The following is a 57671-nucleotide window of genomic DNA, read 5'->3' as shown; positions in this document are numbered from 1 at the left end:
CAAGTACGGCGTCACCGACGACTACGTCATGGGGCTGAAGACGATTCTCGCCGACGGCGAAGTACTGAAGACCGGAGGCAAGGTGGTCAAGGACGTGGCGGGTTACAACCTGAACCAGCTCCTCGTTTCCTCGGAAGGGACCCTCGGCGTTTTCTCCGAGGTGATCGTTAAGCTGATTCCGAAGCCTCAGGCCAAAAAGACCATGCTGGTGCATTTCCCGCAGCTCGAGCAGGCGGCCCTCACCGTGTCGCACATCATCGCCGCCCGCATCATCCCGGCGACGCTGGAGTTTCTGGACCGCACCACCATCAAGTGCGTCGAGGACTATGCCCACGTGGGGCTGCCGCTGGACGTTGACGCCGTGCTCCTGATCGAGGTGGATGGCCATCCGGCCCAGGTGGAAGAGGACGCCGCCGGCATCCGCGAAATCTGCGAGCGGCACCACTGCTCCTTCTTCCAAACCGCCGCGAGCCCCGAGGAGGCGCTGAAACTCGCCACCGCACGCCGCGTCGCGCTCTCCGCCCTGGCCCGGGTGCGACCCACCACCATCCTCGAGGACGCGACGGTACCGAGAAGCTGCATCGCTCCCATGGTGAAACTGATCCAGGATACCGCCAAGAAGTACGACCTCCTGATCGGCACCTTCGGTCATGCCGGCGACGGCAACCTGCACCCCACCTGCCTCACTGACGAGAGAAACCCCGACGAGATCAGAAGGGCGCACCAGGCCTTCGGCGAGATCTTCGAGGCCACCATCGCCATGGGCGGGACCATCACCGGTGAGCACGGCGTCGGCGTCGCCAAGAAGAAGTACCTCCCGAAACTGGTGGGCGAGTCCGGGCTGCGCGTCATGCGCGGCATCAAGGGCGCCTTCGACCCCAGGGGGACCTTGAATCCGGGCAAGATCTTTTAAACAGGTTGAGGTTAAGGTTGAGGTTGAGCAGAGACCAGGTCGTCCGGCTCACCCCGCCTTTCCTTGACCTCAACCTCAACCTTAACCTGAGGTTCTCATGGATTACGTCAAACTGATCAACTGCATGCGTTGCGGCATGTGCCTGCCGCACTGCCCGACTTATAAGGAGTCCTTCCTGGAGACCGCTTCGCCGCGCGGTCGCGTGGCGCTGGTGCGCAAGTTCCAGGAGGGCGAACTGGTGGAGAGCGAGAAGTTTCTGGAATACGTTTCCCTCTGTTTGGACTGCCAGGCCTGCGCCTCTGCCTGCCCCTGCGGCGTCAATGCCGGCGAACTGGTGGCGGAGTTCCGTTGCGAGAGAAAACAGGAACAGGGACTCTCGACGATGGAGGACCTGATCCTCAGAAAGCTGGTGCCGCACCCGGACCGCCTGGAGGCGGCCACGGCGCCGCTGCGCCTCTACCAGCGCACCGGCCTGCAGAAGGTGGTGCGCTCGCTGGGGCTCCTGAAGGTGTTCCCGTCGGCGCTGGGGAGGATGGAGGGGCTGTTGCCGAAGCTCCCCGCGGCCCCGCTGCGCCAGACCATCAGCGAAGTGACCCCGGCGGTCGGCGAGCAGAAGGGGACGGTCGGCTTCTTTCTTGGCTGCGTCATGAGCCTCATCTTCAGCGAGGCGAGCCTCGCCACTGTCGAGCTCCTTTCCACCCTGGGCTACAAGGTGGTGACCCCCAAGGACCAGAAATGCTGCGGCGCCCCCAACATGCTGGGGCACGACATCGACGGGCTCAAGGATGCGGCACGCTTCAACACCGACCTGTTCCAGTCCCAGGAGCTCGATTTCGTGGTCACCGACTGCGGCGGCTGCGGCGCCGAACTGAAGAAGTACGGCCATCATCTGGACGGAGAGGTTGCCGCTACCGCCTTCAGTACTAAGGTGCGGGACATCTCCGAAATCCTGGCCGCCGAGGCTGGGACCTTGAAAGACAAGCTCAAGCCGCTGCCGCTCAAGGTGACCTACCACGACCCGTGCCACATCGCCCACTGCCAGGGGATCCGCAGCCAGCCGCGCGCCCTGATTAACCTGATCCCGGGCATCGACTTCCGCGAACTCCCCGAGGCCGATGCCTGCTGCGGTTCGGCCGGCACCTACAACATCGAGAAGCCGGAGATGTCGGACCGGGTGCTGTCGCGCAAGGTGCAGAACGTTCAGAAGACCGGAGCCGATTACCTGGTCACCAGCAACCCCGGCTGCCTGTTGCAGTTGAAAAAGGCGCTCGCCGAGGCAACGCCGGCGGTCAAGGTGATCCACCTGACCGAGCTGCTGCAGATGAGTCTCAATGCCTGAACCGGAGCGGGACGGCAGGTCGAAAAGGAGTTGACGTGTGCGTCAAATTGACGCGGTGGGCGTGGCCAGACTCTAAAAATTTTGTTGCCTTAGCCACTCTAATGTAGTATCGGTGCCACATGAAATTTACGCCGATTAAACCGAAAAAGGTATCGACGCAGATCGCCGAACAGATCCGCAGTTCGATTTTGGCGGGTGAATTCAACCCCGGCGAGAAGCTTCCCCCTGAGCGTGAATTGGCCGAGCTGTTCGGCGTTTCCCGTCCCTCGGTGCGCGAAGCGCTCAACATCCTCACCTCGTCGGGGCTGGTGGAAACCTACCAGGGGGGAGGGACGCTGGTCCGCTCTCTGGTCGAGAATTCGGCGTCCATGCCGCTCACCGAACTGATCCGCATCGACGGCGACCGCGCCCTCGACGTGATCGAGGTGCGCAAGGGTATGGAGTCCTGGACCGCCTGGTACGCGGCATCCCGGGCGCTCCCCGAAGACATCCGCCGGCTCGAGGCCGTGATAGAGGGGATGAAGAAGAACCTGGAGGATCTGAAGCACTCCGAGGACTTCGACGCCCACTTCCACATGTTGGTGGCCCGCGCCACCCACAACGTGGTCTGGTCGCACATGATGCAGAGCATCTTCGAGGCGATGCAGGAGTTCCAGCGCGACGTCTGGCGCGCCGTCTACCTCACCGAGGAGGACCAGCGGCTGCTTTTCAATCACCACCTGAAGATCTACGAGATGATCCGGGATCGAAACGAAGAGGGGGCCCGCGAAGCCATGCTGGAGCACCTCGACTTCGCGCAGAAGCGCTGCTCCGCCTACGTTTCCATGCGCGGATCCGAATAGCGGCGCACCTGAAAGTTACCCGAAGGCCCGGTAGAGTTCTGCCGGGCCTTTTTTGCCTCCGCTCACTTCGCCCGCCGCGCCGTTACGGCAGGCGAGGCGCCCCCTGATCCCCGTGCGGGGGTGCTTTTTGGTTGAAGCGAAAATTGTTTTTGGTTATAGTTACGCGATTTATTTCCCTGCAGATAAAACCAAGGAGGGTTTACATGATAGATTTTCTGGGCGATTGGAAGAGAACCAGTTATTGCGGCGAGTTGCGGGCCGAGCACATCGGTCAGGACGTGGTCCTGATGGGATGGGTAGCCAAGCGGCGCGACCACGGCGGGCTCATCTTCGTTGACCTGCGCGACCGGGACGGCGTCGCCCAGGTGGTTTTCGACCCGGAAAGAAACTCCGAAGGGCACGCCAAGGCCGAGACCGTGCGCAACGAGTTCGTCGTCGCCATCAAGGGTACCGTGGCGGCCCGCCCGGAAGGGACCGTCAACCCGAAGATGAATACCGGCGCGGTCGAGGTGCTGGTGAAGGAGTGCAAGCTCCTGAACCCCTCCAAGGCGCTTCCCTTCACCCTGGACGGTTTTGTCGACGTCAACGAGAACATCCGCCTCAAGTACCGCTACCTGGATCTTCGGACCGGGCAGCTGCAGCAGAACATGATCCTCCGCTCCAAGGTGGCCCAGCTCACCCGCTCCTACCTGACCGACAACGGCTTCCTGGAGCTGGAAACCCCGTTCCTCACCAAATCCACCCCGGAAGGCGCCCGCGACTTCCTGGTCCCCTCGCGCATCAACAAGGGTGAGTTCTACGCGCTGCCGCAGTCCCCGCAGCTCTTCAAGCAGATCCTCATGGTTTCCGGCTTCGACCGCTACTTCCAGATCGTGCGCTGCTTCCGCGACGAGGACCTGCGCGCCGACCGCCAGCCCGAGTTCACCCAGATCGACTGCGAGATGTCCTTCATCGACCGCGAGGACATCATCACGGTGATGGAAGGGCTCATGGCCCGCATCTTCACCGAGGCGCGCGGCGTGAAGGTCGAGCTGCCGATCCAGAGGATGACCTACCAGGAGGCGATCCGCCGCTTCGGCGTGGACAACCCGGACCTGCGCTTTGGTCTGGAACTGGTGGAGCTCTCCGATATCGTCAAGGCCTCCGGCTTCAAGGTCTTCGCAGACGTGGTCAACGGCGGCGGCATCGTCAAGGGTATCAACGTGAAGGGCGCCGGCGCCATGAGCCGCAAGGAGATCGACGATCTCACCGAATTCGCCAAGATCTACGGCGCCAAGGGGCTTGCCTACGTGAAGATGACCGCGGAAGGGTGGCAGTCCCCGATCGCCAAATTCTTCACCCCCGAAGAGATCGCCACCATGGATAAGGCCTTTGACGCCAAGGAAGGGGACCTGCTCCTGTTCGTGGCCGACAAGCCCAAGGTGGTCAACGATTCCCTCGGCAAGCTCAGGAACCACCTGGCCGCCAAGATGGGGCTCACCGACCCCAACGTGTACCGTTTCGTCTGGATCACCGACTTCCCGCTGCTCGAGTGGGACGAAGAGGAGAAGCGCTGGGCTGCCGTGCACCATCCCTTCACCGCGCCGATGGACGAGGACCTGCAGTACGTGGAGAGCGACCCCGGCCGCTGCCGCGCCAAGGCCTACGACCTGGTGCTCAACGGCAACGAGATCGGCGGCGGCTCCATCAGGATCCACCAGGAAGAGGTGCAGTCCCTCATGTTCAAGATGCTGGGGCTCTCCGAGGAGAACGCACGCGGCAAGTTCGGCTTCCTCCTGGACGCCCTCGAGTACGGCACCCCGCCGCACGGCGGCATCGCCTTCGGCCTGGACCGCCTGATGATGCTGATCACCGGCTCCGACTCCATCCGCGACGTCATCGCCTTCCCGAAGACCCAGAAGGGTGCCTGCCTCATGTCCGAGGCTCCCTCCGGCGTCGACACGCTGCAGCTGCGCGACCTGGGTATTCGTCTCGCCGCGAAGCAGTAGGGCGTCGTCTCTTTGAGGCTTTTCGCCCGTTTCATAATCCTGCTGCTCATTCTCTCAGCGGCGGCCTGCGCAACGCAGCCGCCGCGTTTTCGCGATGAGGCCGCGGCCAAACTGGACCAGCTGAAGCTGGAAGGTGGTGAGCGTCTGCACCCGGCCGAGTACGCCAGCGTGCTGCAGGCGTTCCTCAAGGGGGACGCCTACCTCATGGAGAGCGAGCAGGAGGAAGCCGACCGCTACTTCCAGATGACCATCCTTAAGGGGAATCTCCTCGCAGAGGAGGTGGCCGCGGAAAAGGCGCGCCGCCTGGCGGAGGCCGCGCGTCTGGCCGAGGAGCGCAGGCAGGCCGAGCTGGTACGGCTGGCCCGCCTGGAGGAGGAGCGCCTGGCCAAGGCGCTGGCCGCCGAGAAGGCGCAGCGGGAAGCTGCCGAGGCGGAGCGGCGCAAGGTCCGGCCGGTGGTGAAAGAGCCGGTCCAGGTCGCCTCCTGGACCGTGCGCAGGGGCGAATCGCTGCCGCTGATCGCCTCGCGCGCCGAGGTGTACGGCGACCGCAACCTCTGGCCTCTGATCTACCGCGCCAACCGGGACCAGATTCGCGATCCCAAGCACATCTGGCCGGGGCAGGTGCTGCGTGTTCCCAGGAACTTCGGGCGCGATGATTACGCAGAGGCCCGCCGCTACGCCCAAGACCACCCGCTGCACTGAATTTTCTTTTTCGTTAGACGGTATTTTTGAACGGTATTTTGTCGACACCTCGCCGGCATCACATATCGTCGGCGAGGATGTGGCGGGTGCGTCGCGGATACGCTTGCCGCCGTCCCTGTCGCACCGGACGCCGCCCCACTGCTTTTTGCCAATACTTCCACGCCACTGCGCGTTTTACCTCGCTTTTTTAATGCCCTGGCCCGGCGCACTCCTCGCCGGCGCTCCTTTTTCTACCGCTTCTCCCCTCATTTGAATCCTCATTGAATCCACCCAGATTTTCCCTTGACAGTGAAAAACGTTTTGTATACTGTATACAAAATTTGAAATCCCAGCATATCCTGCTAACATCCCATAATCCTTTATATATTTCGAGAGTCGCCACAATGGCCCCTCGCGTTGGGTAGGTGGCAGGTTGTTGACGGACTCCGGTAGGCCAATAAAACACCATGTCGGGTGATGGCAGCGTAGCTGTCCCCATCATTTTTGTATTTGTGCTTCGTATAAAACCCAAGGAGAGATCATGACAACACAGACTAAGATCGTTTGGACCAAGATCGACGAGGCCCCCGCACTGGCAACCTACTCCCTGCTCCCCATCGTCAACGCCTTCACCAAGGCCGCCGGCGTTGAGGTCGAGACCAGGGACATCTCCCTGGCAGGCAGGATCATCGCGAACTTCCCGGAGAACCTGACCCCGGAGCAGAAGATCGCCGACGAACTGGCTTACCTGGGCGACCTGACCCAGAAGCTGGAAGCCAACATCATCAAGCTCCCCAACGTCTCCGCTTCCATTCCGCAGCTCAAAGCGGCCATTGCCGAGCTGCAGAGCCAGGGGTACAAAATCCCCAATTACCCGGAAGAGCCCAAGACCGACGAGGAGAAGGCACTCGCCGCGCGTTTCGCCAAGGTGCTTGGTTCCGCCGTCAACCCGGTGCTGCGTGAAGGCAACTCCGACCGCCGCGTCGCCAAGGCTGTCAAAGAGTACGCCAAGAAGCATCCGCACAAGATGGGTGCCTGGTCCGCCGATTCCAAGAGCCACGTCTCCAACATGAGCGCGGGCGATTTCTACCACAGCGAGAAGTCGGTGACCCTGAAAGAGGCCACCACCGCCAAGATCGAGTTCGTGGACAACCTGGGCAACGTCACCGTGATGAAGGAAAAGCTTCCGCTGCAGGCAGGCGAGGTGCTGGACGGCTCCTTCATGAACGTACGCGCCCTGCGCAAGTTCATCCAGGAGCAGATTGACGACGCCAAGGCGAAGGGGATCCTCTTCTCCGTGCACCTTAAGGCCACCATGATGAAGATCTCCGATCCGGTCATCTTCGGTCACTTCGTCACTGTTTACTTCAAGGACGTGTTCGAGAAGCACGAGGCAACCTTCAAAGAAATCGGCGTCAACCCCGATCTGGGCCTCGGCGACCTCTACAAGAAACTCGACAAACTCCCGGCAGGCAAGAAGGCCGAGATCGAGGCGGACATCCAGGCCACCTACGCCAAGCAGCCGCCGCTGGCCATGGTCGATTCCGACAAAGGGATCACCAACCTGCACGCATCCAACGACATCATCATCGACGCCTCGATGCCGGTCGTAATCCGTGACTCCGGCAAGATGTGGGGCCCGGACGGCAAGCTCGCCGACACCAAGTGCGTGGTTCCCGACACCTGCTACTCCGAGTGGTACCAGGAGTGCATCGACTTCTGCAAGAAAAACGGCCAGTTTGACCCGACCACCATGGGCGCCACCTCCAACGTCGGCCTCATGGCACAGAAGGCCGAGGAGTACGGCTCCCACGACAAGACCTTCGTCGCTCCCTTGAACGGCACCATGCGCGTCGTCGACGCCGCAGGCGAAGTTCTGATCCAGCACCAGGTCGAGCAGGGCGACATCTGGCGTGGCTGCCAGGCGAAGGATCTCCCGATCCGCGACTGGGTCAAGCTCGCCGTCAGCCGTGCCCGTGCGACCGGCGCTCCGGCCGTGTTCTGGCTCGACAAGAACCGCGCTCACGACGCCCAGATGATCGAGAAGGTGAACACCTACCTGAAGGATCACGACACCACCGGTCTCGAACTGCACATCATGTCCCCGGTCGAGGCAATGAAATTCACCCTGCCCAGGGCCAAGGCCGGCAAAGACACCATCACCGTCACCGGCAACGCCCTCAGGGATTACTTGACCGACCTGTTCCCGATCCTCGAGCTCGGCACCTCCGCGAAGATGCTCTCCATCGTTCCGCTGCTCGCGGGCGGCGGCCTCTTCGAGACCGGTGCGGGCGGCTCCGCTCCGAAGCACGTGCAGCAGTTCCAGCAGGAAGGTTACCTGCGTTGGGACTCCCTGGGCGAGTTCCTGGCCCTGGCGGTCTCCCTCGAGCACCTGGCTGCCACCTTCAAGAACGAGAAGGCTGCACTCCTCGCCGAGACCCTCGACGCGGCCAACACCAAGTTCCTCGACCAGAACAAGAACCCGGCGCGTAAGGTTGGCCAGATCGACAACCGCGGCAGCCACTTCTACCTGGCCATGTACTGGGCCGAGGCCATTGCCGCCCAGACCAAGGACGCCGACCTGGCCGCCAAGTTCGCCAAGGTCGCCAAGGCGCTCCAGGACAACGAAGAGAAGATCAACGCCGAGCTCATCGGCGCCCAGGGCAAGCCGGTAGACATGGGCGGTTACTACCACCCGAGCGATGCCAAGACCGAAGCCGCTATGCGTCCGAGTGCAACCCTTAACGCCATTATTGACTCGATCAACTAACAGGCGTAAACGTAGGATTCGCTTCATCGGAAGTTAATCACATTCTATTAACGGAGGAAGAAAACATGGCACGTAAGAAGATCGCACTTATCGGTGGTGGACAGATTGGCGGCGTACTTGCTCAGCTCGCAGCTCTGCGCGAACTGGGTGACGTGGTGATGTTCGACATCGTTGAAGGCCTTCCGCAGGGCAAGATGCTCGACATCGCAGAAGTCGGTTCGGTTGACGGCTTTGACTGCTGCCTCAAGGGCACCAACAGCTACGAGGACATCGCCGGCGCCGACGTGGTCATCGTCACCGCAGGTCTTCCCCGCAAACCGGGCATGAGCCGTGACGACCTGATCGAAGTCAACTCCAAGATCATGACCTCCGTCGCGGAAGGGATCAAAGCCCACGCACCGAACTCCTTCGTCATCGTCATCTCCAACCCGCTCGACGCGATGGTGACCCTGTGCCAGAAGATCACCGGCTTCCCCTACAACCGCGTTATCGGCCAGGCCGGCGTCCTCGACTCCGCCCGCTTCAAGACCTTCATCGCCTGGGAACTGGGCGTATCCGTGAAGGACGTGAACGCGATGACCCTGGGCGGCCACGGCGACGACATGGTGCCGCTGGTGCGCTACGCCTCCGTGAACGGCATCCCGGTCATGGAACTGCTCGAGAAGAAGTACAAGGACAAGGCTAAGGCCAAAGAAATCATGGACGCCATGGTCAAGAGGACCCGCGGTGCAGGCGGTGAGGTTGTCGCCCTGCTGAAAACCGGCTCCGCCTTCTACTCCCCGGCTTCCTCCGCCATCCAGATGGCGGAATCGATCCTCAAGGACCAGAAGCGCGTACTGCCGACCTGCGCATACCTGAACGGCGAGTTCGGCGTGAAAGGCTTCTACGTTGGCGTTCCCTGCGTCCTGGGCGAGAACGGCGTCGAGTCGATCCTCGAGTTCGAACTGGATGCCGAAGAGCAGGCCATGATGGACAAGTCGGTTGCCGCAGTTAAGGAACTCGTAGGTTCCATGAAGTAAGCTGCAAGCTACGCTGTACTACAGGGGGTAGGGAGGTTTCCCCTCTCTACCCCTTTTTTACAAAGAGCCGTGTTCGGGCGCCAGTCCGAGTACTTGCATTTTGTAAACACTATGTGTTATATACCCACCATTTGCACAGCCTGCGAAGGCAATTTGTCAAAGGAGCTACGTTGATGGAGAAAACACCGGCGAACATCGAGATCATCGAGAAGTACTGCAAGGGGTGCCACATCTGTGTGGAGTTTTGCCCCACCAAGGTCTTGGAAATGAAGGGCTTTGTAGCAAGCGTCAAGAACCTTGAGGCCTGCATCAAGTGCATGCAGTGCGAGCTTAGATGCCCTGACTTTGCAATCAAAGTATCGTAAACAATTTTAGGAGGTAAGAAAGTGGCTAAAAAAGTTGCATTCCTTCAGGGGAACGAAGCTGCCGCACAGGGGGCACTCTACGCCGGGTGCACGTTCTTCGGCGGTTATCCGATTACACCTTCCACCGAGGTGGCAGAGGTTATGTCTGTCGAGCTTCCGAAGATCGGCGGTAAATTCATCCAGATGGAAGACGAGATCGGTGCCATGGCTTCCATCATCGGCGCTTCCTTGACCGGCGCGAAAGTACTGACCGCGACCTCCGGCCCGGGCCTCTCTCTGAAGCAGGAGCTGATCGGCTACGCCTGCATCGCCGAGACCCCGTGCGTCATCGTCAACGTCATGAGGGGCGGCCCGTCCACCGGCATGCCGACCGGCCCTTCCCAGTCCGACGTCATGAGCGCCAAGTGGGGCACCCACGGTGACCACCCGGCCATCTGCCTCACCCCGGCTTCCGTGCAGGAACTTTTCGAAGAGACCGTGCGCGCCTTCAACCTGGCTGAGAAATACCGCACCCCGGTAATGATCATGCCGGACGAGATCGTAGCCCACATGCGCGAGCGCATCGTGTTCCCGGAGCCGGGCGAACTGGAAGTCATCAACAGGACCGCTCCGAGCGTCTCCCCGGCCGAGTACAAGCCGTACGATACCAGCTTCGGCGACGTACCGCCGCTGGCAGCTTTCGGCACCGACTACCGCTTCCACGTGACCGGCCTCAACAAGGGCCAGGACGGCTTCCCGACCACCAAGGCAGCCTGGGTACAGGACGAGGAAGAGCGCCAGGTGCGCAAGGTTGAAGGCAACGTAGACGACATCGTCCAGTTCGAAGAGTACGAACTTGCCGACGCCGAAGTCGCCATCGTCGCCTTCGGTTCCACCTCCCGCTCCGCCCGTTTCGCAGTCAACGAGGCCAGGAAGCAGGGCATCAAGGCCGGCCTGTTCAGGATCAAGACCTTCTGGCCGTTCCCGGAGAAGCAGATCGCGGCTCTCGCCGGCAAGGTGAAGGCATTCATCACCCCGGAGATGAACCTCGGCATGTGCACCGGCGAAGTGAAGCGCTGCGCTGAAGGCAAGGCACCGGTCCACGGCATCTTCCGCGTTGACGGCGAGCCGATCAACCCGGGGCAGATCCTCGAAAAGATCAAGGAGGTTAAGTAACATGTCTTTTGATTACGATAAGTACATCCGTCCCGGCAAGCTGCCGCACATCTGGTGCCCGGGCTGCGGTCACGGCATTGTCATGAAAGGCCTGATCCGAGCAATCGACACCCTTGGTCTTCAGAAGAACAACACCGCCATCGTTTCCGGCATCGGCTGCGCATCGCGTCTCCCCGGCTACATGGACTTCTGCACCCTGCACACCGCGCATGGCCGCGCCGCCGCTTTCGCAACCGGCGTGAAGATGGCCAAGCCGGAGATGAACGTCATCCTGGTGGGCGGCGACGGCGACGGTACCGCGATCGGCGGCAACCACTTCATCCACGCCTGCCGTCGGAACATCGACATGACCTACATCATCATGAACAACAACATCTACGGGATGACCGGCGGCCAGTTCTCCCCCTGCACCCCGACCGGCGCCAAGGCTTCCACCACCGTGTACGGCAACCCGGACCCGGCATTCGACGTCGCCAAGCTCGCCATCGGCGCCGGCGCCACCTTCGTCGCTCGCGGCACCGCGTACCACGCGACCCAGATCGACAAGCTGATCGCGGAAGCCATCCAGCACAAGGGCTTCTCCGTGGTCGAGATCCTGGACGACTGCCCGACCACCTACGGTCGCCGCAACAAGTTCAAGTCGGTCATCGAGATGATGAACCGCCTGAAGGACGTCGCCGTTCCGGTCAAGGCCGCCGAGAAGATGACAGCCGAGCAGCTCGAAGGCAAGATTCTCACCGGTGTTCTTTACAAGGAAGAGCGTCCGAACTACACCGACGAATACGCGAAGGTCATTGAGCGCGCCAAGAAATAACAAAGGAGGAGAACCTCAGATGTCTCAGAGATATGAAATCAGATTTTCCGGGGCTGGTGGGCAGGGTCTCATCCTCGCCGGCGTCATTATGGCAGAAGCCGCTTCCATCTACGACGGCAAGCAGGCAGTTCAGTCCCAGAGCTACGGCCCCGAGGCAAGGGGTGGCGCATCCAAGTCGGAAGTCATCGTTTCCGACAGCATGATCGACTACCCGAAGGCGACCGTGGTCGACGCGCTGCTCGCGCTGACCCAGGAAGCTGCCGACAAGTACTCCCACGACCTGAAGGAAGGGGGCGTGCTGCTGATCGACTCCGACCTGGTGAAGAACATCCCGAAAGGCAACTTCAACACCGTTGCTTTCCCGATCATCAACACCGCCAAGAACGAAGTAGGTCGTGAGATCGTGGCCAACATCGTGGCGCTGGGCGCCATGGTGGCACTGACCGGTGTGGTCACCAAGGACGGCGCTGAGAAGGCCGTTTTGGCTCGCGTTCCGGAGGCCTTCATGGAGCTGAACAAGAAGGCATTCCAGTTGGGTTACGAGAAAGCGATCGCAGCACGCGCCTAATCGTCCTGACATCCAGTGACAAAGGAAAGGCCCGGCTCACAGCCGGGCCTTTTTTTATACAAAGGTTCAACGCGAAGACTCAGCTTCCCTTGGCGCCTTTGCGTTAAGGAGCAAAAAAACATCGGATATTAACGCAAAGACGCAGAGACGCAAAGGTATAAAACTAAAGCAGATGTTAGTGCCTGGTCCTCTTTGCGCCTTCGCGTCTTTGCGTTAAATTTAATGCCGTTGAAGTCTCCAACTGATCAGCTATAAAGAATAGGCCACAGATACATTTTCAGAAGGATGGAAGTATGCCCCAGGAACTGTGTCACCTAGCTCTAAGACAGACTCTGGATCTTATCAGGCTGACCGACGAGGCGCTGAAGGATTTGACCCGCCGCAGGTTCAACAGCGACGAGTTGTACCGCGAAGTGCTTGGCAAACTGCTCGGCGGCAACGGACGCCGCGGCCCCAGCGGCATCCTGATCGCCAATGAAGGCCCCGGTAAAGTGTGCTGCAACGGGCGCGTCTTCCACTTAAGGCTCGGCGAACTCCTCGAGCGCTCAGACCAGATCACCATCGAACCCGGCTCCACCTACGCGAGCAGCCTGCTGATGGTCGAGGGGGGGAGCGAGGCTGTGGCGCTGAACTGGTCCGATAGCTGCGCCAGCATCGAGGAATTCCAAACCTTCTTCCATCCCCAGGTCGTGGCTACCATGGGGGAGCCCATTCTCAATTTCGTGAGTTGCCGCATCAGCGGCGATGTGCGCGGGGTGATCGAAGCCTTCAACTACGCCGGCCACGTCACCGAGTACGATGCCGACGTGTTAAGAAGCGCCGCGGTCATGATCGGGTCGCTGCTCACTGTTTCCAACGGCATGCGCGAGACCGAGCACGCCTTCCACTACACCATCCAGGCCCTGGCCCGTGCCTGCGAGGCAGCTGAGCCGGACACCGGGCGGCATATCGTGCGGGTGAACCGCTACGCTGGAGCGCTCGCGGCCAACATGGGGTTCAACACGGATTTTGTCGAGGACATGTCACTGTCCGCGCAGATGCACGACGTCGGTAAGATCAGGATACCGGCGGAGATCCTGCTCAAGGAAGGGAGGCTGACGCCGAGAGAAATGAAACTTATGCGCCAGCATCCCGCCTACGGCTCCGAGATCATAGGTGATTCCCCGAAGCTTAAGATCGCTCGTGAGATCGCCATCTCGCACCACGAGAACTGGGACGGCACCGGCTACCCCAAGCGGCTCAAGGGGGAGAGGATTCCCATCTCCGGTCGCATCGTGAAGGTCGCGGACGTCTACGACGCGCTGCGCTCCCGGCGCAGTTACAAGGGAGCCATGAGCCATCAGCAAACTCTGGACGTTTTCAGAAATGGTGACGATCGTATCAACCCCGCCGCCCATTTTGACCCCGCCGTGCTGGCCGCCTTCTTCAGGATCGAGCACATGTTTGAGATGATCTACGACAGTTCCGTTCTTAAGCTCGGCCTCGATCGGTCCGTCAAGCCAACCAAGAGTGGAGAGCATGAGTAGAAGAGGGCAGAGGGGACTGGCTCCGCAGGTGCCAGTCCCCCTAGTGTGACACTCATTTCAGCCCTGCCGACTTCGGCGATGCCCTAAGGGGACAGGCACCTTGCGGAGCCAGTCCCCTCCTTCGGGACCGGTCAGTGAAGCCTGCGGAAAGTTGAGAGTAAGAGTAGAAGAGGGGAGCGAAGAGCAGCGGCGAAGATCGGTGAGTGTTGGGAGTGTTGGGAATGTTGGGAGTGCTGGGAGTGCTGGGAGTGCTGGCCACTAGCAGTACACGTGGCCTAGCGTTCCCCCCTTCGCGAAGGGGGGACAGGGGGGATTTGCCCTTGCCCCTGAGTCATAAAGAAATCCTCCTAAACTCAGCGACCCTATGCTGCATGATGACCTGCTGCAGCTTTTCCGGCGGGAACTCCTTGTTGTCCAGCAGCACCGGATCAATCCCCAACTGGGCCGCGTTCATCCTGGCCACCTCCAGCGCCGTTTCCCATCCCGGCATGGTGGCATGAAAGTCCGCCGCCACCTGCAAAGGCAGGAAATCCTCAATCCCCCCCTTGATGGCGTCCAGCGCCAGCCTGATCTTGGTCGAATCGCGCAGTTCCTCCCACCGGTTGGCGTTGTTGTGCAGCCTGTTGGTCGCCTGCAACGCGCGCAGCAGCGCGACCGGCAGACGCAGCCTCTTGCAGAAGGCAGGCACCTGCTCCGCACCCAGCGCGTCGTGGCCGTGGTGCTTGGGGTGCAGTTCCGGTGGTGTGTACAGCTTGCCCAAGTCATGAAAGAGGGCGCAGAAGCGGGCAGTGGTGTCCGTTGTCAGTTGTGCCATCCGTTCCAATACCTGCAGCGAGTGCGTGAACAGGTCCCCCTCGGGGTGATGCGTGGGCGGACCCGCGGTGACCTCCGCCATCTTGAAGACCTCCGGGAGGAAGTTGCTGCCGATACCGAACTCCACCATGCGGCGGAAAAAGCGGGACGGATCCTCCTTCGCGATCGCCTTCAGCATCTCCTGGGAAAACCGTTCCACCGGGATCCGCTGCAGTTCCGCCGACCAGTCCCGGCCTTTCAGGATCGCTTCCGCCTCCGCATCGAGGCGCCACCCCTCGCACTCAAAGCGGAAAGCGCGCAAGATGCGCAGAGGATCATCGGTCAAGCTGGTGGGGCTGCAGCAGCGCAGGACGCGGCGCTGTACGTCGGCTTGACCGCCAAGGGGGTCCGATAGTTCACCTTCAAGCGACATCGCCATGGCGTTCACGGTGAAGTCGCGCCGGGACAGGTCATCGGGGAGTGCGTCGAGCGCAGGGAGCCAGGTGACCTCGATCTTGCCGAAGGGTTCTTTGAAGCGGAAGTAGATGTTGGGGGTGCTTTTCGACTCCACCAGGCGAAAGCCAAGAGCGGTAAGTTCCGGGACGGGAACGGCAGCGGCCAGGTCCACGTCCTGGCACTCGACCCCGAGCAAGACGTCCCGCACCATGCCGCCCACCATAAAGATGGAAGGGTGCAGGTGCTCCGGGAAAAAAACTTTCAACGCCATGATCAGCTGGTCCATTGACACCCCTCAAAGTCCTTAACGCAAAGGCGCCAAGGCGCAGGGACGCTAAGAATACCTACAAACAAAACAGACAGTAAGGAAAGTTAAACCGCTTTGCTCATCTTTGCGCCTTTGCGGCTCTGCGTCTTTGCGTTAAAGCCTTTGAAAAAGAAAGGCTTCGAGAAATTCTCAAAGCCTGTCTCCTCTACCTCTTTGCGTCTTAGCGCCTCCGCGTCTTTGCGTTAGGCCTTTTACCTTTATGCCTTTTCCAGCAGCGCCACATCCTCGACATGCACCGTCTGCGGGAACATGTCAACCGGCTGCACCTCCAGGGTCTTGTATCCCAGGCGGAACAGGATGTCCAGGTCGCGCGCCAGCGTCTCCGGCGAGCAGGAGACATAGATGATACGCGCGGGGCTTATGGCGGCTACGCTTTTCAGCACCTTCTCGTCGCAACCTTTCCTGGGCGGGTTTAGGACGATCAAGTCGGCGCCCCCTTCCTCGCCGATCTCGTCGATGAGGTGTGCCGCATCCCCGGCCTCGAACCTGCAGTTTTTAGCTTCGTTGAGCGCAGCGTTCGCAGTTGCGTCGGCCACCGCTGCATCCACGAACTCGATGCCGACCACCTCCCGCGCTCTGTCCGCCAGAAACAGCGAGATGCCGCCGATGCCGCAATAGACGTCGATTACCCGCTCCTTCCCGGTGAGCCTTGCGTATTCGCGCACCTTGCCATAGATCAGGCGGGCCGCGCCACTGTTCACCTGGAAGAAGGAGTGCGGCGAAAGGTTGAACCTCATGTCTCCGATGAACGCCTTCAGCGTCTGCGCCTTGGTGATGGAGCGGTCCTTGTGGCCGAAGATCACGTTGCCGGTCGAGTTGTTGATGTTCTGCGCCACCACGGCGACTTCCGGGACCGCCTGCTGGATGAACTTCGCCAGGTGGTGCATCTCGTTGTAACTTTCCTCCGTGGTGACGAAGACCACCATCACCTGGTTGCTAGGTTCCGCCACCCGCACCACCAAGTAGCGCAGGAGTCCCATCTCGCTCTTGGGGTTGTAGATCTGCACCTTCCCCTTTTTGATGCCGGCCTTGGCCGCCTTCACTACCTTGTTGATCAGCGGGTGGTGCAGGGCACAGTCCTCGATCTCCAGCACGTCGTGCGTGTTGCGCCGGTAGATGCCGATGACCGGGTCGTTGTTCTTGCCGGCGACCACGAGCTTCGCCGTGTTGCGGTAACCCAGTTCCTTCGGGGAGCCGATGGTGTCGTGCACGGTTACCTCGAAAAGCGAAGGGAACTTGTGGATCTGCCGCGCGACCAGGCTCTTTTTCCAGGCGAGCTGGGCGGGGTAGCGCATCTGCGTCAATCCGCAGCCGTCGCAGGCTTTTCCCATTTTGCAGGTGGGGGAGGGGGTGCGGTCCGGGGAGGTTTTCAGGGGCTTGACGATATTGGCGAAGGTCTCCCTGCGCCCTACGTAGGTGATCTTCGCCACCAGTGATTCGCCGGGAAGGCCCCCGGCGACAAGTACGCGTGTCCCTTCGTGATTGGCGACGCCGAAACCGTCGTCGTTGGTGGTAGTAATGTGGAGCTCCAGCACCTGTCCGCTTCTCAGCTTCGGCTGGCGCTCCTCGCGCTCCGGTCGCGCCGCTATCTCGACCCTGGCAGGCTTGGCTGCGGTTTTGGCTTCCGGGGATCGGGGCGCCTTGAAGTATTCAGGTTCGCGCCGTTCGCGCGACTTTGCCGTCGCGGGACGTGCCTGCTTGCCCGTGGAGGATGCAGGAGCGGCTGCCGGCTTTGCCTTGGGGGGGTGCGCCTCGGCTGTCGTTGCACTCTTCGGGGGGGCTGACGTGTGCGTTGCAAAGGTTTTCTTCGGTTTTCCACCGGCGGGGTGCTTTACTCTATCTCTTTTAGGTGCGTCACTTTTATTTTTCATCTCTCTTGTTTAAAGGGAAATAGGATTCCTGTCAACCGCCGAATTGCCGCCGGAAGTTCCTTGCAGCCGGACATTCAGCCGATAGACTGGACCCTGTAATTCTGCCAGGCCGCGCAAGAGGGATGCCGGTATGTAGAGAAGGGCGGCGGACAAAGATCTAGGGGAGGCGATCATGTGTGATTTGAGGAAGAGTTTCCTGTTGGCGTTGGTGCTTACGCTCTTTGGCGCGACATCGATGCAGGCAAAGGAGTCGCAGCTCAAACTTGTCAGTTCCGCGTTCAAGCAGGCCGGCCAAATCCCGTCCCTTTACAGTTGTGACGGCTCCGATACCAGTCCGCCGCTTGCCATCGATGGGATCCCGAAGGATGCCAAGTCCCTCGCCCTTGTCATGGACGACCCAGATGCCCCCGGCGGAACCTGGGTGCACTGGGTGCTTTGGAACATCGCCCCGTCCACTTCCCAGATCACCCAGGGGACGGTGCCGCGCGGGGCGCAGCAGGGGGTGAACAGCTGGCGGCGCAAAAGTTATGGCGGCCCCTGTCCCCCCTCCGGTCAGCACCGCTACTACTTCCGGCTTTATGCGCTCTCTGAGCGCCTGAACCTCCCCTCCAACAGCACCAGGAAGGAACTCGACCTCGCCATGCGCGGCAAAGTCCTGGCACAGGCCGAGCTCCTCGGAGTTTACGCGCACCACTGAGGGCCTAGTAGGCGAAGCAGTCGCAGCCCAAGTCCCAGAAGCGCCGCTGCCGCGGCATCCAGATGCGCGTGTGGCGGTGCCCCGGTGCTGCCTCTTTGCGCGCAACGAAGGACGCCGGGTTATCACCGCGGTGGTAGCCGCCGTAGCGGCCCACCGGCGACCAGTCCGGGCTTACCGGCAACGGCGGCACCAGGTTGCTGAATTCCTCACCGCCGTACACGACTCTGCCCCCAACCACGGTCAGCACCGACTCGATCGCCTTGATCTCCTTCTCGGCCACCTCAAAGTAATCGGCCGACAGCACCGCTAAATCCGCCAAGGCGCCCGGGGTCAGGATACCCTTCTTACCCTCCTCGCCGGAAAACCAACTGCTCCCCTCGGTGTACAGCCTGAGTGCCTCCATGCGGCTCAAGTGGTTCGCCTCCGGGTAGAGCAACGTCCCGCCGATGGTGCGTCCGCTGACCATCCAATACAGCGACAGCCACGGGTTGTAGCTGGCCACCCGCGTCGCGTCGGTGCCGGCACCTACCGGAATGTCCAAGGCCATCATGCTCCGGATAGGCGGGGTGTGCGCGGTTTCCCTCTCCCCGTAACGATCAAGGAAATATTCCCCTTGGAACGCCATCCGGTTTTGGATGGCGATACCGCCCCCCAGTGCCCTGACCCGCTCCAGGTTCTCTTGGGTGATGGTCTCGGCGTGGTCGAAGAACCAGCGCAGCCCGTTGAAGGGGATGTCCCGGTTCACAGCCTCAAAGACGTCCAGGAATCTGGTGATCGATTCGTTGTAGGTTGCATGCAACCGGAACGGCCACCGCTTCTCCGCCAGCAGTCGTACCACCGCGGAGAGTTCCTCTTCCATTACCCCGGGGAGGTTCGGGCGCGGCTCAAAAAAATCCTCGAAGTCCGCAGCCGAAAACACCAGCATCTCTCCGGCACCGTTCATGCGTAGGAAGTCGTCCCCCTGTCCCGGCTCCGTCATGGTGACCCACTGCGAGAAATCGGCCAGTTCACCTTTGGGGTGCTGCGTGAACAGGTTGTAGGCGATACGCAATGGGAGTTCACCCGCCTTTGCCAGTTCCTGAATAACGCGGTAGTCGTCAGGGTAGTTCTGGAAGCCGCCGCCGGCATCGATGGCGCTGGTGAGCCCGAGCCGGTTCAGCTCCCTCAGGAAATGGCGCGTCGAGTTCACCTGGTCCTCAAAGTTCAGCTTGGGCCCCTTGGCGAGACTTGCGTAAAGCAGCATGGCGTTCGGCTTGGCGATCAACAGCCCGGTGGGGTTCCCGTTCCGGTCCCGCTCGATCATCCCCCCCGGCGGGTCGGGCGTGTCCTTGCCGTAGCCAAGGGCGTGTAGCGCCGCCCGGTTCACCAGGGCGCGGTCGTACAGGTGCAGGATGAAGACCGGGGTGTCGGGCGCCGCCAAGTTGAGTTCATCCAGAGTCGGCATGCGGCGCTCCGCGAACTGGAACTCGGTCCAGCCGCCGATGACCCGTACCCATTGCGGCGGCGGGGTCCGTCTGGCCTGTTCCTTGAGCATTTCCAGCGCTAGCGCGAGCGACGGGACACCGTCCCAGCGCAGCTCCATGTTGAAGTTGAGCCCACCACGGATTACGTGTATGTGCGAGTCGTTCAGCCCCGGGATCATTCGGCGTCCCTTTGCGTCGATCAATTGGGTGTGGTCATCCGCCGTGGCGGTCAGTTCTTCGCCGCCCAGAGCCTCCACCTTACCCTCCTTTATCGCGATAGCCGAAGCCTCCGGCCTTCCCTGGTCCAGGGTACTGATCCTGCCGTTATATATAATGAGGTCTGGTCCCTTCATAGTTTTGCCTCCCTCAAAAGATACAGGCAGGGGACTGAACCCCTGCCTGCCGAACGTACAGCCCGTTAAACGTTGAAACTGCTCCCACTACGCCGGTCCATTCTCCCTCTCCCAAAGGGCGAGGGTATGGGCAATCCTATTTCAGGATGCTCGTGCGGCTGGCGGGCGCACCATGTACCATTGTGTAGGCGTATTCCACCCCCTGCCCGTAGGCTCCGCAATGTTCCTTCACCACGGAGATGACATCGTCGTAGGTTTCCTTGCGCGCCCAGGTCCTCTGGTACTCCAGCAACACCTGCAGCGAGGTCATCGGCACCGCCCCTGCTTGCTCGATGCGCCGCATGGCCGCGTTGTGCGCCGCGACGCTGGTGCCGCCCGAGGCGTCCTCCACGGCGTACACCTCGAAGCCTGCCTTCATCGCCTCGAGCGCAGGGAAGGCGAGGCAGACCTCGGTCCAGAGTGCGGCCATGATCAGCTTGTTGCGCCCCGTGGCCTGCACCGCCTCTACGAATTTGGGGTCATCCCAGGAGTTCATGGAGCTCCGTTCGATGATGTCGTTGTCCGGGAAGATGTCCAGGAGCTGGGGCCACATGTTCCCCGAGAAACTCTTAGTCTCGACGGTGGTGAGTATGGTGGGGACGCGGAAGATCCTGGCCGCCTTCGCCAGGAGCATTACGTTGTTGAAAAGGGTTTGCCGGTCGATGCTGGCAACGCCGAAAGTCATCTGAGGCTGAAAGTCGATGAAGATGACCGTGCTGTTGGTTGGGTTCAGCAGATCCAGTTTACTCATGACAACTACCTCCTGTGTCTTTTACCTCCAATAGGCACAGTATAGTCCTCCCGCTAATTAGTGGCGCAGGAAATTGCCAGTCGCCGCTGCCGTGCGCAATGACGGTGGGGGGTGATCCTTCCTTGCTTTTCCCCATAGATTTAGCTACTATGTCGCGCTATGAAAAAGCTCACCCGGCAGATAAAGATAGGCAGCGTGCCGATCGGTGGCGGCGCTCCCTGCTCCGTACAGTCCATGTGTTCCACCGACACGAGAGACGTGGCCGCGACCCTGGCGCAGATCGGCCGTCTGGCCGAGGCCGGTTGCGAGATCGTGCGTTGCGCGGTGCCCGACATGGACGCCGCCAAGGCCCTGGCCGGCATCAAGGCCGGCAGTCCCATGCCGCTCATCGCCGACATCCACTTCGACTACAAGCTGGCCCTGCAGGCGCTGGAGTCTGGCGTCGACGGTCTGCGTCTGAACCCCGGCAACATCGGCGAGCGCTGGAAGGTGGCCGAGGTGGTCAAGGCGGCCGCCGAACGGCAGATCCCGATCAGGATCGGCGTCAACGGCGGTTCGCTGGAGAAGGAACTCCTGGTCAAGTACGGGCATCCGACTCCGGAGGCGATGGTCGAATCCGCGTTGGGGCACGTCAGGATCCTGGAAGAGCTCAACTACCGCGAGATCAAGATCTCCATCAAGGTGTCCGACGTATTGCGGACGCTGGAGGCCTACCGGCTCCTCTCCGACGCGGTGGATTACCCGCTGCACATCGGCGTCACCGAGGCCGGCACCATCTTCTCCGGCACCATCAAGTCCTCCGTCGGCCTTGGTATCCTGCTGCACCAGGGGATCGGCGACACCATGCGCGTATCGCTCACCGGCGATCCGGTGCACGAGGTGCGCGTCGCCTACGACATCCTGAAGTCGCTCGGGCTTAGGCAGCGCGGCATCAACTTCGTATCCTGCCCGACCTGTGGCCGTTGCCAGGTCGATCTCATCCCCGTTGCCGAAGAAGTCGAGCGTCGCCTCGCGCACCTGGACAAGAACATCACCGTGGCCGTCATGGGGTGTTCCGTGAACGGACCCGGCGAGGCGCGCGAAGCCGATTTCGGCATTGCCGGCGGCAGGGGAGAAGGGCTTCTCTTCAAGCACGGCGAGATCCTGCGCAAAGTGCCGCAGGACAAGTTGGCCGACGCGCTGGTCGAGGAAGTACTAAAACCTTAAAGCTCACCACAGAGGTCACAGGGGAGCACAGAGGACGCAGAGAAAACCTTTCGGGGACCTCTGTGGCCTCTGTGGACCTCGGAGTCCTCTGTGTTCCGCTTTTCGTCTTTTAAATTCACTTAGAGGTAAAACGAATGCGTTATTCCCAGTATTTCATCCCCACCGTCAAGGAAACTCCCTCTGACGCGGAGGTCATCTCCCACAAGCTGATGCTGCGCGCCGGCATGATCAGGAAACTCGCCGCCGGCATTTACAACTACCTGCCGCTGGGGCTGCGCTCCATCCGCAAGGTCGAGCAGATCGTCCGCGAGGAGATGAACCGGGCCGGTGCCATCGAGCTCCTCATGCCTGCCGTTCAGCCGGCCGAACTCTGGAAGGAATCGGGGCGCTGGGAATTCTACGGCAAGGAACTCTTGCGCTTCAAGGACAGGAAGGACGCCGAGTTCTGCATGGGACCCACCCACGAGGAAGTCATCACCGACCTGATCCGCAAGGAGATCCGCAGCTACCGCCAGATGCCGATCAACCTGTACCAGATCCAGGGCAAGTTCCGCGACGAGATCCGCCCGCGCTTCGGACTTATGCGCGGCCGCGAGTTCATCATGAAGGACGCGTACTCCTTTGACGTGAACGAGGCGGGTGCGGACGTCTCCTACGAGAAGATGTACAAGGCCTACCGCCGCATCTTCGAGCGTTGCGGCCTGAAGTTCCGCGCCGTCGAAGCCGACACCGGTTCCATCGGCGGTAACTACTCCCATGAGTTCATGGTGCTGGCAGACTCCGGCGAAGACGCCATCGTCTCCTGCTCCTGCTGCGAGTACGCGGCCAACATGGAGAAGGCCGAGACCAAAAGGAGCGACGCGGTCGAGCACGCCGATCCGCGCCCGATGGAGCACGTCGCCACCCCCGGTCAAAAGAGCATCGAAGAGGTCTCCGCGTTCCTGGGCGTCAACCCGACCCAGGTAGTGAAGACCCTCGTGCTGGTCGCCGACGGCGAGCCGGTCGTGGCGCTTGTGCGTGGCGACTACGACCTGAACGAGATCAAGCTGAAGAACCACCTGGGCGCCGCCGAAATCGAGATGGCAGAAGACGACGTGGTCCTGAAAGTCACCGGCGCACCGACCGGCTATGCAGGTCCGGTAGGTCTCGTCGGCAAGGTGAAGGTCGTCGCCGACCTCTCGCTGCAGGGGATGCACAACTTCGTCACCGGCGCCAACGCCGCCGATACCCATCTCAAGAACGTGAACGTCGGCCGCGACTTCCAGGTGGAAGGGTACGTCGACATCAGGAACGTGGTCATCGGCGATGCCTGTCCGCGCTGCGACAGCGGCAAACTGGAAATTTGGCGCGGCATCGAAGTCGGCCACGTCTTCAAGCTGGGCACCAAGTACTCTAAGGCCCTGAACGCGAGCTTCCTCGACGCCAACGGCAAAGAGCAGATCATCTTCATGGGGTGCTACGGCATTGGCATCGGGCGTACCGTTGCCGCCTGCATCGAGCAGAACCACGACGAGAACGGCATCATCTTTCCGATCCCCATCGCGCCGTTCCACTGCATCGTCTCCGCGCTTTCCGCCAAGGACGACGAAGTGAAAGCCGCCTCCGAGCAGATCTACAATGAGCTCATGGAAGCGGGCGTGGAAGTGCTCCTCGACGACCGCGACGAGCGTCCCGGCTTCAAGTTCAAGGACGCCGACCTGATCGGCATCCCGCTGCGGATAGTCGTCGGCGCCAAGACCCTGGCCGAAGGCAAAGTAGAACTGAAGGAGAGAAGGGGCGGCGACGTCGAGATCCTCCCGATAGCCGAAGCCGTAGCCAAGGTGAAAGCCGCCGTCAAAGAGGCACTGCAGGCATAAAACCTTAAACCATTGGCCACGGAGAAAATCTGAGAAAATCGGAGAGAAACAAAAACGAATGACTTTGGGTACTACCTAAAGCTTTTTCGGGTTGGTTTTCTCAGAAGTCCTCAGATTTTCTCCGTGGCTAACGGTTTTGACTTTAAGGATTTGACTATGACCAGAGAAGAAGCAATCAAGAAGATCATTTTCGCCATGGACGTGAAGGAGTTCAGCGACGTACAGTACTGGGCGGAGCTCCTTTCCAAGCACGTCGGCATGTTCAAGGTCGGCAAGCAGCTCTACACTGCCTGTGGCCCCGCCGCGGTGCGCATGATCCAGAAGTGCGGCGGCGAGGTGTTCCTCGACCTGAAATACCACGACATCCCGAACACCGTCGCCATGGCCGCCCTCGAAGCCGCCAACCTCGGCGTCCAGCTCTGCGACCTGCACGCCATGGGCGGCTACGAGATGATGAACAAAACCATGGAAACCCTGGACAAGAATTTCAGCGGCTGCACCCCGCGCCCGAAGGTCCTCGCCATCACCGTGCTCACCTCCTCCAACGAGGAAACTCTGCGCGGCATTGGTATCGACCTCCCGGTTCCCGAGATGGTGGTGAAGCTCGCCAAGCTGGCCAAGAGCGCCGGCGTCGACGGTGTGGTCGCCTCCCCGCAGGAAGTGGGACTGATCAGGGAAGCCTGCGGCAGCGACTTCCTGGTCGTCACCCCCGGCGTTCGTCCGAGCTTCGCCTCCGCCGACGATCAAAAACGCATCATGACCCCGGCCGAAGCCGTCAAGGCAGGTTCCGACTACCTCGTCATCGGCCGTCCCATCGCCGCCGCCCAGAACCCGGCCGAAGCCGCCCAGAAGATCGTCGACGAAATCGTCGCTGGGTAGACAGGAAAGCGAAAGCAGTTACGCAAAGAGCGCTGAGAATTCGCGAAGCACCCAAAGAAAAAGATTTTGGTTTTAGTTCCAGAAGGTCTTTCTTTGCGCTCTTCGCGCGTGCTTCGTGTTCTTTGCGTAACTGCTTTTTTGTTCTTTTAGCTCTTAAGGAATCGAGAATGTCAAAAGAAGAAATCATCTACGGCCTGAACCCCGTCATGGAGGCTCTCAGGGGCTCTCGCAAGATATTCGAACTCTTCGTCGCCGGTACCAGCGCTGACAAGCGCCTGGAGAAGCTGCTGAAACTGGCAGCCGAAAAGAAGATCCCGGTTCGGCAGCGCGAGAAGGGCGACCTGAGCCGCCTGTGCGGCACAGAGCACCACCAGGGCGTCGCCCTCAAGGTCGAGCCCTTCCCCTACGCAGATCTTGACGACGTGCTCGAACAACTTCAAGGTGACCCGAGCGGTCTCATCCTGGTTCTTGACAGCGTGCAGGACCCGCACAACCTTGGCGCCCTCATTCGCAGCGCCGCCTGCGCCGGGGCCCATGCCGTCGTCATCCCCAAGGACCGCGCCGCAGGCGTCACCGCCGTAGTGGAGAAGTCCTCCGCCGGCGCCACCGAGACCGTAGCCGTAGCGCAGGTCACCAACATCTCGCAGGCGATGGAAACGTTGAAGAAAGCAGGCTTCTGGATCTATGGCGCCGATGGCTCAGCCAGGAGCACCTTGTATCAACAGGACTTCACCGGCCGTGTCGCCTTGGTCATCGGCGGGGAAGGGGAGGGGATCCGCCCCTTGGTTCGGAAAGGATGTGACGAAGTGGTCAGCATCCCGCTCCAAGGCGGGGTGAATTCTTTGAACGCCTCCGTCGCCGGAGGCATCTTCCTGTTTGAGGTAGTGCGTCAGAGGCTTTGTTCGAAGAAATAAACAAACAGGGATAGAAAGGATACAAGGGATTAAAGGCAATTTCTGAGCAGTTATCCCCTTCATCCCTTTTATCCCTGTTCGAATGCTCTTCCTGCAAATGTTTACGTTGACTTGTCGGAAGCCCTGTAGTATAAAGTTTGAGTTGTTCATGACGCGGGGTGGAGCAGTCTGGTAGCTCGTCGGGCTCATAACCCGAAGGTCACAGGTTCAAATCCTGTCCCCGCAACCAACAAAATCACGGCCAGTTAGCTTACATAGCTAGCTGGCTTTTTTGTTATGTAGACGCAGATAGAGGCAAGAACCCTGTCCGTAGCACATCCCCCATCTAGCCGCAATGAATCGCCACTGGTTTCCCTGCTATTGCAGATTTAATTTTGCCCTTAGTCGACAAGTTCGACGGAGACGATCTTGTTTTTCCGAACCTCCGAGGAACAAAAGACACAGTAATAAGCACATACCCAGAAAAAGTACTGATGCTTCTTTGGGAGATTCTTCCTGAAAACACAAAAAATGGCCCGTTAGACTCGAAGAAGTTCTCAGCAATATAGTAGACGCACAGCCATCGCTGGTGAACGATAGTCGACTAGTCCAGTTAAAGTACCGTTGGAACCGCCGGTAACTGTCTACTTTGAACTACTGTAAAGCCCTTCCCGATACCGATACCAACATATCAGTTTGTTGCCGTGCTTCTCCATATCACGTAGCATCCCCCATGTAGCTGTACCGTTTCTGATTGCTGTCCAGGTGTTTACTAAAATTGGGGTCCGCATATTTTTGCAGTGCTGCAGGGGGGGGCAGTCTTCTGGGCGGGCATCGGAGTAGGGGAGACAAGAGCGGCAAAAATGCCGCCTTTTCAGAGTGCGAGGCAACAAATCTCTTGCAATTCCATTTTTTTCACGATTTATTACACCAATGTGGAGCCCGAATCATCCGTGTCGGTCGCAAAGGTGGGGAAGGGGAGATTGCTCTGGAACAACGGCACGAGGTCAGTCATAAACAGCTCTTCCTGGGCTTTAACCGTATAGCTCTGTCAGGATTCGGTGGCGTTATGTCTTGGGCCAGGAGTGCCATCGTTGATGAGCTCCGCTGGTTGTCGTCGGAAGAGTTCACCACTCTTTTCGGTTTGTGCCAGTTCATGCCCGGACCGAATATCGTCAACCTTTCCGTCTGCATCGGGAACCGTTTCCAGGGGGCGAGCGGCGCCGCAATCTCGCTGCTTGGCCTTTTGTTTGCGCCAGTTGTCATCGCCGTCACCCTTGGGGCGCTTTACGGACGTTTCGGTGATCTGCCCGCAATACAGGCCGTCCTGCGCGGTATTGCTGCTGTCGCGGCGGGGCTGATCATCGCCATGGGCCTGCGCATGGCCGCCGACCTGCTGAAGTGGCCGCTGTTAATCATCTTCAGTGTCGCCATTCTGTGGGCAGTGGCCTTTCTCCACTGGCCGTTGCTCCCTGTCATGCTCGCCTTGGCACCACTGAGCATATGGGTGGCCGCGCGCTTCTACTGCGGGGGGGCATGAAGGAAATCACGGAGATCTTGCTCGAGTTCGGCGCCTTGTCCCTGGTCGCTTTTGGCGGGGCCGGTACCGTATTGCCGGAATTGCACCGGATCGCAGTCGAAACCCATCACTGGATGAGTGACGCCACTTTCTCGTATCTGGTCGCCATCTCGCAGGCCATTCCGGGGCCAAACGTGATCATTGTCACCCTGATCGGCTGGCATACGGCCGGGCTTGCGGGAGCCCTTGCCGCCACCGTTGCCATGTGCGCCCCATCCAGCCTGCTGATCTTCATCCTCATGCACTTTTGGGAAAAGATCCGCGGCACGCGTTGGCGTCTCACGATTCAGACTGGGATCGTCCCTTTGGCGGTCGGGCTGGTTCTGGCCAGCGGGTTCATCGTGACCCGCGGAGCAGATAAAAGCTTGGGAGCGTTCGCCATTACCGCGGCAACGGTTCTGATCGTCCTTTACGGCAAGTTGAACCCGCTGTGGCTGATCGGAATCGGCGCCATCTTTGGCCTTGCCGGGCTTGTCTGAATTTGTGCCTTGAGGCTCACCATGGAGAAAAAATGTTCAGGCAAACCGATTTGAGGTGGGGCTGTGCCGCTGCAGGGGCCATGTCCGGAATTATCCTGCTTCTATTGTTCCTTTCCTGCTCCCTGGCCTTTGCCACGGGGGATCCCCTTGGTGTCGGCGACGCCCTGCCTGAAACGACCACCATAAAGGTCGGGGGGAACCGGGCTTACCCTCCGTACGAATTCCTGGACAGGAACGGGCAGCCTGCCGGCTTCACCGTCGATCTGATCAGGTCCATCGCCGAAGTCATGGGGGTGAATGCGGATATCCAACTCGGCGAATGGTCGAAGGTGCGCGAGGACCTTGAGGCCGGCAGGATCGACATGACCCTCGGCATGTCGCACACAGGCGAACGCGAGGAGGTATACGACTACCCGTCACCCCACGCCATTGTTCAGCATGCCATTTTCGCACGCCGTGAAACTCCGCCCGCCGGCTCGCTGGAAGAGTTGCGAGGCAAGAAAGTGGTCGTCTTTCGCGGCGGGGTCATGAACGAAAAGTTGAAGGCCCTTGGCTATGAGAAGGATCTTGTTCTCACCAAGACGGCTGCGGACGCCCTGCGCCTCCTCGCCTCCGGCCAGAACGACTACGCTGTGGTGGCGCTGCTTCCCGGGATGTACATCATCCGTGAAAACAAGCTGACGAACCTGGTCCCTGTCGCCCGGAACATCGCCACCTTCAAGTTTTCCTTCGCGGTAAGGCAGGGCAATCACGAACTGCAGTCCCAGCTTAACGAGGGACTTGCCATCTTGAAGAAGAACGGCGAGTACCAGGCGATCTACGACAAATGGCTCGGGGTGCTGGAGCCGCGGCGCATCTCGTGGGAAAAGGCGATCCAGTACGGCAGCATGATCCTGGTGCCGCTCGTGCTCCTGCTGACCGGAACCTTTGCCTGGTCCCGCATGCTGAAGAAAAAGGTGGACGAGCGCGCCGCCGAACTTGCGCTCGAGGTCTCGGAAAAGGAGCGTGCGTGGGACGAACTGCGCGTGCAGCAGGACAAACTGGTTCAGGCGGACAAGATGGCCTCGCTTGGAATCCTGGTCTCGGGCGTGGCACACGAGATCAACAACCCGAACGGGCTTATTCTGTTGAGCATGCCGATCCTCAGGGAAAGCCAAGCGGCCGTGGACCAGGTTCTCGAAGAGTATTGCAAGGAACACGGCGATTTCATGTGCGGCAGGCTCCCGTACTCGCGGATGCGGGACAAACTACCCGGCATGCTGGCGGAGATCCACGAAGGGGCCAAGCGCATCAAGAGGATCGTGGACGATCTCAAGGACTTCGCCCGGCAAAACGATGCGGCCGGCATGGAGCCTTTCGATCTGAACCAGGTTGTGCAGGCGGCGGTCCGGTTGATGGAGAATTCCATCCGCAAGGCCACGCACAACTTCGTCGTTACCTGCGCGGAAGATCTCCCCATGGTGCGGGGCAACGCGCAGCGCATCGAGCAGGTGGTGGTGAACCTGATCCTCAACTCTTGCCAGGCGCTCCCGGACAAGGGGAGGGGGATCTTTGTCACCACCTACCTGGACTGCGACAGCGGCAGGGTTCTGCTGCAGGTGCGGGACGAGGGGACAGGTGTCGCGCCAGAACACCTTTCCCACCTGACCGACCCGTTTTTCACCACCAAGCGCGACACCGGAGGGACCGGGCTCGGGCTTTCCATCTCCGCCGGGATCATCAAGGAGCACGGCGGCCTCCTCAGCTTCGATTCAGTTCCCGGCGCCGGAACCACGGTCACCCTGACACTTTTGGCAGCTTAGGAGATTCACATGGATAAAGCACTCTACCCTTCGTTCAGGATCCTGCTGGTGGACGACGAACCTGCCTGGCTGGACGCGCTCGCCCTTTCGTTGGAATGGTCCGGCATTACCAACATCGTCACCTGCCAGGATAGCAGGGAGGTCATGGGGATAGTCGAGTCCGGAGATGTGGAGCTCATCCTCCTCGACCTTAACATGCCGAACCTGGGTGGGGAGGAACTGCTGGCGCTGATCGGCGAGCGGCATCCGGAGATCGTCACCATAGTCATCAGCGGCATGAATCAGGTCGAGGGGGCCGTCCAGTGCATGAAGCTCGGCGCTTACGACTACTTCGTGAAAACCTCCGAGGATGAGCGCTTGGTGAGCGGCGTGGTCCGGGCCATAAGGATGCTGGAGTTGAAGCAGGAAAACCGGCAGATGTCCCAATGCATCCTGCACGGGGAGTTGAAGCACCCGGAGGCTTTCGACGCCATCATAACTGCTGATTCGCGCATGCACGCCATCTTCTCCTATATAGAGGCCGTCGCCAGAAGCTCCGAGCCGCTGCTTATCACCGGTGAGAGCGGCGTCGGCAAGGAACTCTTCGCCCAGGTGGCCCACAGGCTCAGCGGTTGCCGCGGACCCTTGGTGGCGGTAAACGTGGCCGGGCTTGATGATAACGCTTTTTCCGACACGCTCTTCGGCCATGTGCGCGGAGCCTACACCGGCGCCGACCAGGCGCGCCGGGGCATGATCGAGGAGGCGGCGGACGGCACCCTGTTCCTGGACGAGATCGGCGACATGAGCCTTCCTTCCCAGGTGAAGCTGCTCCGGCTGCTTCAGGAGGGGGAGTACTTTCCACTCGGCAGCGATGTTCCCAAACGGATCAGGGCGCGTGTCATAGTCGCCACACACCAGGATCTGACCGCGAAGCAGGCGGCCGGGACCTTCCGGCGCGACCTCTACTACCGGTTCCGCACCCACCAGGTCCACATCCCCCCTTTGAGGGAACGAAAAGGGGACTTGGCGCCGCTCCTTGATCATTTCCTTGGGGAGGCGGCGCGCGCCTTCGGCAAGAAAAAACCGACTCCCCCGAAGGAGTTACCGCAGCTTCTTGCTACGCACAGCTTCCCCGGCAATGTCCGCGAGCTCAAAGCCATGGTCTTCGACGCGGTGAGCACCCACCGGGAACGGGTGCTCTCGCTCGAATCCTTTTACCAGGCACTACGCGCTACGGATGGAGGTACCCCCCCCGGCCTGGTAGGCGGCCCGGATCAGAATCCTTTTGCCTGCATGGAGCGCCTTCCTACCTTCGGCTCAGCGATCGAGTTGCTGATGGACGAGGCATTGGCACGCTCCGGAGGAAAGCAGACCATCGCGGCCCGCCTGCTTGGCATGACCCCGTCGGGGCTGAATAAAAGGCTCAAGTCGCTCAGCAAATAGCAGCTCTCTCTGACAAAACTATTTTTTAGACCCCTCCCGGTAAATCCCGCAAAGCAACTGCTGTGACGATCGGACATTTAGTGACGATTGTCACAGCTCCAGTTTTTAGATTACTTACCTGAACAATCCCGCTTCATACGCAAAAAAGCTGCGACGTTTGTCATACCCCTTCGTCAGTTTTCTCCTTCCGGTATAACCCATTTTCCATAATGTATACAGCATGTTGGCGTTCATTAGCCCTGTGGCACCCGTATTGCTAATACACCTTTTGAAAATTGTCACGTACCTGGAGCCGCCAAGGCAAACCTTGGCATAACCTGGGAAAACTACAACGCAAAAAGGGGAGAACGTCATGAAACTTCGTATCATTCTGGCCGGTATCATGGTAGCGGCGCTGTCGACGGTAGCTTACGCCCAGCAACCAATCGTCATCAAGTTGAGCCACGTGGTTGCCGTCGACACACCCAAGGGAAAGGCGGCGCTGCAGTTCAAGAAGTTCGCTGAAGAACGCAGCAAAGGGCGCGTGAGGGTGGAAGTCTACGCCAACAGCATGCTCTACAAGGACAAGGAAGAGCTTGAAGCGCTGCAGCTTGGCTCGGTGCAGATGCTGGCGCCGTCGCTTTCCAAGTTCGGGCCTATGGGAGTGAAGGATTTTGAGGCCTTCGAACTCCCCTACCTGTTTGACGACTACGCGGACATGCACAAGGTGACCCAGGGGCCGCTAGGGCAGCAGATGCTGAAAAAGCTTGAGAGCAAAGGGATCGTCGGCCTGGCTTACTGGGACAACGGCTTCAGGCAGTTGACCGCCAACAAGCAGCTGAAATCCCCCAATGACTGCAGGGGGCTGAAGATGCGCATCGTTTCGGCCAAGATCACCGACGCCTATATGCGCGCGCTTGGCGCGATACCCCAGGTGATGTCGTTCGGAGAGGTGTACCAGGCGATGCAGACCGGCGTGGTCGATGGAGGGGAGAACACCTTTTCCAACATCTATACGCAGAAGATGTACGAGGTGCAAAAACATCTGACCGTCACCAACCACGGCTATCTCGGCTATGCGGTCATCGCCAACAAGAGGTTCTGGGACGGGCTCCCGGCGGACATCCGCGCCATCCTGGAATCGTCCATGCGCGACGCGACCAAATACAACAACGACATAGCACAGAAAGAAAACAACGAGGCGCTGGCGGCCATCAAGAAGAGCGGGAAGACCAAGGTCACCCTCCTGACCCCGCAGGAGAGGCTGACCTGGAAGAAGGCGCTCGTCCCGGTCCATAAGCAGATGGAGGGGAGGATCGGCAAGGATCTCATCAAGGCCATCTACAAGGAAACGAATTTCGACCCGGCCAGGCTCTAGCCGGTGCAACCGCTCATGATCCCCGCTCCCGGCCTTCGGGAGCGGACGGGTACCGCTGATAACTCAGGAGAAATGCCATGCCATTAAAGATTCTCGACAACCTGGAGGAGTGGCTCATCACCTTCCTCATCGGGGCGGCAACGGTTGTCATATTCATCTCCGTCGTCCACCGCTTCGCCTGCACCATCCCCGTGAGGATGATCCAGGATGTGCTGATCCCGATCAACGTCAGCTGGGCGCAGGAGCTCTGCATTTACATGTTCGTCTGGATGGCGAAGTTCGGCGCGGCCTACGGCGTGCGTACCGGCATCCATGTCGGGGTCGACGTGCTGATCAACCGCCTGAACAGCGGGCTGCGCAACAAGTTCATCATTTTCGGGCTGCTGGCCGGCGTCCTTTTCACCGGCACTGTCGGGACTTTCGGCGCCAACTTCGTCTGGCACATCGCCCACACCGATCAGGTGTCTGCGGACATGGAGCTCCCCATCTGGATCGTTTACCTCGCCGTTCCCCTTGGTTCGTACCTGATGTGTTTCCGTTTCATGCAGGTAGCCTGCTCTTTCATCCGGACCGGCGAACTCCCGCATCACGACCACTCGCACGTGGACGGGCTCGAGGAGGACGTGGTCCCCAAGGACATCAACTGGCTCGACATGGACGACAACCTGCATCCGCATGACCTGAAGAACAAGCAGTTGGGTGAGAACGGCAAGGGGGGGGGGCAGAAATGAACATAGCCATTATTTTCGGGCTGCTGGTCGCCCTCATGATAACCGGAATGCCGATCTCCATCTCGCTTGGCCTGACGGTCCTCAGCTTCTTCTTCACCATGACGCAGATGCCGATCGAATCGGTCGCGCTCAAGCTGTTCACCGGTATCGAGAAGTTCGAGATCATGGCGGTCCCCTTCTTCATCCTGGCCGGCAACTTCCTCACCCACGGCGGCGTGGCGCGACGCATGATCAATTTCGCTTCGTCGATGATCGGTCACTGGCACGGCGGGCTCGGCCTGGCAGGGGTCCTTGCCTGCGCCATGTTCGCAGCGGTTTCGGGGTCGAGCCCGGCCACGGTAGTGGCCATCGGCGCCATCATCCTGCCGGCCATGGTCAAACAGGGCTTTCCCAACAAGTTCGGAGCGGGAATCATCACCACCTCCGGCGCCCTGGGCATCCTGATCCCTCCCTCCATCACGATGGTCATGTACTCGATCGGAACCAACACCTCGGTCGGGACGCTGTTTATGGCGGGGGTTGTGCCGGGGCTCATCCTGGCGACCCTGCTTGGCCTGGTCGCCTGGTACCGCGCCCGCAAGTACAACTACCCGCGCATGCCGAAGGCGACCTGGGGCGAGCGGTTGCGGGCACTCCGGGAATGCATATGGGGGCTGCTGCTGGTCGTGGTGGTGATGGGCGGCATCTACAGCGGCGTCTTCACGCCGACCGAGGCCGCCGCCATGGCTGCCGTCTACGCCTTTGTTGTCGCTGTGTTCGTCTACAAGGACATGAAGTTCCGGGACATCCCCAAGGTGCTCCTCAACTCGGCGAACATGAGCGCCATGCTGCTGTACATCATCACCAACGCGGTCCTGTTCTCCTTCCTCATGACGTCGGAGGGGGTGCCGCAGATGATGGCCGCGTGGCTGATCGACATGGGGCTCGGGCCAATGAGCTTCCTGCTGGTGGTCAACATCATGCTGCTCATGGCCGGCAACGTGATGGAGCCTGCCTCGATAGTCCTGATCATGGCCCCGATCCTTTTCCCGGTTGCCATGAAGCTCGGCATCGACCCGGTGCACTTCGGGATTCTGATCGTGGTGAACATGGAGGTGGGGATGTGCCACCCGCCGGTGGGGCTCAACCTCTACGTGTCGAGCGGCATCACCAAGATGGGGATAACCGAGCTGACGGTGGCTGTCTGGCCGTGGCTTCTGGCCATGCTCGGTTTCCTGGTGACCGTCACCTACTGGCCCGCGCTCTCACTCTGGCTCCCCAGGATGCTTGGGATGATGTAGCGAATTGAACGCCCGTGTGGCAGCCGGGAACGTACCGGTAACAAATCTCTAAACGGGGACAAAAATATGGAATTTTCAAAGATCTACGATGTTTTGGTGATAGGCGGAGGAAATGCGGCGCTTTGCGCCGCCATATCCGCACGCCGCTCGGGGGCGAGCGTCCTGGTGCTGGAGAGCGCCCCCAAGGACTTCCGTGGCGGCAACAGCCGGCACACCCGGAATCTGCGCTGCATGCACAAGGCCCCGATGGCCGTGCTGACGGATGCCTACACGGAAGAGGAGTACTGGGAGGATTTCATGAAGGTGACCGGCGGCATGACCAATGAGCCCCTGGCCCGTATGGCGATCCGTCAGTCGGAGACCTGCATGCAGTGGATGATGCAGCAGGGGATCCGGTTCCAGCCCTCGCTGGGCGGCACCTTACACCTGTCGCGCACCAACGCCTTCTTCCTCGGCGGCGGGAAGGCGCTGGTCAACGCGCTGTACCGCACCGCCGAGAGTCTCGGGGTGGAGATCGAGTACGGCAGCGAGGTGCGCGAGCTGAAGATCACGGACGGCCGCTTTACCTCGGCCCTTTTCAGCCGGAGGGGGTTCTCTCACGAGGTCCGGGCAAAGGCTCTCGTGGCCGCCTCGGGAGGCTTCCAGGCCAACATACCGTGGCTCAAGAAGGCCTGGGGGGATGTGGCTGAAAACTTCATCATCCGCGGCACCCCTTACTCCAACGGCAACATCCTCCGTCTGCTCATGGAGCAGGGGGCAAAGACGGTCGGTGACCCGACCCAGTGCCACGCCGTCGCCATCGACGCCCGGGCCCCGCGCTTTGACGGCGGCATCATCACCCGTGTCGACTGCGTCTCGCTCGGCATCGTCGTCAACAAGAATGCGCAGCGCTTCTACGACGAGGGGGAGGATTTCTGGCCCAAGCGCTATGCGATCTGGGGCAGGCTGGTTGCGGGGCAGCCTGACCAGATCGGCTACTCCATCATCGATTCCAAGGCGATGGGGACCTTCATGCCCCCCGTGTTCCCTCCCGTCGAAGCCAACTCGATCCGGGAACTCGCCGGACTCCTGAAACTCGATCCCGCAGCGCTTGAGGCGACCGTGAACGAGTTTAACGGGGCTGTCCAGCCCGGTGCCTTCGACCATGCCATCATGGACAAGTGTGCCACAGCCGGACTCACCCCGCCGAAGACCAACTGGGCGCGCAGGATTGACAAGCCCCCTTTCTACGCGTACCCGCTGAGGCCCGGCATCACCTTCACCTACCTGGGGGTGGCCGTTAACGAATCAGCCAAGGTCATCATGCAGGATGACAAGCCGTCCAAGAACATCTACGCGGCCGGCGAGATCATGGCCGGGAACATTCTGGGCAAGGGGTACCTGGCAGGGATAGGAATGACCATCGGCACGATATTTGGCCGGATAGCTGGAGAGGAGGCGGCACGTTATGTCAAAGCATAGCAACGTTTCACCGGAACTTGTACAGGAGGGTGAACGGATCATGAGGATCTGCAATGCCTGCCGCTACTGCGAAGGGTTTTGCGCGGTGTTCCCCGCCATGGAGCGGCGGCTCACCTTTGAGGAAAGCGACCTGAATTACCTCGCCAACCTCTGCCACAACTGCACGGAGTGCTACTACGCCTGCCAATACGCGCCGCCGCAGGAATTCGAGTTGAACTTCCCGAAGACGCTCGCCGAGATCAGGCTGGAGACCTACCGCAAGTATGCCTGGCCCGGGATGTTCGCGGAGCTGTTCCACAAAAACGGGTTGGTGACCGGGGTGGTCACCGCGGCAAGCATGATCGTCGTTCTTGCCGTCATCTTAGGTTCCGGCGGCCCCGCCTCTTTCCTGGCGGCGCATAGCGACGTCAAAGGGGCCTTCTACGCGGTCATGTCCCACGAGGCCATGGTCGTCACCTTCGGCATAGTCGCCGTCCTCATCGCCACCGCCTTTGCCATCGGGTTTGTCCGCTTCTGGAAGGACACCGAAGGAAAAGCCGCCCCGGCGGTCACTCCAGGGGCCTTCGTCCAGGCTCTTAGTGACACGCTGCTGCTCAGGTATCTCGACGGAGCCGAGGACGGCTGCGCCTATCCTGATGAGACCCCTTCGAACGTACGCCGACGGTTCCACCACGCGACGTTTTACGGGTTCGCCCTCTGCTTTGCCGCAACCGCCGTGGGAACCGTCTTTCATTACGTCCTGGGATGGGAAGGCCCCCCCCCGATACCGACCGTTGCCTCCCTGTTGGGAAGGCCGGGTGCCCCGCAGCTCGAGCTGCTCCGGAGCCTCCCTGTCATTCTGGGGTCGCTGGGCGGCATCGGGCTGCTGATCGGCCCTGCCGGACTGCTCTGGCTGAAGACCAGGCGCAACTCCCTGCTGGTGGACCACAGACAAAACGGCATGGACGCCGGATTCCTCGTGCTGCTGTTTCTGGCCAGTCTAACCGGCTTCATGCTGACGGCGCTGCGCGAGACCACCTTCTCCGGCCCGGTCATGGTTGCCCACCTGGGCATCGTGATGGGGCTCTTCCTGACCATGCCCTACGGTAAATTCGTGCATGGCATCTACCGGTTCGGGGCGCTGCTGCGAAACGCGGTCGAAAAGAGCACCATGCCGACCCTCGGGTCGGAGTGACACCCGGCAGGGTCGCAGACGTATCTTCCCGGTCAGGATTCAAATGACAGGGAGCAGCTATTGAACCGTACATAAAATAAATAAGGAGACGTGATGAATCGTAAATTTGCAATAGCAGCCGGACTGATTTCAATTATGGGGGCGGCACACGATGCCCGTGCGAAGAGCGTGGAGGATGTCCTGAAGGAAAAGGGGCTCATTACTGAAACCGAATACAAGGAGGTAACGAAAAACAAGGCGTACGATTACAAGCTCGGGAAGGGTTTCGTTTTCACCTCACCTGATGAGAAATTCCAACTGAACCTGGGGGGGCAGATCCAGGTGCAGTACCAAAATGATAACTTCGACGAACCCACAAAAACGGATACCAGCCTGTTCTACCTCCGTAGGGTCAAGACGCTGCTCGGCGGCTATGCCTTCAGCAAGGACCTGACCTACAACCTCTCCTACAACTGGTCGATGCTCTCCTCCACACCGAACAAGGCCATCGAGACGGCGAACATCAAGTACCGACTGCTCGATGAGGCGCAGATCATGCTGGGGCAGGAGAAGATCCAATTTGCACGCCAGTGGATCACCTCCAACACGGCCCAGCAGTTCGTGGACGGCTCATTCGTCAGAAACGCTTTCATGATGGGTTACGACACCGGCGTCAATCTGCACGGCGACCTGATGAAGGGAATCGTCAAGTACGATGCGGGCGTCTTCGGCGGAGCCGGACAGAATACCAAGAACAAGACCGACGACAACGCGTACAACTTCAGGCTCACCGTCAACCCTCTTGGCGACATGAAATATGCCGAAGGCGATCTGGAGTACTCGGCGAAACCACTGGTCTCTGTGGGAACCAGCTATTACATGAACACCCTGAAGAAAACCGTCACCGGAAGCGGCGCTTCCGCCACCACGGCCGTCGACAACAACAACTCCAACTTCGTAACCGATGCCAACGGTTGGCTGGGGACAGCTGTCAAGGCCAAGTATTTCGGGACCACTGCGGAGAAAATAACGGTGGACAGCAACGAGGTCGACTTGGCGTTTAAGTGGCTGGGGGCGTCCCTACAGGGGGAACACTTCTGGGCTAAGGGCAAGGGTGAGACCTCGGACAAGCAGGTCATTGCGCGGGGCGCATATCTGCAGGCGGGCTACTTCGTGATCCCGAAGCGTTTGGAACTTGCTGTGCGCTACGCCTGGATGGACCCTAATCGCTACCTCGCCAATGACATGCTCTCCGAGGTCCAGGGGGGAGTAAATTACTTCCTGTACGGGCACAGTCTGAAAATCCAGGGAGACATAGGCAACAGACACACCTACAAGAACAAGGCCGACGACCTGACGGCCCGCCTCCAGGCCCAGCTGCTGTTCTAACACTGCCGCTGCCAGTACGGCCTCGCGCCGTACTGGCAGCGGATCACGCCATGACCTTATGGCCTTGCCAGGAGGGCTATGGGAGCAAAGCTGAGCCTGCCAGCCGTGCCTTCGCTAAGGCTGGACAAAACCAAGATCACCGTCATGAAGGAGTTACTTGATGAACGTTCACGAGTATCAAGCAAAAGCGATCCTGAGAAAATTCGGCGTGCCGGTTCCGGACGGTCACGTCTGCTACAACGGCGCGAGCGCAAGGGAATGGGCCAAGCGTCTTGGCGAGGGGCCTTGGGTGGTGAAGGCCCAGATTCATGCTGGCGGGCGCGGCAAGGGGGGGGGCGTCAAGCTGGCCAGAAGCTCCAGCGAGGTGCAGATGATCGCCCGCGACATGCTGGGGATGACCTTAAGAACGCACCAGACCGGCCCGGAGGGGAAAGTGGTGCACCGGGTCCTCGTCGAGAACGGCTGCAATATCGCCAACGAGCTTTATATGAGCCTCCTGGTGGACCGCGGCACCTCGCGCGTCACCATCATGGCCTCCACCGAGGGGGGCATGGACATCGAAGAGGTGGCAGCCAAGACTCCCGAAAAGATCTTCACCGAGGCGGTTTATCCCCTGGTGGGGCTTACCCCGTTCCAGTGCCGCAAGATCGCCTTCAGCCTGGGGCTCAAAGGCAAGCTCACCAACAAGGCGGTCAAGGTCCTCTCCAACCTGTACAACACCTTCGTCGCCTGCGACTGCTCCCTTCTCGAGATTAACCCGCTGGTCGTGACGGCCGAGGGGGACCTGCTCGCCCTGGACGCCAAGTTCGGCTTCGACGACAACGCCCTGTTCCGCCACCTGCAGATCGGCGACATGCGCGACTTCGACGAGGAGGACCCGAACGAGGTGGAAGCGTCCCAGCACGACCTCTCCTACATCTCGCTTAACGGCAACATCGGCTGCCTGGTGAACGGCGCAGGTCTTGCCATGGCCACCATGGACATCATCAAGCACTATGGCGGCGACCCGGCCAACTTCCTGGACGTCGGGGGCGGGGCCACCATCGAGCGCGTCACCGAGGCCTTCAAGATCATCCTCTCGGACAAGAACGTGAAGGGGATCCTGGTCAACATCTTCGGTGGCATCATGAAGTGCGACGTGATAGCCACCGGCGTCATCGAGGCGGCCCGCCAGGTCGGCATCCAGGTGCCGCTCGTGGTCCGGCTGGAGGGGACCAACGTGGAACTGGGCAAGCGCCTTCTGGCCGAGAGCGGCCTCAACATAGTAGCCGCCGACGGCATGGCCGACGGAGCGCAGAAAATCGTGGCCGCCGTCGCGGCCGCCGCGTAAGGAGGGACGCCATGAGCATAATGATAAACAAGGACACCAGGGTCATCACCCAGGGGATCACCGGCGCGACCGGCCTTTTCCACGCGCAGGGCGCCCGCGAGTACGGCACGCAGATGGTGGGGGGCGTCACCCCGGGCAAGGGGGGCACCGTGGTGGACGGCTTCCCCGTGTTCGACACCGTGGCCGACGCCCTTCAGGCGACCGGCGCCACGGCCTCCGTCATCTACGTACCCCCCCCGTTCGCCGCGGACTCCATCATGGAGGCGGTGGACGCGGGGGTGGAACTCGTCTGCTGCATCACCGAGGGGATTCCGGTCCTCGACATGGTCAAGGTAAAGCAGTACCTGGTGGGCAAGAAGACCCGGCTCATCGGGCCCAACTGCCCCGGCGTGATCACCCCCGGCCAGTGCAAGATCGGCATCATGCCCGGCTACATCCACAAGCCCGGCAAGGTCGGCGTCGTTTCCCGCTCCGGCACGCTCACCTACGAGGCGGTCTGGCAGCTGACCAGCATCGGCCTCGGGCAGTCCACCTGCGTCGGCATCGGCGGCGACCCGGTGAACGGCACGAGCCACATCGACTGCCTGCGCCTCTTCGAGGAGGACCCGGACACCGAGGCGGTGATCATGATCGGCGAGATCGGCGGTAGCGCCGAGGAGGAGGCGGCGCGCTTCGTCAAGGAGCACATGACCAAGCCGGTTGCGGCCTACATCGCCGGGGTAACCGCCCCCCCGGGCAAGAGAATGGGGCACGCCGGCGCCATCATCTCCGGCGGCAAGGGGACCGCGACCGAGAAGGTGGCGGTGCTCAAGGAGTGCGGCATCAGCGTGGCCGACACCCCTGCAGAGATGGCCCAGGCGCTATTGAAAGTTTACAAGCCTTGTTAGTCGTCTGAATTGTTGTTTGTGGAGGACGAGATGTTCAAGCACACAGATAACCCTAAATACCACATCGTGTCGGTACGAGTGAGCGAGGAAGATCACGAAAACCTCCATATGCTGTCCCGGCAATCACAAAAAACTATATCCGACTTGATGCGAGAGGCATTGCAGATCTGGATCCCCGGCAATGCTCAGCCGCAGCAGCCGAATTCTTGGAGAACCGTTAAATGAGCAAGAAGATCAACGCACTCGACTACCACTCGGGCGGAAGAAAAGGAAAGATAGAAGTCATCGCCACCAAACCGTGCCAGACCGCGGCGGACTTGTCGCTCGCCTACTCCCCGGGGGTCGCGGAGCCGTGCCTCGCCATTCAGGAAAACCCGGACGACGCCTACAAGTACACCGCCAAGGGGAACCTGGTCGCGGTCGTCTCCAACGGCACCGCCGTCCTCGGACTTGGCAACCTGGGCGCGCTGGCCGGCAAGCCGGTCATGGAGGGGAAGGGGGTCCTCTTCAAGCGCTTCGCCGACATAGACGTCTTCGACATCGAACTGGACACCGGGAACCCGGACGAGATCATCAAGGCCTGCCAGCTCCTGGAGCCCACCTTCGGCGGCATAAACCTCGAGGACATCAAGGCGCCGGAGTGCTTCTACATCGAGGAGACCCTCAAAAAGACCATGAACATCCCGGTCTTCCACGACGACCAGCACGGCACCGCCATCATCTGCTCGGCGGCCCTTCTGAACGCCCTGATGCTTGTCGGGAAGAACATCGAGGACATCCGCATCGTCGTGAACGGCGCCGGCGCCTCGGCCAACTCCTGCGCGAAGCTCGCCATCGCGCTGGGCGTCAAGCCTGACAACATGATCATGTGCGACACCAAGGGGGTCATCTACAGGGGACGTGTCGAGGGGATGAACCCCTACAAGGAGCTCTTCGCGGCCGACACCCACTTCCGCACCCTTGAGGAGGCGGCAGTCGGTGCCGACGTTCTCTTCGGCCTTTCCGCCAAAGGGGCCTTCACCCCGGAGATGGTCCGCTCCATGGCCGCTAACCCGATCATCTTCGCCATGGCGAACCCCGACCCGGAGATCACCCCGGAGGAGGCGCACGCGGTGCGCGGCGACGTCATCATCGCCACCGGCAGGAGCGACTATCCGAACCAGGTGAACAACGTGCTCGGCTTCCCGTTCATCTTCAGGGGTGCCCTTGACGTCCGCGCCAAGGCGATCAACGAGGAGATGAAGCTCGCCGCGGTGCAGGCGCTTGCGAAGCTTGCCCGCGAGGAGGTGCCTGACGCCGTCTCCAAGGCCTACGGCAACGAGAAGTTCAGCTTCGGCCGGAACTACATCATCCCGAAGCCGTTCGATCCGCGCGTCCTTTTGCACGTGGCGCCGGCGATTGCCCAGGCCGCCATGGACACGGGTGTGGCGCGCATGCCGATCGAGGACATGGCGAGGTACATTGAGCAACTAGAGTGCTCGCAGGGCAAGTCCAAAGAGATCATGCGCATGATCATCAACAAGGCGAAGAGCGACCCGAAGAAGGTGGTCTTTTCCGAAGGTGAGGACGAGAAGATCCTGCGCGCGGCCCAGACCCTGGTGGAGGAGGGAATCGCCCGGCCCATCCTGGTCGGGGACAGGAGGAAGATTACGCAGAAGATGGATGCCTTGAACTTGGGCTTTGAGGTGCGGATCGAGGATCCCTCGGAATCCGTGCTCACTGAGAGCTATGCAGAAGAACTCTATCGCCTTAGGCAGAGAAAGGGCCTCACCCGCTCCGAGTGCCAGCGCATCATGCGCCGCAAGTCGCGCGCCCACTTCGCCACCATGATGGTGCAGATGGGAGACGCGGACACGCAGCTTGGTGGGATCGACACCCACTACGCCGAAACCATCCGTCCGGCGCTGCAGGTGCTCGGCAAGCAGGAGGGGCTCTCCAGCGTACACGGCCTGTACATGATGGTGTTCAAGAAGGGGGTCTTCTTCCTGGCGGACACCACGGTCACCATCGATCCGACGCCGGAGGAGCTGGCCGAGACCGCCATCCTTGCCGCCGAGAAGGTGCGTATGCTCGACATCGAGCCGCGGGTGGCCATGCTTTCCTTCTCCAACTTCGGGTCGGTGGACCACCCGCAGGCGAAGAAGGTGAAGCGGGCCGTTGAGATCGTCAAGGAGCGCGCACCCGACTTAATAGTGGAAGGGGAGATGCAGGCGGACACAGCCGTGGTCCCCGAACTCCTGGAAGGCTTCGCTTTTTCCAAGCTGAAGACCCCGGCCAACATCCTGATCTTCCCGGACCTGAGCTCGGGCAACATCTGCTATAAGCTGCTGCGCCGCTTGGGCGGGGCGGAGGCGATCGGCCCGATCCTCATGGGGATGAAAAAGCCGGTGCACGTGCTGCAGCGCGGCGACGACGTGAATGACATCGTCAACATGGCGGCGATCGCGGTGGTGGACGTGCAGAATCTTTAGCTCTCCGACCTGTAAATTACCGCAAGTTCAGCACCGCGGTTCGAACGCTCCTGGTTATGGAAGAGGGGCAGGTACCTTGCCTGCCCCGTTTTTCCAGCGAACGGGGATTTCATGGGCATGAACCTCATCGAATTCCATAAGGTTGATTTCCGCTACCCCAACGCAGACGGGGCGTACCTCGCCGGCAGCGTGCTGGACAGGGTGAGCGTCAGCATCACCAGGGGGGAGTACGTCGCCCTGCTGGGGGACAGCGGCAGCGGCAAGACCACCTTCTTGAAGCTCTGCAACGCGCTCCTTGTGCCGGACCGGGGAGAGGTGTGGGTCGGAGGAATGGACAGCCGCAGCGAGGCGCGGCTCATAGAGATCAGGCGCGGGGCGGGAATGGTGTTTCATGACCCCGACAGCCAAATCATCGGCACCACGGTGGCGGAGGACGTTGCTTTCGGCCCGGAAAATCTGGGGCTTCCCCCGCAAATGGTCAGGGCGCGGGTGCAAGACGCACTGCAGGCGCTTTCCCTCACCGAGCAGGCCGGCGCACCGGTCCACCTGCTGAGCGGGTGGCATAAGCTGAAACTCGCGCTGGCCGGCGTCCTGGCCATGCAGCCAGACTGCCTGCTGGTGGACGATGCCTCCGCCATGCTTAACGGAGCTGAAAGAAAGGAACTGCTACGGCTGCTGCGCGCTCTGAGCAGGGAGCGAGGCATTGCGGTGCTGCAGGCCACCGGCGATTTCGAGGTTGCAGCCGCTGCCGACCGGATCGTCCTGCTTAAGGAAGGGAGGATCACGCTCGACGTGCTCCAGACCCGGGCCGCCCCCCCGATTCCGATCGAAGAGGCGGCCGTCCCCCGGCCGCAGCCGTCAGAAACGGTGCCGGACGAGCGCGCCGGAGATGAAAAGGAGTCGAACTGGCGGGCCCTGCTGGCCGGGCGTTATCTCGCCGGCTCCTCGCCCCTGCACCGGTGTGACCCGAGGACCAAGTTCATCCTGGCGCTCCTTCTCCTGGCGGCCGCCTGCACGTTGGCAACCCCGGCCGCACTGGCCCTTCTGCTGGCCATCGTCCTGGCATCCGGGAAGGCTTGCGGCAGACCGCTGCGGCACTCCCTGGGAAGCCTCAGGCCGGTTCTCTGCCTGGCCCTGCTGACCGGGGCGGTGAACCTGGTCGATGCTGGAGGGAGGGGGCTGGCGGAACACGGGGCCCTTAGCCACATCTCCCGTGAGGGGGGGCTGTTCGTGACGCTCATGGCGCTGCGACTGCTGCTGATGGCGGCGACCGCCTCGCTCCTCACCTGCACCACCACCCCCTGCTCCCTGGCGGACGGGATCGAGAAGGTGTTGCGACCGCTCGGCCGGGTCGGCTTCCCGGTGTCGCAGCTGGCCGCCTTGCTCCAGGTGTCACTGAGGCTGCTGCCGGTGATTGTCGAAGAGGCAGAGAAACTGATCCGGGAGCGTTCGCCAGGCGGCGACACCCCCCGGGAAGGCTTCCTGCGGCGCCTTGCGAGTCTCCCCCCACTCCTTATCCCGCTTTTCGGGAAGGTGGCGCGCAGAGGGGAGGCGATGGCCGAGGCGATGGAAGCCCGCTGCTATCAAGGCCCGGCAGGGCGCAGCCGGATGACCCCTCTCTCCTTCTCCGGAGCGGACCTGGCCGGCGCGACGCTGCTGCTGGTCGTGCTTGCCGCGGCGGTGGGCGTCGAGTGCCTGCAGCGCTGAAGGTGGTTGGAGCGGGATGGGGCAGCGAAGTATAGATTTGCGGCAGCGGTTCCGACAGGAGTTAACTCGATGAAAAGACCTACCTTCGCGGGAGGGATACACCCGCCCGGGCACAAGTGGATGACGGCGGCGGCGCCGACCGTAGCCGCAGACGTCCCGGACCGGCTCTACATACCCCTTTCCCAGCACATCGGTGCCCCTTGCGCTGCACTGGTGGTGGTGGGCGATCAGGTGAAGAAGGGACAGGTGATCGGGAGGGGGGGCGGCTTCGTCTCCTCCCTGATACACGCCAGCGTGAGCGGCACGGTGGTTGGCATCGAGGTGATGGAGCATCCCGGCGGGAGCTTCGTGCCGACCGTGATCATCGAAAACGACCGACGCGAGGAGTGGGCCGAAACAGTCCGCCCCTGCAGCGACCCTTCCGCTTTGGAGCCTGCCAGGATCAGGGAGATCGTGCAGGAGGCGGGGATCGTCGGCATGGGTGGCGCGACCTTCCCCTCCCACGTGAAATACGCCCCGGTCGAAGGGACGCAGGTCGAGGCGGTGATCCTGAACGGCGTCGAGTGCGAGCCCTACCTCACCGCCGACCACCGGATCATGCTGGAGAGGCCGCAGCGGATCGTGGCGGGACTTTCCTACATCATGCGCAGCGTCGGCTGTGCCCGGGGGATCATCGCCGTCGAGGACAACAAGCTCGACGCGGCCGAGGCCCTGGGCGCTGCCGCGGCGTCGCTTCCCGGCGTGACCGTGACGGTGGTTCCCGAGAAGTACCCCCAGGGGTCGGAAAAGCAGCTCATCTACGCCTGCACCGGAAAAGAGGTGCCGCCGGGCGCCCTCCCCATCGCGGTGGGCGTGCTGGTCAACAACGTGGGCACCGCTGCCGCGGTGGCCGACGCCGTGGAACTGGGCACCCCGCTCATCGAGCGCTACCTGACGGTGAGCGGCGACGGGGTGGCCAGGCCGGCCAACTACCTGGTCCGGATCGGCACCCTGTTCGGGGAGCTGGCGGCCCAAAGCGGCGGCTACCTGGACGGGGTGGAGAGGATCGTGGCCGGAGGGCCGATGATGGGGAGGACGGTCTTCACGGACCAGGTCCCGGTCGTGAAGGGGACCTCCGGGATCGTGGCGCTTACCGGGGGGCAGCTCCCCAAGGGGAGGGAATATCCCTGTGTGCGCTGCGCCAAGTGCATCGACGCCTGCCCCGCCTTCCTGGCGCCGACCTCGCTGGCGAAGTTCGCCAGACGCTCCGCCTGGGAGGAGGCCGAGATGGCCGACGTCATGAGCTGCATCGAGTGCGGCTCCTGCGTCTACGTCTGCCCCGCGGCCATCCCGCTGATCCAGTACATCAAACGCGGAAAGCAGGCGGTGCTGGCGGCAAGGGCGGCCGGGACGGCCACGGGGAAAGGGTAGGAGGCGAAGAGAGCATGAACAATCCGGAACAACTCCTGACCGTAGCCCCGGCGCCGCACCTGCACGGCCCGGACACCGTGCCTACCGCGATGCGCGACGTGCTGATCGCCCTCGCCCCCGCCCTGGCCGCCTCACTTTATTTCTTCGGTCTCCAAGCGCTGCTGGTGATCCTCTCCTGCGTCGGCGGCGCCTGGATCTCTGAGCTCGTCTGCCTCAGGGTCATGAAGAAGGAGGGGACCGGCGAGTGGAGCGCCCTGGTCACGGGCCTTCTGCTCGCCTTCTGCCTCCCCCCCGCCCTTCCTGCCTGGATGGCGGCCCTGGGGGCGGTGTTCGCCGTAGTGATCGCGAAGCATCTCTTCGGCGGCCTCGGGCACAACATCTTCAACCCGGCGCTGATCGGGCGCGCCTTCCTGCTCGCCTCCTTCCCGGTAGCCATGACCTCCTGGAGCACCCCGCTGGACGGGGTCAGCACCGCCTCCCCCCTCGGTATCATGAAGGAGGCGACCGGCGCCCCGCTCCCCTCCATTGGAGAGCTTTTCCTCGGCTCGGTGGGCGGGAGCATCGGCGAGACCTCCGCGCTGGCCCTGCTTCTGGGCGGCGGCTACCTCCTGTACCGCCGTCACATCGACTGGCGCATACCCGGGACCATGCTCGCCTCCGTCTTCTGCCTCACATCCCTGGTGGCGGCGTGGAGGGGGTTCGGCCCCTGGTACCCGTTCTTTCACCTCTTCAGCGGCGGCCTGATGCTGGGGGCCTTCTTCATGGCGACCGACTGGGTGACCAGCCCGGTAACCAAGCTCGGGCGGGTCCTGTTCGGAATCGGCTGCGGGGCCATGGTGGTCCTGATCCGCCTAAAGGGGGGGTATCCCGAGGGGGTCGCCTATTCCATCCTGCTGATGAACGTGGTGACCCCGCTTCTGGACCGCTACAGCCGGGGACGGGTGTTCGGGAGGGGCAAAGCCCATGCGTGACATCGTCAAGCTCTCCCTGTTCCTGATGCTCGTGGCCGGCGTCGCCGGTGCCGGGCTCAGCTACGTGAATGACCTCACCTCGCCGCTCATCGAGAAGCAGATCCGGCAGCAGAAGATCGACGGCTTCAAGGAGGTATACCCCGAGGGAGACCGGGTCGAGGACCAGTCGCAGCGCTACCTGAAGGAGGCGCACGACCCGGCGCTCAGGGAAGTGAACCTCGCCTACCGCGGCGGCGAGCCGGTCGGAGCCATCTACGCAGTGGAGACAAAGGGGTACGCGGGGCCGATCTCCCTCCTGGCTGGGTTCGACATCGCCTCCAATAAGCTCATCGCGGTCAAGGTGTTGAGCCAGCGGGAGACCCCGGGGCTCGGGGCCAAGGCGCAGGAAAGGCAGTTCCAGGACCGCTACCGCGGCAAGGGGCTCCGAGAGACGCTCGAGGTCACCAAGAACGCGCCGGTGAGGGAGAACCAGATCGAGGCGATCACCGCATCCACCATCACCTCCAAGGCGGTGACCAAGGGGGTCAACGCGGCGCGGGCGCATTTCCTGGCCACCTTCGGGCCGGGCAAGAAATAGAAGCATCGGAGAAACCATGGCTCTCATCAACGAATTCAGCAAGGGAATCATCCGGGAGAACCCCCTGTTCCGCCTGGTGCTCGGCTGCTGCCCTTCACTCGCCATCACCACCTCGGTGGAGAACGGCCTGGGGATGGGTGCCGCCTTCACGGCCGTGCTGGTGGCGTCCAACATCGTCATCTCGGCCCTGCGCAAGGTGATCCCGGACAGCGTCAGGATCCCCGCCTACATCGTCATCATCGCCGCCTTCGTCACCATGATCGACCAGTTGATGCATGCCTTCACTCCGGAGCTCTACATCTCGCTGGGGATCTTCATCCCCCTCATCGTCGTCAACTGCATCATCCTGGGGCGCGCCGAGGCCTTCGCAAACAAGAACCCCGTCCTCCCCTCCATCTTCGACGCTCTCGGCATGGGGCTTGGTTACACCCTGGCGCTGCTTTTGGTTTGCACCTTCAGGGAGGTGCTGGGCGCCGGGACCTTCCTTGGGGTGCCGGTCCTCCCTGGAAAAACGTCCGCCATCCTGATGATCCTCCCTCCCGGCGGGTTCATCACGCTTGGCTGCCTGCTTGGTCTGCTGAACAAGCTCCAGAAGAAACCGGCCTAGCAAGGGGGACTTTCCATGCAGGAATACTTCATCATCGTGGTAAGTGCGGTACTTATCAACAACATCGTCCTGTCCCAGTTTCTGGGGATCTGTCCCTTCCTGGGGGTCTCCAAGAAGCTCAGTGCCTCGCTCGGCATGGGGGGGGCGGTCTCCTTCGTGCTGGTGCTCGCCGGCGCGCTGACCTGGCTGGTGCAGCGGTACCTGCTGGACCCCTTCCGGGTGGGCTACCTGCAGACGCTCGCCTTCATTCTCATCATCGCCTCTCTGGTCCAGTTTGTGGAGATGGTGCTCAGGAAGTTCAGCCCGCCGCTTTACAAGGCTCTCGGCATCTACCTCCCCCTGATCACCACCAACTGCGCGGTGCTGGGGGTCGCCATCATCAACATTCAGAAGGAATACACGCTGGGGAAGGTTCTGGTGCATAGCCTGAGCCACGCGGCAGGCTTCACCCTGGCGCTGGTGCTCATGTCCGGGATCCGTGAGCGACTCGAGGACGCCGACATTCCCGAGAGCATGCAGGGGACGCCGATCGCGCTGGTGACGGCGGCGTTGATGTCCATGGCATTTCTCGGTTTTTCCGGGCTCATCTAAGGAGGTATCCGATGCTGGTTGCGGTTTTGTGCCTGGCGGGGCTGGGGGGGATCTTCGGAATCATCCTGGGAGTCGCCTCCAAGAAATTGGCCGTGGAGGTGGATTCGCGGGTGGAGGAGCTGAACAAGGTCATGCCGGGGGCAAACTGCGGCTCCTGCGGTCTGCCGGGATGCGCCGCCTTCGCCGAGGCGCTGGTGGAGGGAAGCGTCAAGCCGACCCTCTGCGCCCCGGGGGGGGCTTCGCTCTATGAGAAGATCGCACTGATCCTGGGGGGCGAGGCATCGGAGTACCAGGAGCGCCAGGTGGCCCAGTTGCTGTGCCAGGGGGGCGTCGGCCACTCCAGGATGCTGTTCCGCTACCAGGGGATCAAGGAGTGCCAAGCCGCCCTGGCGCACTACAAGGGACAGAAGGCTTGCAACTTCGGCTGCGTCATGCAGGGATCCTGCTCCAGGGCCTGCCCATTCGGTGCCATCCAGATGGGGGCGGACGGTCTGCCGGTGGTGGACTACTACCTCTGCACCGGCTGCAGCAGGTGCGTGGTGGAATGCCCGCAGCAGATACTGAAGCTGGTCGGGGTCTCCCACCTGGTCAACGTCCGCTGCGTCAACCCCGAGCCGGGGAAGGTATCCAAAGGAAACTGCAAGGTTGCCTGCATCAAGTGCAAGATCTGCGAGAAGAACTGCCCCGAGGATGCTGTGCACGTGGTCGCATCCGGCGAAGGGAGCGTGGCCATCATCGACAACGACAAGTGCACCAACTGCGGTATCTGCGCCGCCAAGTGCCCCACGCGCGCCATCGACAAGATCCCGCCCCTTTCCGAAGAGGTGGTGCTGGAAGTCGCCGTTCCCCCCGGCACGTCCTGCCCGAACTGCGGCGCCTGCAAGGCGGCATGAACAGCCGGGTCCTCTCCATCGTCGCGGTAGTGTTCGTCGCTGTCGTTCTGGGAGCCGCGCTCGTCCGGCACCGCGCCCCTGTTGAGTACGCCGGAGAGGAATTCCTGATGGACACGCTGGTCTCCATCAAGGCGTACGGCAGCGACCGGGAAGCTGTGAAAAAAGGAGTCAACGCAGCCTTCGCCGAGATGCGCCGCATCGCGGCGCTCGCCGATGGTTTTCCCAAACAGGGGAGCGCCGCCGCAGAGGCGAGCGACGTCTGCCGTGTCAACGCAGCGGCCGGTGGAGAACCGGTGCGGGTACAGGACGACACGATGGCGATACTCATCCTGGCCAAGAAGTACTACGAGATGACCCACGGGGCCTTCGATGTTACCGTGGGGCCGGTCATGGAGCTTTGGGGCTTCGGAGGGAAAGACCCGCGCGTGCCCGAGCCGGAGCGCCTCCGCGCCGCCTTGGCCCTGGTGGGGAGCCAGGACCTGGTGCTGGACCGGCAGCGGGGAACGGCCTTCCTGCGCCGGGCCGGCATGCGGCTCGACCTCGGTGCGGTGGCCAAGGGGTACGCGACCGAGAGGGCGCTCCGCGTGCTGCAGCGGCACGGCATCGGCCAGGCGCTGATCGACGCCGGAGGGAACATCAGGGTGCTCGGGCGCAGCCCGCGCGGCGGCGCCTGGAACATCGGTATAAAAAATCCCCGGAAGGATGGGGGCGTGGTGGCGGTCCTGAAGCTGGAAGACACCTCCGCTGTCACCTCGGGCGACTACTACCGCTACTTCGAGGTCGCCGGCAAGCGCTACCATCATATCCTCGACCCCCGCACCGGCTATCCCGCCTCCGGGAGCACAGCCGTCACCGTAGTGACCAAGGACGCAGGAATCGCCGATATTCTCTCCACCGCTTGCTTCGTGCTCCCGCCGGACCGGGCGCTGGATCTGGCCGGGAGTATGGTGGGAGTCGACCTGGTCCTGATCGGCTCGGACGGCCGTCTCCGTCATTCCCCCTCCCTGCAGGACCGGATCGACCTTAAGGGGGATGAAAGGCCATGACCAGGGGAGACAAGATACTGGTGGCGGTGATCCTGCTCCTGGCCATCGGCTGCGCGGCTGCACTCTACGGACGCTTCCTGCTACTGGACCGCCCCCGGGCGACGCGTGCCGTGGTCACCGTGCGCGGCAAGACCGTCCGCGTCATCGAACTTCCGTCCCGTGGCATCTTCGTGCTGCAGGGGCGTAGCGGCCCCGCTAAGCTGGAGGTGGCGGGGATGCGGATCAGGATGCGGGAGGCGCACTGCCCCGGCGGGATCTGCCTCAGGCAGGGGTGGATCCGGCGCGCCGGGGAATCCATCATCTGTGTACCGGGAGAGATCGCGATTCACATAGAGGGGGCGGCCATGCTGGACGCCGTAACGCGCTGATGAGACACGACACCAGGAAGCTCGTTTTTCTCTCCCTGCTGGTCGCCATGGGGACGGCCCTGCACGTGGTGGAGGGAATGATCGCCATCCCCCTGCCGGTTCCCGGGGTGAAACTGGGACTCGCCAACCTCGCCACCCTGCTGGCGCTGCGTTTTTACTGCCTGCGTGACGCGCTGACGGTTGCCCTGCTGCGGGTGATGCTCGCCTCTTTGATCGGCGGATTCTTCCTGTCCCCCGGTTTTCTGCTCGCCGTCACCGGGGCCTTCGGCAGCACCTTGATCATGGCGCTCCTTTTGGAGCATACGCGCTGTTTCAGCATGATCGGTATCAGCGTGGCGGGCGCGACGGTGCACAACCTCGGGCAGCTTCTGGCCGCATCCCTCTTGCTGCAAAGCGGCGCCATCGTGTACTACCTCCCCGTCCTGCTCCTGGCCGCGCTCCCCACCGGGATCTGCACCGGCCATCTCCTCAACTCCCTTTTGCAAAGCAACTCAGGTGCGCTGCTGGCCTTTGCGCCCCGAAGGGAACACGACAACCTCCTGCTCTAAACCGTCCTCCAAGTGATCCGCGCGGAAGATCGGCGGATTGGGTCTGGTCGGGTATCAAGCGGGGGGCTGACATCATCAATCTAGAAAGGGTTAATTTAAACAAGCCACCTGCGAAACTCCTGGGACGGCAATATTCCCAAAGTTCGGACGCATTGAAACGTCAACCGTTATTGCTGGAAAATGCTTCTTAAGGCTGCTGGATTCAATCCCGTTTCCGGCCCTCATAGTATCAGGTGTTATGCCAAGAGGGCTCGAATTATTGTGGGGGGGAGGGCACTGATAGGTGTGTACCAAAGTGTTTACCAAAATCCGGTAAAGCTGGTAAACATGACAAAGATAGAAAGGGTTGTGCAGAATCTAAATGTCTGACATAACTGGAACTGCCTAATCTGACAGCGGAAGTCAGCACAATCAAAAACGGCTCATAACCCGAAGGTCATAGGTTCAAATCCTATCCCCGCAACCAAAACACTATAAGGCACTGGGCTGAATTTAGCTTAGTGCCTTTTTTGCGTCTACTTTCAGCACTTCGAGTATTATTACATCTGGGAGTTAATTCGAACTGGCAGTCTGGTATGTTAGAGAGAAAGCCGGTGTCATGTTCAGCCGGTGCCGCGGAGCAAAAGTGACTATGGAGGTACCATGCAGCCCAATGAATTGATGCAGCGCATGAAAGCGGAAAATGCACCGATTGTGGTTGATGTACGGACGGGAATCGAGTTCAGAAGAGGCCACATTCCCGGTGCGCTTCATGCCCCGACATGGAAAATTCTGCTGAGACTGGACAAGATTCCGTCTGATCGCAACGCGGAACTCGTCATCACCTGTGAGCATGGCCCCCGGGCACGCATTGCTGAGAGCTTGCTACAGGCGTACGGTCACCGGAATATCGTCCTGCTTGACGGACACATGGCTGGCTGGCGCCGATCCGGATTCCCCCTGCAAAAGTGATCGCCGTCAGGAACTGGCTGCACCCTGTCCGGGTCAAGCGCTGTCACCGACATTGGTGGCAAATATGCGTCGCGGCAACAACTTTCTGAAGCACTTGTGCACGGAGTCATTGCTTTCATTGCCATAATCGAAGATACTTCATACGCATCATGCCGCTCTCGCAGTTGCCCGTATCGGACATGGACTGATTTGCTGACCTTACATACAGTCTGACATGGGGGGATTTTGGATACCTTCACTGTTTTTTTGAACAATGCGGCATTGATGCTTATCCTTTGCGTCGTCTATGACACGTTCAGCATCCACACGATATCAAACAAGCAACTGCGCGAGGGGCTGACCGGTGCCTTGGTCGGCTTCATCTGCATCGCGGTCATGCTCAACCCCTGGTCCCTAGAGAAGGGATTGTATTTCGACACCAGGTGGGTGCTCCTCAGCCTGTGCGGACTTTTTTTCGGCACCGTCCCAACGGCGATTGCTGTTGCGATCTCCGGAGCCTTCAGGCTCTACCAGGGGGGTGCGGGGGGAATTGTCGGAACGGTCGTCATTGTGGTGACCGCACTGGTAGGCCTTGGCGGAAGACGGTTCAAGGGGAAGTTCACCAAGGTACCCAACTGGCTGCAGTTGTACCTCTTCGGCATCGCCGTCCAGTTGGCCATGCTCTCGTGCATGTTCATCTTCCCGGCGCCAATGCGCAATGCCATCCTCAAGAAGATCGCCCTGCCTATCCTTCTCATCTATCCTGTGCTCACCACCATCATCGGTTTGATCTTGAAGAAGCAGGAAGACCGCCGCGAGGCGGACCTGAAACTTCTCTATTCGACCGCCCTGGCCACAGCCGCGTTGGAGTCAACGCCCGATGGCATCCTCATCGTGAACCGGCAGGGTATGGTGACCCGCTGGAACCAACGGTTCGTCGAGCTTTGGAAGGTGCCACAGCATCTGCTCGAGATGCCCGACCACAAGCTGCTGCTTGCCCATGCCTCGTCCCAAATGGCCAACCCCGACGAGTTTTCCGCCCACGTCGCTGAACTGTATAAGCACCCGGAAGCATCGTGTACCGATACGCTCTATCTTGCCGATGGCCGCATCTTCGAGCGTTACACGCAGCCCCAGAAGGTCGGCAATGAGATCGTTGGCCGCTTCTGGTCCTTTCACGACATCACTGAGCAGAGAACGGCTGCCGAGTCGCTGCAGATAATGCGCTTTTGCGTCGACCATGCGGGCGACAGCATGTTCTGGATCAACAGCGCAGGGCGCATCCTCTACGTCAACGATGCAACCTGCGAGGGACTTGGTTATTCCCGCGACGAACTGCTCCGCATGAGCATTTTCGATCTCGATCCGGAATACCAGCCTGGCGTGTGGTCCCTTCACTTCGAAGAGCTCAGGAAACACGGCAACCTCATCCTGGAGACCCGGCACCGCACCAAAGACGGTCGGATATTTCCTGTGGAGGTCAACGCCAACTACGTTCATTTCGGCAACCATGAATTCAATTTCGCATACACCCGCGACATTTCTGAACGAAACCGCGCCATGGAGGAACGGCTGAAACTTGAGCAGCAGCTCCTTCATGCCCAGAAGCTTGAGAGCCTCGGGGTGCTGGCCGGCGGTATCGCCCACGACTTCAATAACATCCTTACCTCGATAATCGGCAATGCAGATCTGGCTCTTATGCGTATCAACCCTGAATCTCCTGCCATCGAGAACCTGCACAGCATAGAAAAGGCCTCTGCCCGAGCCGCCGATCTGGCGAAGCAGATGCTTGCGTACTCCGGCAAGGGGAAATTCGTCATCAGTAACCACGATATCAACGACCTACTGGAAGAAATGCTGCACATCCTGCAAGTGTCCATTTCCAAGAAGGCGGTATTGCACCTCAATCTCAACCGCCCCTTGCTCCCGGTAGAGGCGGATGCCACCCAGATCCGCCAGGTCATCATGAATCTGGTCATCAACGCCTCGGAAGCCATTGGCGAGGATAACGGCGTCATCGCCGTCACAACCGGGTGCTTGGACTGTGACAGCGGCTACCTGAAAGATGCCCTGCTCGATGAGCAGTTAAAGGAAGGACCTTACGTCTTTATTGAAATCGCTGACACCGGATGCGGCATGAGCAAAGACACGCTCGCCAAGCTTTTCGACCCGTTTTTCACGACGAAGTTTACCGGCAGGGGCCTCGGCATGGCAGCGGTCCTCGGCATCATCCGCGGGCACAAGGGAGCCGTGAAGGTGTACAGTGAGTTGGGCAAGGGGAGTACCTTCAAGATTCTTCTCCCCGCGAGCGACAAAGCCGTCGAAATGGTCAAGCACGTTGCCAAGAGCGATCATGGAAGCTTTAAGGGAACGGTGCTGCTTGTCGACGACGAGGAGACCGTTCGAGATATTGGAACAAAAATGCTTCAGGAAATGGGTTTCAACGTCCTTACCGCTAACGACGGTCGTGAAGCTATTGAGGCTTACCGATCACGCCATGATATCAGTTTCGTCATCCTCGACCTCACCATGCCTTTCATGGATGGCGAACAATGCTTCAGGGAGCTGCGGGCGCTGAATCCGAACGTCAAAGTGATCATGAGTAGTGGATTTGGCGAACTGGAAGTGACGCAGAAGTTCATCGGCAAAGGGCTGGCAGGATTCATTCAGAAGCCGTACAAGTTGACTGCGCTGTGTGAGAGCATTCATGCCCTGAACATCGATGCAAAAGAGGCCTAAGTCGCAGTGGGGGCGCTGCTGTCACAAGCAGCAGGCCCGTCGGTCGGCACGACCGCTAGAAAAGTGACGGCTATTCCTGTGTCATCATTCGGGGGAGACTGGGGACAGAGATGCACTTTGTTTCTGGAGGGGACGCTGGCCCGTCTTCGGCCTGAGGTACTTGCATTTATGTAAAAGGGGCTTTACACGTTATGTAAAGCCCCTTCGCCCTGCGGAGATCGTACGGACGGTTATGCCTCGTTTCTGCGACGCTTTCCGTAGATCGCGATCCCGGCGAGCCCTATGCCCACAAGTAGCATGGTGCCGGGCTCGGGGACCGGGGCGACCTGGTTGTTATAGTTGAGGCACAGCACTGACTTGTCCAGGTAGAGGAAATTAAGGCAGCCCCTTTCGTCGTAGAGGAGCGAGATGTCCAGGGATTGCCCCTGCCCCCATGGCGCGGTGATGCTCGAGGCGACGTCGAACCCGGTCGATTCCATCGGGTTCCAGAACCAGGTCCAGCCGGTGTCGTTCTTGAGGATCCCCAAGATGTTACTTTCCACCTGTACAGCGTCGTTGCCGCCGTTGACGAAGTTCGAGTAGATCGTCAGCTTGGCGCTGTTGACGGTGTCGTATGGCATCTCGAAGTCGCCCGGCATGTCCTGCTGCCAAGACAATGTGCCGGCGCCGGTCAGGATCTTGTCCAGGTCGGTGGTGCTCGTGTAGAAGGTCGCCCCGGCGATCCCGGTCGCGCCAAGCATAAGCGCTGCCGTCAGAATCCCTGCCCAAATCGCTCTCATTCTCATACCCTCCTGTTCCTAGGATTTACAAACTCCCCATTATCGGCAACTCCCGTGCCAATATCGTAAAATCAGCAGCTTACGGCGCGAGGTGCTTGGCGTGAAGATGGTCGAACTAGGATTTTTGAAGGATGCACGAGGAAAAGATGTAAAGATCTACGACAGGTGTAAAGACGTTGCATTAGACGGGTTTCAGGTCGGCTTGCTTGCCCGCGCTGTCTTGTCTTGGCGGCCGTAATACATCAAGGGGCTCCTTGCGGAGCCCCTTGATGTCATTCTCAGTGTTTTTCGCTGCCGTGCCCGGAAGGGGCGTGGCGGGTATGCTCAGCGTGGGCACCGTGGGCTGTGCCTGTGGCGGAAAGATGCACCTTCTCCACGAAGTGGGTGAAGTCGACATAGGCCTCCACGAACTCGCGGCCCTGGGCAACACTTTCGTCCTTGTGGCTGTACGCCGCTTGGGTACGCTCGTAGCGTTTCCGGATACCTGCTGTGATATCCTCAGTGACCAGTCGCACCAAGCTGTCAGCCGATCCAGTCGCCAGCGCCTTGTCTGCCTCGGCTACCGCAGGTTCTACGGCACCTGCCGGTTTCAGACCTGTGTAAGGCGCGCCTTCGCCGGCGCGGTGCACCTTCACCAGGGTGGCGAAAAACTGCTTATGTGCGGCTTCGGATTTGCTCCCCTTGGCCGCAACCGCCTTTTCGAATGCCGCTTTAACTGCCTTTTCGTCCTTCGCCTGCACCCATTTGAGAACCGGCGTGACATTTTTTGTTTCCAGCGCTGTGCGCGCGTCCTGCACCACGGGGCCGTCCAGCGTGTCACAATGTGCGGACGCCAACTTGGGCGTTGCCAGTGAGACTGCGACTGCTGCGGCAATTCCTGCTACTGTAATTTTTACGGATCCCATCATGGAAAGATCTACTTGTGTCAGGTTACCAGGCACCGCTGTGCCCGGATGTTGTGCATCTTGTGAGAGGTTTGCACAGCAAAGAGGTCACCGTGGAGGTATATAGACGCGCCTGGTGTATCCGTCAAGCCCACGTACGGCGAAATGCCAGGTAAGTTTCCGTTCCGTTATCTTCAGTTCGTAACCGTTACCCTCAAGCGTCCCGTAAGGAACATCCTGTTGGCAGCACCGGATTCCATCATGATTATCATCAGCGGGTTTATCATCACAACCGTGCGGGTTTTCAAGGGAAGACGCGGTTAGGTCGGATGTGGCGTTGAATTCAAGGCTGTGGCCGGAAGCTGCAGCGGCACCGGCGAAAAATACGAACACCAGCAGGAGTGCGATACTCATTATGGTCACTCGAGGAGCTATCATGATCATATAATGCCACTCGTGTCGATTCCAGCCTTTGATACAGGTCAAGAAGATGAGAAAAAACATCCCTCGTGACCTTAGTCGCTGCGTGATCTGGGAAAGTAGGGGGAGGGGGACGCCTGTGTAACTTATTAATCTGGCACAGTCTGCTCCGTCTCGGGAGAAACGGATCCGGTTCGCTCGCCTCTGGAACCAGTTCGATCTGATGTGGAACCATTTTTGCGGAAACGGGTACCGTTTTTCTAAAAACGGAAGAGGTTTTTGGGAAAACGGATCCG

At 60.8% G+C, this 57671-nt stretch carries 50 protein-coding genes and 1 tRNA gene (1 of these 51 running past the window's edge); 44 read left to right on the top strand and 7 right to left on the bottom strand.

What is annotated here, in order from left to right; genetic code table 11:
* From JFN90_RS06745 to JFN90_RS06690, 12 genes are all read left to right on the top strand, one after another.
* On the top strand, positions 1-913 hold the 3' portion of the coding sequence (locus tag JFN90_RS06745) for an FAD-binding oxidoreductase (RefSeq protein WP_199394351.1). 461 nt of this gene lie to the left of the window's left edge; 913 of the gene's 1374 nt are visible here — the last part of the coding sequence; the start codon falls outside the window, past its left edge; its stop codon occupies positions 911-913.
* 97 nt (positions 914-1010) lie between these two features.
* Positions 1011-2252, top strand: a complete 1242-nt coding sequence (locus tag JFN90_RS06740) for a (Fe-S)-binding protein (protein ID WP_199394350.1) — start codon at positions 1011-1013, stop codon at positions 2250-2252.
* A gap of 119 nt (positions 2253-2371) precedes the next feature.
* Positions 2372-3094 (top strand): FadR/GntR family transcriptional regulator, encoded by a 723-nt coding sequence (locus JFN90_RS06735; protein WP_199394349.1) that lies wholly within the window; start codon positions 2372-2374, stop codon positions 3092-3094.
* 203 nt (positions 3095-3297) lie between these two features.
* A complete protein-coding gene (gene aspS, locus JFN90_RS06730) occupies positions 3298-5082 on the top strand; it encodes an aspartate--tRNA ligase (RefSeq protein ID WP_199394348.1) in 1785 nt (594 codons plus the stop codon).
* A 12-nt stretch (positions 5083-5094) separates the two neighbouring features.
* A complete protein-coding gene (locus JFN90_RS06725; RefSeq protein WP_199394347.1) occupies positions 5095-5784 on the top strand; it encodes a LysM peptidoglycan-binding domain-containing protein in 690 nt (229 codons plus the stop codon).
* A gap of 520 nt (positions 5785-6304) precedes the next feature.
* On the top strand, positions 6305-8533 hold the full coding sequence (locus tag JFN90_RS06720) for an NADP-dependent isocitrate dehydrogenase (protein ID WP_199394346.1): 2229 nt from the start codon (positions 6305-6307) through the stop codon (positions 8531-8533).
* A gap of 65 nt (positions 8534-8598) precedes the next feature.
* Positions 8599-9552: a malate dehydrogenase gene (gene mdh, locus JFN90_RS06715; protein ID WP_199394345.1), complete on the top strand. Its 954-nt coding sequence runs from the start codon at positions 8599-8601 to the stop codon at positions 9550-9552.
* A 173-nt stretch (positions 9553-9725) separates the two neighbouring features.
* Positions 9726-9917: a 4Fe-4S binding protein gene (locus JFN90_RS06710; RefSeq protein WP_129126504.1), complete on the top strand. Its 192-nt coding sequence runs from the start codon at positions 9726-9728 to the stop codon at positions 9915-9917.
* Between the two features lie 21 nt (positions 9918-9938).
* Positions 9939-11072: a 2-oxoacid:acceptor oxidoreductase subunit alpha gene (locus tag JFN90_RS06705; protein WP_199394344.1), complete on the top strand. Its 1134-nt coding sequence runs from the start codon at positions 9939-9941 to the stop codon at positions 11070-11072.
* Between the two features lies 1 nt (position 11073).
* Complete coding sequence (locus tag JFN90_RS06700) at positions 11074-11886, top strand: 2-oxoacid:ferredoxin oxidoreductase subunit beta (RefSeq protein ID WP_199394343.1); 813 nt, start codon at positions 11074-11076, stop codon at positions 11884-11886.
* 19 nt (positions 11887-11905) lie between these two features.
* A complete protein-coding gene (locus JFN90_RS06695) occupies positions 11906-12454 on the top strand; it encodes a 2-oxoacid:acceptor oxidoreductase family protein (protein ID WP_199394342.1) in 549 nt (182 codons plus the stop codon).
* Positions 12455-12747: 293 nt separating this feature from the next.
* On the top strand, positions 12748-13980 hold the full coding sequence (locus tag JFN90_RS06690; protein WP_199394341.1) for an HD-GYP domain-containing protein: 1233 nt from the start codon (positions 12748-12750) through the stop codon (positions 13978-13980).
* A 331-nt stretch (positions 13981-14311) separates the two neighbouring features.
* Here the strand turns inward: JFN90_RS06690 and JFN90_RS06685 are convergent, their stop codons facing one another.
* Entirely contained in the window at positions 14312-15514 is a 1203-nt protein-coding gene (locus JFN90_RS06685) for an HD domain-containing protein (protein ID WP_199394340.1), read from the bottom strand.
* Between the two features lie 239 nt (positions 15515-15753).
* Positions 15754-17427: a 23S rRNA (uracil(1939)-C(5))-methyltransferase RlmD gene (gene rlmD / locus JFN90_RS06680; RefSeq protein ID WP_215906728.1), complete on the bottom strand. Its 1674-nt coding sequence runs from the start codon at positions 17425-17427 to the stop codon at positions 15754-15756.
* Between the two features lie 172 nt (positions 17428-17599).
* On the opposite strand from rlmD, the gene JFN90_RS06675 reads away from it, so the two are divergent.
* Positions 17600-18124, top strand: coding sequence for a YbhB/YbcL family Raf kinase inhibitor-like protein (locus JFN90_RS06675; RefSeq protein ID WP_199394339.1), 525 nt, complete (start codon positions 17600-17602; stop codon positions 18122-18124).
* Between the two features lie 4 nt (positions 18125-18128).
* On the opposite strand, the gene JFN90_RS06670 is transcribed toward JFN90_RS06675, so the two are convergent.
* Positions 18129-19940, bottom strand: a complete 1812-nt coding sequence (locus JFN90_RS06670) for an amidohydrolase (protein WP_199394338.1) — start codon at positions 19938-19940, stop codon at positions 18129-18131.
* Between the two features lie 136 nt (positions 19941-20076).
* Entirely contained in the window at positions 20077-20730 is a 654-nt protein-coding gene (locus JFN90_RS06665; protein WP_199394337.1) for a hydrolase, read from the bottom strand.
* A 159-nt stretch (positions 20731-20889) separates the two neighbouring features.
* On the opposite strand from JFN90_RS06665, the gene ispG reads away from it, so the two are divergent.
* The 31 genes from ispG to JFN90_RS06510 all read left to right on the top strand — a co-directional run bounded on the left by ispG (position 20890) and on the right by JFN90_RS06510 (position 55292).
* Positions 20890-21936 carry a flavodoxin-dependent (E)-4-hydroxy-3-methylbut-2-enyl-diphosphate synthase gene (gene ispG, locus JFN90_RS06660; protein WP_199394336.1) on the top strand — a complete coding sequence of 349 codons (1047 nt, stop codon included), beginning with the start codon at positions 20890-20892 and terminating at the stop codon, positions 21934-21936.
* Between the two features lie 134 nt (positions 21937-22070).
* On the top strand, positions 22071-23792 hold the full coding sequence (locus tag JFN90_RS06655; protein WP_199394335.1) for a proline--tRNA ligase: 1722 nt from the start codon (positions 22071-22073) through the stop codon (positions 23790-23792).
* Between the two features lie 156 nt (positions 23793-23948).
* Positions 23949-24671, top strand: a complete 723-nt coding sequence (gene pyrF, locus JFN90_RS06650; RefSeq protein ID WP_199394334.1) for an orotidine-5'-phosphate decarboxylase — start codon at positions 23949-23951, stop codon at positions 24669-24671.
* Positions 24672-24838: 167 nt separating this feature from the next.
* Positions 24839-25585, top strand: coding sequence for a 23S rRNA (guanosine(2251)-2'-O)-methyltransferase RlmB (gene rlmB, locus JFN90_RS06645; protein ID WP_199394333.1), 747 nt, complete (start codon positions 24839-24841; stop codon positions 25583-25585).
* Between the two features lie 152 nt (positions 25586-25737).
* Positions 25738-25814, top strand: a tRNA-Met gene (locus JFN90_RS06640).
* Between the two features lie 504 nt (positions 25815-26318).
* On the top strand, positions 26319-27104 hold the full coding sequence (locus JFN90_RS06635) for a chromate transporter (RefSeq protein ID WP_328755394.1): 786 nt from the start codon (positions 26319-26321) through the stop codon (positions 27102-27104).
* The gene (locus JFN90_RS06630) at positions 27101-27622 is read left to right on the top strand and encodes a chromate transporter (RefSeq protein ID WP_199394331.1); all 522 of its coding nucleotides are present in this window, start codon (positions 27101-27103) and stop codon (positions 27620-27622) included. The genes JFN90_RS06635 and JFN90_RS06630 overlap by 4 nt, the downstream gene beginning before the upstream one ends.
* Positions 27623-27702: 80 nt before the next feature.
* Positions 27703-29424: a transporter substrate-binding domain-containing protein gene (locus JFN90_RS06625; protein ID WP_199394330.1), complete on the top strand. Its 1722-nt coding sequence runs from the start codon at positions 27703-27705 to the stop codon at positions 29422-29424.
* A 9-nt stretch (positions 29425-29433) separates the two neighbouring features.
* Positions 29434-30846, top strand: coding sequence for a sigma-54-dependent transcriptional regulator (locus JFN90_RS06620; protein ID WP_199394329.1), 1413 nt, complete (start codon positions 29434-29436; stop codon positions 30844-30846).
* A 352-nt stretch (positions 30847-31198) separates the two neighbouring features.
* A complete protein-coding gene (locus JFN90_RS06615) occupies positions 31199-32203 on the top strand; it encodes a TRAP transporter substrate-binding protein (RefSeq protein ID WP_199394328.1) in 1005 nt (334 codons plus the stop codon).
* 77 nt (positions 32204-32280) lie between these two features.
* Complete coding sequence (locus JFN90_RS06610; protein ID WP_199394327.1) at positions 32281-32934, top strand: TRAP transporter small permease; 654 nt, start codon at positions 32281-32283, stop codon at positions 32932-32934.
* Complete coding sequence (locus JFN90_RS06605) at positions 32931-34214, top strand: TRAP transporter large permease (RefSeq protein ID WP_199394326.1); 1284 nt, start codon at positions 32931-32933, stop codon at positions 34212-34214. The genes JFN90_RS06610 and JFN90_RS06605 overlap by 4 nt, the downstream gene beginning before the upstream one ends.
* 66 nt (positions 34215-34280) lie before the next feature.
* Positions 34281-35675, top strand: coding sequence for an FAD-dependent tricarballylate dehydrogenase TcuA (gene tcuA / locus JFN90_RS06600; RefSeq protein ID WP_215906727.1), 1395 nt, complete (start codon positions 34281-34283; stop codon positions 35673-35675).
* Positions 35662-36849: a tricarballylate utilization 4Fe-4S protein TcuB gene (tcuB, locus tag JFN90_RS06595; RefSeq protein WP_199394325.1), complete on the top strand. Its 1188-nt coding sequence runs from the start codon at positions 35662-35664 to the stop codon at positions 36847-36849. The genes tcuA and tcuB overlap by 14 nt, the downstream gene beginning before the upstream one ends.
* Positions 36850-36942: 93 nt before the next feature.
* Complete coding sequence (locus tag JFN90_RS06590; RefSeq protein ID WP_199394324.1) at positions 36943-38217, top strand: porin; 1275 nt, start codon at positions 36943-36945, stop codon at positions 38215-38217.
* Positions 38218-38377: 160 nt separating this feature from the next.
* Positions 38378-39547, top strand: coding sequence for an ADP-forming succinate--CoA ligase subunit beta (gene sucC, locus JFN90_RS06585; RefSeq protein WP_199394323.1), 1170 nt, complete (start codon positions 38378-38380; stop codon positions 39545-39547).
* Positions 39548-39558: 11 nt separating this feature from the next.
* On the top strand, positions 39559-40434 hold the full coding sequence (gene sucD, locus JFN90_RS06580) for a succinate--CoA ligase subunit alpha (protein WP_199394322.1): 876 nt from the start codon (positions 39559-39561) through the stop codon (positions 40432-40434).
* 30 nt (positions 40435-40464) lie between these two features.
* Entirely contained in the window at positions 40465-40659 is a 195-nt protein-coding gene (locus JFN90_RS06575; protein WP_199394321.1) for a ribbon-helix-helix domain-containing protein, read from the top strand.
* Positions 40656-42905: an NADP-dependent malic enzyme gene (locus JFN90_RS06570; RefSeq protein WP_199394320.1), complete on the top strand. Its 2250-nt coding sequence runs from the start codon at positions 40656-40658 to the stop codon at positions 42903-42905. Before JFN90_RS06575 ends, JFN90_RS06570 begins: the two co-directional genes overlap by 4 nt.
* Positions 42906-43016: 111 nt before the next feature.
* The gene (locus tag JFN90_RS06565) at positions 43017-44612 is read left to right on the top strand and encodes a CbiQ family ECF transporter T component (RefSeq protein WP_199394319.1); all 1596 of its coding nucleotides are present in this window, start codon (positions 43017-43019) and stop codon (positions 44610-44612) included.
* A gap of 69 nt (positions 44613-44681) precedes the next feature.
* On the top strand, positions 44682-46022 hold the full coding sequence (rsxC, locus tag JFN90_RS06560; RefSeq protein ID WP_199394318.1) for an electron transport complex subunit RsxC: 1341 nt from the start codon (positions 44682-44684) through the stop codon (positions 46020-46022).
* A 14-nt stretch (positions 46023-46036) separates the two neighbouring features.
* Positions 46037-46993, top strand: a complete 957-nt coding sequence (locus JFN90_RS06555) for an RnfABCDGE type electron transport complex subunit D (RefSeq protein WP_199394317.1) — start codon at positions 46037-46039, stop codon at positions 46991-46993.
* Positions 46986-47570, top strand: a complete 585-nt coding sequence (locus tag JFN90_RS06550) for an RnfABCDGE type electron transport complex subunit G (protein ID WP_199394316.1) — start codon at positions 46986-46988, stop codon at positions 47568-47570. The genes JFN90_RS06555 and JFN90_RS06550 overlap by 8 nt, the downstream gene beginning before the upstream one ends.
* A 16-nt stretch (positions 47571-47586) precedes the next feature.
* Positions 47587-48177 (top strand): electron transport complex subunit RsxE, encoded by a 591-nt coding sequence (gene rsxE / locus JFN90_RS06545; RefSeq protein WP_199394315.1) that lies wholly within the window; start codon positions 47587-47589, stop codon positions 48175-48177.
* Positions 48178-48192: 15 nt separating this feature from the next.
* Positions 48193-48768, top strand: a complete 576-nt coding sequence (gene rsxA / locus JFN90_RS06540; RefSeq protein ID WP_199394314.1) for an electron transport complex subunit RsxA — start codon at positions 48193-48195, stop codon at positions 48766-48768.
* 11 nt (positions 48769-48779) lie between these two features.
* A complete protein-coding gene (locus JFN90_RS06535) occupies positions 48780-49661 on the top strand; it encodes an RnfABCDGE type electron transport complex subunit B (protein WP_199394313.1) in 882 nt (293 codons plus the stop codon).
* Positions 49658-50707: an FAD:protein FMN transferase gene (locus JFN90_RS06530; protein WP_199394312.1), complete on the top strand. Its 1050-nt coding sequence runs from the start codon at positions 49658-49660 to the stop codon at positions 50705-50707. Before JFN90_RS06535 ends, JFN90_RS06530 begins: the two co-directional genes overlap by 4 nt.
* Positions 50704-51075 (top strand): NusG domain II-containing protein, encoded by a 372-nt coding sequence (locus JFN90_RS06525; protein WP_199394311.1) that lies wholly within the window; start codon positions 50704-50706, stop codon positions 51073-51075. The genes JFN90_RS06530 and JFN90_RS06525 overlap by 4 nt, the downstream gene beginning before the upstream one ends.
* Positions 51075-51623, top strand: coding sequence for a Gx transporter family protein (locus tag JFN90_RS06520; RefSeq protein WP_199394310.1), 549 nt, complete (start codon positions 51075-51077; stop codon positions 51621-51623). The genes JFN90_RS06525 and JFN90_RS06520 overlap by 1 nt, the downstream gene beginning before the upstream one ends.
* A 642-nt stretch (positions 51624-52265) precedes the next feature.
* Positions 52266-52574, top strand: a complete 309-nt coding sequence (locus JFN90_RS06515; RefSeq protein ID WP_199394309.1) for a rhodanese-like domain-containing protein — start codon at positions 52266-52268, stop codon at positions 52572-52574.
* Between the two features lie 225 nt (positions 52575-52799).
* Entirely contained in the window at positions 52800-55292 is a 2493-nt protein-coding gene (locus tag JFN90_RS06510) for a LytS/YhcK type 5TM receptor domain-containing protein (RefSeq protein WP_199394308.1), read from the top strand.
* Positions 55293-55522: 230 nt separating this feature from the next.
* On the opposite strand, the gene JFN90_RS06505 is transcribed toward JFN90_RS06510, so the two are convergent.
* The 3 genes from JFN90_RS06505 to JFN90_RS06495 all read right to left on the bottom strand — a co-directional run bounded on the left by JFN90_RS06505 (position 55523) and on the right by JFN90_RS06495 (position 57399).
* A complete protein-coding gene (locus JFN90_RS06505) occupies positions 55523-56071 on the bottom strand; it encodes a PEP-CTERM sorting domain-containing protein (protein ID WP_236018900.1) in 549 nt (182 codons plus the stop codon).
* A gap of 278 nt (positions 56072-56349) precedes the next feature.
* Positions 56350-56979 carry a DUF6448 family protein gene (locus tag JFN90_RS06500; protein WP_199394306.1) on the bottom strand — a complete coding sequence of 210 codons (630 nt, stop codon included), beginning with the start codon at positions 56977-56979 and terminating at the stop codon, positions 56350-56352.
* An 84-nt stretch (positions 56980-57063) separates the two neighbouring features.
* Positions 57064-57399 carry a hypothetical protein gene (locus JFN90_RS06495; protein WP_199394305.1) on the bottom strand — a complete coding sequence of 112 codons (336 nt, stop codon included), beginning with the start codon at positions 57397-57399 and terminating at the stop codon, positions 57064-57066.
* Positions 57400-57671: the final 272 nt, after the last annotated feature.

Origin of the sequence: Geomonas propionica, from assembly GCF_016458235.1 — a bacterium.
In the GTDB taxonomy this organism is placed as follows: domain Bacteria; phylum Desulfobacterota; class Desulfuromonadia; order Geobacterales; family Geobacteraceae; genus Geomonas; species Geomonas propionica.
The sequence above is the reverse complement of the archived record's forward strand: the minus strand, read 5'-3'. Positions and strand labels throughout refer to the sequence as shown.

Bases quoted from the DNA above. Each gene is read 5' to 3' on its own strand.
- JFN90_RS06740 (WP_199394350.1), top strand. From the start codon at position 1,011: ATGGATTACGTCAAACTGATCAACTGCATGCGTTGCGGCATGTGCCTG.
- JFN90_RS06735 (WP_199394349.1), top strand. From the start codon at position 2,372: ATGAAATTTACGCCGATTAAACCGAAAAAGGTATCGACGCAGATCGCC.
- aspS (WP_199394348.1), top strand. From the start codon at position 3,298: ATGATAGATTTTCTGGGCGATTGGAAGAGAACCAGTTATTGCGGCGAG.
- JFN90_RS06720 (WP_199394346.1), top strand. From the start codon at position 6,305: ATGACAACACAGACTAAGATCGTTTGGACCAAGATCGACGAGGCCCCC.
- mdh (WP_199394345.1), top strand. From the start codon at position 8,599: ATGGCACGTAAGAAGATCGCACTTATCGGTGGTGGACAGATTGGCGGC.
- JFN90_RS06710 (WP_129126504.1), top strand. From the start codon at position 9,726: ATGGAGAAAACACCGGCGAACATCGAGATCATCGAGAAGTACTGCAAG.
- JFN90_RS06700 (WP_199394343.1), top strand. From the start codon at position 11,074: ATGTCTTTTGATTACGATAAGTACATCCGTCCCGGCAAGCTGCCGCAC.
- JFN90_RS06695 (WP_199394342.1), top strand. From the start codon at position 11,906: ATGTCTCAGAGATATGAAATCAGATTTTCCGGGGCTGGTGGGCAGGGT.
- JFN90_RS06690 (WP_199394341.1), top strand. From the start codon at position 12,748: ATGCCCCAGGAACTGTGTCACCTAGCTCTAAGACAGACTCTGGATCTT.
- JFN90_RS06685 (WP_199394340.1), bottom strand. From the start codon at position 15,514: ATGGACCAGCTGATCATGGCGTTGAAAGTTTTTTTCCCGGAGCACCTG.
- rlmD (WP_215906728.1), bottom strand. From the start codon at position 17,427: ATGAAAAATAAAAGTGACGCACCTAAAAGAGATAGAGTAAAGCACCCC.
- JFN90_RS06675 (WP_199394339.1), top strand. From the start codon at position 17,600: ATGTGTGATTTGAGGAAGAGTTTCCTGTTGGCGTTGGTGCTTACGCTC.
- JFN90_RS06670 (WP_199394338.1), bottom strand. From the start codon at position 19,940: ATGAAGGGACCAGACCTCATTATATATAACGGCAGGATCAGTACCCTG.
- JFN90_RS06665 (WP_199394337.1), bottom strand. From the start codon at position 20,730: ATGAGTAAACTGGATCTGCTGAACCCAACCAACAGCACGGTCATCTTC.
- ispG (WP_199394336.1), top strand. From the start codon at position 20,890: ATGAAAAAGCTCACCCGGCAGATAAAGATAGGCAGCGTGCCGATCGGT.
- JFN90_RS06655 (WP_199394335.1), top strand. From the start codon at position 22,071: ATGCGTTATTCCCAGTATTTCATCCCCACCGTCAAGGAAACTCCCTCT.
- pyrF (WP_199394334.1), top strand. From the start codon at position 23,949: ATGACCAGAGAAGAAGCAATCAAGAAGATCATTTTCGCCATGGACGTG.
- rlmB (WP_199394333.1), top strand. From the start codon at position 24,839: ATGTCAAAAGAAGAAATCATCTACGGCCTGAACCCCGTCATGGAGGCT.
- JFN90_RS06630 (WP_199394331.1), top strand. From the start codon at position 27,101: ATGAAGGAAATCACGGAGATCTTGCTCGAGTTCGGCGCCTTGTCCCTG.
- JFN90_RS06625 (WP_199394330.1), top strand. From the start codon at position 27,703: ATGTCCGGAATTATCCTGCTTCTATTGTTCCTTTCCTGCTCCCTGGCC.
- JFN90_RS06620 (WP_199394329.1), top strand. From the start codon at position 29,434: ATGGATAAAGCACTCTACCCTTCGTTCAGGATCCTGCTGGTGGACGAC.
- JFN90_RS06615 (WP_199394328.1), top strand. From the start codon at position 31,199: ATGAAACTTCGTATCATTCTGGCCGGTATCATGGTAGCGGCGCTGTCG.
- JFN90_RS06610 (WP_199394327.1), top strand. From the start codon at position 32,281: ATGCCATTAAAGATTCTCGACAACCTGGAGGAGTGGCTCATCACCTTC.
- JFN90_RS06605 (WP_199394326.1), top strand. From the start codon at position 32,931: ATGAACATAGCCATTATTTTCGGGCTGCTGGTCGCCCTCATGATAACC.
- tcuA (WP_215906727.1), top strand. From the start codon at position 34,281: ATGGAATTTTCAAAGATCTACGATGTTTTGGTGATAGGCGGAGGAAAT.
- tcuB (WP_199394325.1), top strand. From the start codon at position 35,662: ATGTCAAAGCATAGCAACGTTTCACCGGAACTTGTACAGGAGGGTGAA.
- JFN90_RS06590 (WP_199394324.1), top strand. From the start codon at position 36,943: ATGAATCGTAAATTTGCAATAGCAGCCGGACTGATTTCAATTATGGGG.
- sucC (WP_199394323.1), top strand. From the start codon at position 38,378: ATGAACGTTCACGAGTATCAAGCAAAAGCGATCCTGAGAAAATTCGGC.
- sucD (WP_199394322.1), top strand. From the start codon at position 39,559: ATGAGCATAATGATAAACAAGGACACCAGGGTCATCACCCAGGGGATC.
- JFN90_RS06575 (WP_199394321.1), top strand. From the start codon at position 40,465: ATGTTCAAGCACACAGATAACCCTAAATACCACATCGTGTCGGTACGA.
- JFN90_RS06570 (WP_199394320.1), top strand. From the start codon at position 40,656: ATGAGCAAGAAGATCAACGCACTCGACTACCACTCGGGCGGAAGAAAA.
- JFN90_RS06565 (WP_199394319.1), top strand. From the start codon at position 43,017: ATGGGCATGAACCTCATCGAATTCCATAAGGTTGATTTCCGCTACCCC.
- rsxC (WP_199394318.1), top strand. From the start codon at position 44,682: ATGAAAAGACCTACCTTCGCGGGAGGGATACACCCGCCCGGGCACAAG.
- JFN90_RS06555 (WP_199394317.1), top strand. From the start codon at position 46,037: ATGAACAATCCGGAACAACTCCTGACCGTAGCCCCGGCGCCGCACCTG.
- JFN90_RS06550 (WP_199394316.1), top strand. From the start codon at position 46,986: ATGCGTGACATCGTCAAGCTCTCCCTGTTCCTGATGCTCGTGGCCGGC.
- rsxE (WP_199394315.1), top strand. From the start codon at position 47,587: ATGGCTCTCATCAACGAATTCAGCAAGGGAATCATCCGGGAGAACCCC.
- rsxA (WP_199394314.1), top strand. From the start codon at position 48,193: ATGCAGGAATACTTCATCATCGTGGTAAGTGCGGTACTTATCAACAAC.
- JFN90_RS06535 (WP_199394313.1), top strand. From the start codon at position 48,780: ATGCTGGTTGCGGTTTTGTGCCTGGCGGGGCTGGGGGGGATCTTCGGA.
- JFN90_RS06530 (WP_199394312.1), top strand. From the start codon at position 49,658: ATGAACAGCCGGGTCCTCTCCATCGTCGCGGTAGTGTTCGTCGCTGTC.
- JFN90_RS06525 (WP_199394311.1), top strand. From the start codon at position 50,704: ATGACCAGGGGAGACAAGATACTGGTGGCGGTGATCCTGCTCCTGGCC.
- JFN90_RS06520 (WP_199394310.1), top strand. From the start codon at position 51,075: ATGAGACACGACACCAGGAAGCTCGTTTTTCTCTCCCTGCTGGTCGCC.
- JFN90_RS06515 (WP_199394309.1), top strand. From the start codon at position 52,266: ATGCAGCCCAATGAATTGATGCAGCGCATGAAAGCGGAAAATGCACCG.
- JFN90_RS06505 (WP_236018900.1), bottom strand. From the start codon at position 56,071: ATGAGAGCGATTTGGGCAGGGATTCTGACGGCAGCGCTTATGCTTGGC.
- JFN90_RS06500 (WP_199394306.1), bottom strand. From the start codon at position 56,979: ATGATGGGATCCGTAAAAATTACAGTAGCAGGAATTGCCGCAGCAGTC.
- JFN90_RS06495 (WP_199394305.1), bottom strand. From the start codon at position 57,399: ATGATCATGATAGCTCCTCGAGTGACCATAATGAGTATCGCACTCCTG.